The following is a 57671-nucleotide window of genomic DNA, read 5'->3' on the forward strand; positions in this document are numbered from 1 at the left end:
GACCCGGGCGATCTCGGCGCCGAGGGCGCGGAGGCCGTCCGGCTTGTCGTTGAAGCCGGGGACGACGAGCGTCACGACCTCGACCCAGTAGCCGAGGCGCCGGGCCTCGCCGATCGCCGCGAGGACGGGCTCCACGCGGCCGCCGAGGGTCCGGTACTGGTCGGCGCTCCACCCCTTCAGATCGACGCGGAACACGTCCGCGACAGGGCGCATGTACTCGAGCGCCTCGGGCGTCGTGTTGCCGTCCGAGATCAGCGCCGTGACGAGCCCCCTCCGCCGCGCCTCGGTGAAGACCGCGCGCGCCCACTCCGCCGTGATCATCGGCTCGTTGTAGGCGCTCGCGAGCACCTCGCAGCCCGCCTGGACGGCGACCTCGACGAGGTCCGCGGCGCTGATGTCGATCGGCTCACCGTCGCTCCCCGGCTCGCGCAGCGCCTGGGAGACCTTCCAGTTCTGGCAATAAGGACAGCGCAGATCGCACCCGAACATCCCGAACGTGAGCGACAGCGCGCCGGGGCGCACGTGGAAGATCGTATTCGTCTCGACCGAGCGCACGTAATGGCGCGCCACGTACCCGAACGGGACGCGGAGCTCGCCGTCCTGCTCGAAGCGGACCCCGCACGCGCCCGCGCGCCCCGGCGAGAGGACGCAGCGGTGCGCGCACGCGGTGCACCGGAGATACCCCGCCTCCGGCCCTCGCTCGTAGAGCACGCCGGGCGCGGTCCGGCGGGCGAGCTTCGCCGTGAGCGGCTCGCCCGCCCGCACGAGGTCCTCGAGGCGGACGTGCGGCCGGGCGCCCGGCTCCAGCGGATCATCGAGGGGTGCTTGCGGCGCGCTGCCGCCGTTCGTCTCCATGGAAGGCGCCCATCGTCGCATCGGCGCCGCGAAAGACAAGGGCCGGCGCCCGAGCGACGGTGTCAGGCCGGCAGCGCGCCCGCGCCCTCGGCGAGCCCGGCGAGCGCTTCCCGGTCGAGCTCGCGCTCGCCGGCGAAGGCGATGCCCACGACAGCGCGCACGCTGGCCGAGGCGTCGCGCACCGGCAGGGCCACGGCCGCCTGCGCCGCGACCGCCCTGGCCCCCGGGCGGACGTCGCCGGACGTGTCCGTCTGCAGGTTGCATGTCTGGACGGGCTGGCCGCGCTCCCAGGCGAGCCCGGCCATGCCCTTGCCGCGCGGGACGCGGCGCGTGATCTCCTGCACCTTCTCGGGGATGTTCACGGCCGCGGCCAGCGCGAGCGCGTCGCCCTCGACGAGGTGCACGGTGCCGGCGATGCCCCCGTTGTCAGCGACGAAGCTCCGCAGCCACGGCTCCAGCGACTCTCGGCGCGCGCTCATGGGCCCGCACCCTCGATCGGCGCGGCGCGCGCGTCAACCGCGAGGCCCCGGCGGGGCCGTCAGTCGGACTCGCAGATGTAGCGCAGGTGCAGGGAGCAGGGCTCGTCGTTCCAGCCGGGCTCCGGGTAGAACCGGTTGAGCTGGCCGCAGTCCTCGTTGCTGACGTTGTTCGGCTCGCCGGGGTACCAGTTGGTGTACGACACGGCGTCGCCGCTGTCCCAGACGAACGTGCCCTCGGAGGCCCTGTCGTTCATGCCCATCCACCACTTCTGCGTCGAGTAGGCCGAGGCGAAGCCGGTGACCCAGGCCTCCTCCTCCGCGTCGTTGAGCGTGACCAGGCTCATGCCCTGGCTCGCGCAGCTCGCCTTGGCGTCGGTCCACGACTCCTGTCCATCACAGAACAGGTAATTGTGCCCGTTGTGGGTCTGCATGTCGCATGTCGTCGAGCCGCAGACGACGATGGTGTGCGCGCACAGGATCGATTGCACCGTGTCGTTGATCACGATGTCGACATAGAAGTAGATCGTCTGCTCGACGCAGTCGTTGATCGACTGAGGCTGCGCCGTGGGCGCGCGGCTCCCGTGCTCGCGCGCGATCATCCGCTCCACCTCGAGGGCCGCGATGTCGTCCGCGGTGAGCTCGGGGATGTTCGCGGGATCCGCGGTGATCACGAAGCGCCCGTCCGCGGCCTCGAGGGGGCTGTACGGGTGCGAGAACAGGGGCGCCATCACCTCCGCCAGCGGCGCCGTGCCCTCGTCGCCGAAGGCGAGATCGACCCGGCTGAAGTCGAGTCCATCAAAGGCGACGTGCGCCACCACGTCGCGCGCGCGCAGGTCGACCGACAGCCGCTCGCCGGGGGCGAGGCGCGCGACGCCCCGGGCGTCGATCAGCACGTTCGAGGTGTCCGCGTCCTCGATCGCCGCGTCGGCGGGGCCGGCGGTGCTACAGCCCGCGAGGCCGACGGCGGCCAGCGAGGCCGCGGTGAGGGGTAGCGCGAGAAGACGAGAGATCCGAGCGAGCCGTTTGAGCATGTTCCCTCCTGATTTGATGAATCCCGCCGGCGAGCCGCGCTGTCGCGTCGAGGAGCGCCGCGTCACGCGCGCTCGCCGCAGCGCTGGCGTGGGACGCAGCCGATGAGCGCGCCGCGTCACGGGCCGGGGTAGTCGCCTCTCGATCCCGCGAGGCGCGGTGTCCCCCTGGCTCCGGCGCGTCCGCGGCCCATGCGATGAGCGCTGCTGCCGCGATGCCGCCGTGTAGGGCGGAGCACGATCGCCGTGGAGTGAGCGAGTGTGCTGCCACCCTATCAGATGGATCGCGAGTATGCGGATAGCGTGGCTTCACGCCAAGAAGAAAATTGAACTCGCCAACTTTCGAGGAGAAGGTGTCCGGGCGTGTGCGTCCTCACGGGAGCTCTCGCGCACTCACGCCTCCTCCTTCACACGCTTCGGCCAGCGCACGAAGAACGTCGCGCCTGCGCCGGGGTGCGACGTGACCCACACGCTGCCGCCGCGGCTCTGCACGATCTTCTGCACGACGGACAGCCCGATCCCGGTGCCCTCCACCCTGTCGCGCGACTCGAGGGTCTGGAAGAGCCCCCAGATGCGATCGTGGTACTCGGGCGCGATCCCAGGCCCGTTGTCCTTGACGGCGAACTCGTGGAGCTCGCCGGCGTCCGTGCAGGTCACCTCGACGCGCGGGTCGCTGCGGCGCGCGTGCTTCAGGGCGTTGCTGATGAGGTTCTGGAACACCTGCTGGAGCGGGACGCGCTCGGTGACGATCGTGGGCATCCCGGGCGCGATCTCGACCCGGGCCTCGGGGGGCGGCGAGAGCAGCTCGACGACCTCGGCGAGGAGCTGGCCGGTGTCGACGCTGACCAGGTCGCCCCGCAGGCGCCCCGCCCGCGAGTAGTGGAGGATGCCGTCGATGAGCGTCTCGAGGCGGCGCACGCGCCCGCGCAGGAGCTGGAGGTGCTCCTGCGTCTCGTCGTCCATCTTCCCCGTGAGCGACTCCTCGATCCACTCCGACAGGTTCGCGATCCCCCGGAGGGGGGCCTTGAGGTCGTGCGAGGCCACGTAGGCGAACTGGTCGAGCTCCTGGTTCGTCTTCGCGAGCGCCGCGATGAGCTCCTCGCGGTGCTGGCTGAGCTGCTCGATGCGGTGCCGCGCCAGCACCTGCGCGGTGACCTCGAAGGCGATCACCATCACGCCCGTGACGGCCCCGGACGGGTCGCGGATGGGCTGCGCGACGTAGTTGAAGAAGGCGTCGCTCGCGACGCCGCCGCGCTCGATCGGGACGTTCAGCTCGGTCACGTGCAGCGGCAGGCCGCTCTTCAGCGCGCGGTCGAGGGTCGCGATCACCTCGTGCTCGCCGAGCTCCGGGAACGCCTCGCGCACGTCCTTCCCGACGAGCTCCGGCCGGCCGACCATCTCGCAGTACGGCGGGTTCGCGACCTCGTAGCGGTGCTCGGGGCCGGCGAACACAGCGATGGGGACGGGCGCCTGCATGAAGAGGTCGTACAGCTTCTCGCGCTCGCGCTCGGCCGCCGCGCGCAGGCGCGCGATCTGGAGGTGCGTGGCGACCCGGGCGACGAGCTCGCGCGCGGAGAACGGCTTGGCGAGGTAGTCGTCCGCGCCCGCCTCGAGCCCCTCGACGCGCGACTCCTCGCCCGCGCGCGCGGAGAGCATGATGATCGGGACGCCCCTCGTGCGCTCGTCGTCGCGCAGCGCGCGGAGCAGGCCGAAGCCGTCGAGGTTCGGCATCATCACGTCGGTGAGCACGAGATCCGGCGGGCGCGCGCGCGCGGAGTCGAGCGCGGCGGCGCCGTCGGCGACCGCCTCGACCGTCCAACGCTCGCGCAGCACGCGCCCGACGTACTCGCGCATGTCGGCGTTGTCGTCCGCGAGGAGGATGCGCGCCGCGGGGCCGGCCTCGATCGCGGGGTCCGCCGGCGACGTCAGCGCCCGCGCGAGCTGGCCGGCGTCCTCGCCGGGCTCCGCTCCGGGCAGCCAGCGGAGCGCCTCCTGGACATAGGGCGCCGCGCCCGTCGCCATCGACACGAGCGTTCGCCTCGCGTTCACGCGGTCCTGGGGCAGGTGCGCCGTCCCGCGAGGGAGGGAGATCGTGAACGTCGTCCCCTCGGCGACCTTGCTCGCGGCGTGGATGGTCCCGCCGTGGAGGCGGACGAGCTCGTGGACGAGCGCGAGCCCGATGCCGGACCCCTCGTGGGTGCGGGACCGCGCGCCCTGGACGCGGTGGAACCGCCGGAACAGGTGCGAGAGCTCGTGCTCCGGGATGCCCGTCCCGGTGTCCCGCACGGTGAGCTCGACGCGATCGCCGCGCGGGCGGAGCGCGATCGCGATCGTCCCCTCGAACGTGAACTTGAGCGCGTTCGAGAGGAGGTTGAGCACGATCTTCTCCCACATGTCGTGATCGACGTAGATGGGATCGGGCAGCGGCGGGCAATCGACCTCGAACGTGAGCCCGGCGCGCTCCATGGCGGAGCGGAAGGCGCTCGCGAGGTCGGCGGTGAGCGCGGAGAGATCGGTCGGCTCGTAGGACGCCTGGATCCGGCCCGCCTCGATGCGCGAGAAATCGAGCAGGGCATTGACCAGCTTGAGCAGGCGGATCGCGTTGCGGTAGGCGGTGTCGAGATCGGCGCCGTGGAGGCTCCGCTTCGGCGACGCGAGCGCGTCCTCGAGCGGCCCGAGCATCAGCGTGAGCGGCGTGCGGAACTCGTGGCTCACGTTGCTGAAGAAGTTGGTCTTCGCGCGATCGAGCTCGGCGAGCGCCTCCGCGCGCCGCTTCTCCTCCTCGTAGGCCTGCGCGTTGGCGATGCTCGCCGCGATCTGGCCGGCGACGAGGTGGAGGAAGCCGCGGTAGTCGTCGTCGAAGAGGCGTAATGGATTCAGCCCGACGATCAGGACCCCCGCGCGTCCCGTCTCGCCCGTCGCGGCGATCGAGAGCGCAGCGGCCCGCGTCGGTGGCCTCTGCCACGCGCCGGTCGGGAGGTCGCGCAGGTCGGGGGACAGCTCGATCACGCGGCAGGCCTCGTGCCCGCGCGCGACCTCGGCCACCGGCCAGGGAGGCTCGTCCGTGAGCTCCATCGTCTCCGGGGCCGCGGCGTGCCCGCGCGCGATGCCCGTGATCCCGGCGAGCTGCAAGCGCCGCCTGTCCGCGTCGAGGACGTAGAGGAGCGCGAACGGGAGATCCTTCGCGTCGGTCTCGAGCGAGCGCGCGCTGTGGGTGCAGACCTCCTCCCACGTGCGCGCGTTCGCGGTCCGCGCGGCGAGCTCGCGGAGCAGCGCGAGCTGCCGCTCTCCGATGATGCGCCGCGTGTCATCCGTGTTGGCGCAGATGATCCCGCCAGTCCCGCCCTGATCGTTCGGCACGGGGCTGTAGGAGAACGTGTAATACGTCTCCTCCTCGTAGCCGTGCCGCTCCATGATGAGGAGGAGCGCCTCGTCGTAGGTGCCCTCGTCGCGGCGCATCGCCGACGCGGCGCGCGGCCCGACCTGGTCCCATATCTCGCGCCAGACGACGGAGGCGGGCTGTCCGAGCGCCTCGGGGTGCTTGCCGCCGACGATCGATTTGTAGGCGTCGTTGTAGAGGTTGATGAGCGCGTCGCCCCACCAGACGAACATCGGCTGGCGCGAGGTCAGGATGATGCGCACGCACGTCTTGAGGCTCTGCGGCCAGGACGAGACAGGGCCGAGCGGCGTCCCCGACCAGTCGAGCGCGCGCATGCGCTCGCCCATCTCGCCCCCGCCGGCGAGGACGGCTCGAGCGTCCGCGCGGTCCAACGGCGTATCCTCCGACCTGAACGACATGGCTCCTTGTAGCGTGGTGAAGAGGGCCGGAGAAGCGCCCAACGCCGGTGCGCGTCGGGTGAACCGGCGGCCCCGGCGGGGCGAAGAGGGGGTGTGGCGTTATGCCCCGTCGTCGTCCGGGGGCGGGGGGTCCGTCGCGTCGATGATGTCGGTTGCGTCGGTTGCGTCGGTCGCGTCGGTCGCGTCGATCGCGTCGATCGCGTCACCCACCGCGCGCATCGCCCGGCGCACGACGTCGGGCGCGTAGCCCTGCCGCGCGAGGAAGGCATAGAGCTTCTGCCGTCGCTCCATGGGCTCGAGGCGCGCCAGGGAGCGGAGCTTCTTGCGCGCCGCCCGCTCGGCCACGGCGAGCTCGTCAGTGCCCTCGTCGGCCATCACCTGCCGGATCGCCGCGTCGGCCACGTCGCGGGCGACGCCCTTGCGGGCGAGATCCTGCTCGATCCGGCGGCGCGAGCGCGGCCTGCCCACGATGCCGGAGCGCGCCTTCGCCTCGGCGAAGCGCGCGTCGTCGAGGAGCCCGTTCGCGCAGAGCCGCTCGATCACGGTGGTCACGTGCTCGCGGGGCTCACCCTTCTCGATCAGGCGCTTCTCGAGCTCCCGGGCCGATCGCGCCCGGAACGACAGCAGCCGCAGCGCCCGCTCGTACGTCTTCTGCGCGCCCTCGCCAGGTGGCCGGAGCGGCTCCGCCGGGGTCCCCGGGCTGCTCTGTCCGGGCGAGAGGCCCGCGGCGCGCTCCTCGGGGACCGTGGCGAAGGGCACCCCGTCGACCAGGATGACGACGTGGCCGGGCTTGTCGGGCGAGGGGACGATCCCTGTGATGATGGGCATGCGCAGGCCACGATGGCGCGAGCCGCGCGCGCCGCAAGCATCGGGCGGTGGGCGCGAGCGGAAGAGCCCGTCGCCGCTGTCGTGCGCCAGGGCAGGGGAACGGGAGCGGGCGAGAGCGCTGCGCATTCTGGCGCAATGCGGCGCAGGACGGCAAGCGAGCGCCTCGCGGTCGGGGAGCGGTGCCGCGGGCGGCGAGGGCCGCCGGTGGTGCTCGATGGGGTCGTGTCGGCCGGCGCCCGGCCCATGATCTCCACGAGATCAGAGAGGAATCGAGACAGCGAGGCACCTCGCCCTCTCCGGGCGTGGGAGCGGCCGTGGCGCCGGAGCCTGGACTGGCATGCTCGCTGCTCAACCGCGACGCACCGCTCGGAGGGCGATGACGATCATGAGCAGGGAATTGCGTACGCGCATCATGAGGATCCTGGGAGCCAGCATGTTCGCCGGCCTGTCATTGACGGTCGGCTGCCAGGGCGATAGCGGCGGCGGCGCGGCAACAGGCACAGGAGGAGCCGGCGGCGCCGGCGGACAGGGGGGCACCGGCGGCCAGGGGGGCACCGGCGGCCAGGGGGGCACCGGCGGCCAGGGCGGCACCGGCGGCCAGGGCGGCGCCGGCGGTGGCCTCTACGAGAGGCGGTGCTTCTCGCCTGAAGATGCCTGGGAGTACGCCGGTCAGAACCCGGGTAGCGAAGGGGGCGGTGGGACGCTCGGCGTCGGCGGGGAGGACAGGCCCGCCGAGGCCTGCCCGAGCGAGTTCCTGCAGCCGCCGGAGTACTGCATGCATTACGAGAACGGCGTGCTGGAGGACGGTCAGTGTTGCTACGATAACTTCGATACCGGCGTCGGCGGGTGTGGCCGCCCGTTCCTCGTCGGCGGCGCGCCGCGCCTGGCCGGCGTCGAGGCGCGGGCCGACTGGGCGCTCGACGCAGCGGCGGACGAGCCGCTCGCGCTCGATCCCGTGACGCGCGCCGCCCTCGCGGAGGCGTGGCTCGCCGACGCGCGCCTCGAGCACGCGTCGATCGCTTCCTTCGCGCGCTTCGCGCTCGACCTGCTCGCCCTCGGCGCGCCGCCCGGCCTGATCGGCGCCGCGCAGCGCGCCCTCGCCGACGAGCTCCAGCACGCGCGGGACTGCTTCACGCTCGCGAGCCGCTACGCCGGCCGGCCGCTCGGCCCGGGGGCGCTCGCCATGGACGGCGCGCTCGACGCGCCCACGCTCGCCAGCGCCGCGGCCAGCGCGGTGCGCGAGGGCTGCGTGGGTGAGACGCTCGCCGCGCTGCAGGCCGCCGCGCAGCGGGACCGCGCGCGCGACCCCGAGGTCCGCCGCGCCCTCGACCGGATCGCCGCCGACGAGGCCGCCCACGCCGAGCTCGCCTGGGCGTTCGTGCGCTGGGCCATCGCGCGCGGCGGCGAGCCGGTGCGCGCGGCGGTGGCGCGGGCGTTCGACGAGGCGCTCGCCGGGGCGCGCGCCGCGCGCGGCCCCGAGCGCGCCGGGGTCGACGTCGCCTCGTGGCGCGACAACGGCCGCCTCACCGAGGCGGAGCGGGCGCGCTGCCACCTCGACGCCATCCGCGAGGTCATCGGGCCGTGCGCCGAGGCGCTCCTGTCCGCGCCCGCGCCCACGGCGCCGCACCACGCCGCGTCGGGCCTCGGCGCCGCGCTCGTCTAGCCGTCGCGGAGCTCTTCCAGCACCTCGGCGAGGCTCGACGCGACGTCGGCGAGCGCCACGTTCACCCGGTCCGCGTGCGTCCTGAAGCACAGGATGCAGATCCGCAGCAGGAACCGCCCCCCGGCCACCACCCCCGTGAGCAGCACCCGCTGCTTCGCGTTCACCCGCGCGAGGAGGCGTCGATTCAGCGCGTCGAGCGCCGGCCCGTCGTCGACGCCGGGCGGGCGCGCCCTGAACGCGAGGAGCGACAGCTCGGGCTCCGCCGCGACCTCGATATGCGCCATCTGCCGGAGCGCGTCGGCCGCGCCGCGCGCGAGCGTGAGCTTCTCGTCGAGCTCGGCCCGGAAGACGGCGGCCCCGTGCATCTTCAGCGGCAGCCACACCCGCAGCCCGCGCGCGTCGCGCGACAGCTCGGGGCTGATCGCGCAGAAATCCACGAGATCGTCCTCTGCCTGCATCGGCGGCATGTACGACGCGGAGAGCGCGTGCGCGCGCCGCAACGCCTCGCGATCGCGCACCGCGAGGCAGCCCGTCCCGTACGGCAAGAAGAGGCTCTTGTGCGGGTCCAGCGTCACCGAGTCGGCGCGCTCGATCCCCCGCATCGCCGCGCGCCCCCGCTCGGTGAGCGCGAAGAAGCCGCCGTACGCCGCGTCGACGTGCAGCCAGAGGCGCTCGGCCTCGGCGAGGTCGGCGAGGGCGCGCAGATCGTCCACGGCGCCGGTGCTCGTCGTGCCCGCAGAGGCGACGAGCAGGAAGGGCGAGAGGCCGCGCGCCCTGTCGCGCGCCACCGCCTCCGCCGCCGCGTCGGGCCGCATGCGGAAGCGCCCGTCCACCGGGATCGCGCGCACGGCTTCCGGCGGAAAGCCGGCGAGGAGCGCGGCCTTCGTCACCGAGTGGTGCGCTTCCTCCGAGGCGTAGAGCGTCCCCCGCAGGAAGTCCGGCGGGAGGCGATCGCGGCGCGCGGTGATCACCGCGACGAGGTTCGCGAGCGAGCCGCCCGTCGTGAGGATCCCCCCGGAGCCCTCGGGCAGGCCGAGCATGGCGCAGAACCAGGCGATCACGTTGACCTCGATCTGCACGAGCAGCGGGGCGGCCTGGAAGACGCCCACATACCGGTTCACCGCGTCGGCGATCAGATCGGCCACCGCCGCGTGAAAGAGCCCGCCGCCCGGGATATACCCCATGTAACCGGGCGACGCGGTGTTCAGGCTCATCGGGATGACCTTGCCGAAGAGCCTCCGGAGGAGCTTCTCGTAAGGCATACCGCGCTCGGGCAGCGGCTCACGGAGCGAGCGCGCGAGCCGCTTGCCCCCCCGCGTCGCGTGCATCGGCTGCTCCGGCAGGCTCTCGATGTGCCGCACGATGCGGTCCATCGCGAGCTCGACCATCTCGCGCATGACGTCGCCCGGCAGCTCGAGCGGGTGCGGGCTTGACTGCGGGCGTTTCGGGCGGGCCAACGCGCGCCATCCTACGTCATCGCGCGCTCCGGGTCGCGCGGCGTCCGGGCGAGGACGTCGGCGGGCGTGGCGAGACGGCGTGTGCTGCCTGCCCGGCTCAGGGCTCGATGACGAGCGCGCCGAACGCCTCGGGCACGTGGAAGTTCGGTTTCTTCGTCCTCGGTGGGCTCCACGCGAGGTAGTTGCGCGGGGCCTTCCCCTCCATGCGGTACAGGTTCATGGGCAGCCGCTCCTTCGGGGCGAGCGCCTGCACGATGCCCGGCGCCGTGAGCAGCACCTCGATCACGGCCGTGCGCGCCGAGACGCGCCGGCTCGTCGCGATCGTGGCGCCGCTCGACCACGCCGTGTCTTCCTGGCGCGCGCCGCGATCGACAGCGATGTCGAAGAAATGCCCGAAAGGCCCGATCTCCACCTCGAAGTACCGCTCCGGCGAGGCGGGCGCCGGCGTCAGGAAGAGCTCGACGCAGTCCTCCGTATAAAGCCCCTTCCGCTCCGCGCCGACCGGCTTCGATCGATCGGTGTTGAGCCCGGCGCTCGAGAGCTCGAAGAGCGCATAGAGCCCGTCCTTCGACCAGAGGAACCGCGCCCGCGTCAGGATCCCGGTGCTCTTGCCGGCATAATCGGTGTCCCACTGCACGGCCTTCGCGCGGCTCCAGGCCGCGTCGTCGACCTTCCCGTCGATCGCGATCTCCTCGCCCGGCAAGAGCCGCGACGCGCGCGCCTCCGGCTTCGCGGGCGCCGCGCCGGCCCCGGCGTCCTGCTGGCCGGCGGGCGCCTCCGGCGCGGGCGGCGGCGCGGGCTCGGGCCCCTTCGCGGGCTCTCCGGGCGGGGGCGCCTGGCCGGGTGGCTCCCAGTCGAGCCGAAAGGGCGCCATCGCCTTGTAGTGGACCGGCCTCGGGCTCTTCAGCAGGTCTGCGCCGTCTCCCGTGATCGCGGTCGCCTCGAGGTCGAGCCCGAAGCGCTTCGCCGCGGCCTCGATGAGCGGCGATGTCCGGTGGCCGTCGAGCTCGCGCGCGAGCGCTGGGCTGTTCCACACGCCCATGAACTCCGCCACCACGCGGTCGACGCGCACCGGGTTCGTGCCGCCGATCGCCACCATCTCCGCGGTGGGGCGCAGGACCTGGAAGCCGTCTCCGCCCATCCCCGGCGCGCCGTCGCCGAGCACCGCGTCCGGCGTCGAGATCTCGAGCACGTCGACCATGCGCTCGGCGAAGACGCGGAGCGACGAGAGGTACAGCGCGCGGTCCTCCTGCCCGGCCGACTTCGAGTCGAGGTAGGGCTTGAGCTCCCTGTGCATCCGCCACTTCTGCTTGTAGGCGGGCGCGCTGTCCGACAGCATCACCGTCCCCTGCATGCCCTTGATGCCGGCCGAGATGACCGAATACCTGTGCATCTTGATCCGGGGGAGCGACAGGAACAGCCCGCGATCGAGGTGCTCGGCGAGCACCCTGGGCATGAGCAGCGTCGGCACGTGGCTCGCCTGGATTCCGCGGATGGCGAGCGGCTGTCCGGGCCTGTCTCCGGCGACGTCGTAGACCCCGTCGTCGTCCATGGCGACGAGCGCGACGCCCTCCTCCGCGGCCATCGCCTCGTAGCCGGTCCGCTGCGCGAGGTCCTTCCAGAACTTGTGCGAGTGGCCGCACCCCTCGGCGATCGTGATCTTCGTGTGCCCGCGCGCCTTGAGGCATTGCACGACGCCGCGCACGAACTCAGGCTGGGTGATCCGGCCGGTCACGCCGTCGTCGCCCTTGTGCTTCGCCGGGTCCTTCACGCTGTCGAACCCGCAGACGTTCGGCTTGAGGAGCACGGGGGTCGCCGCGGGCCGCCGGGGCACCACCGCCTCGCAGAGGCGCTTGCCGAGCTCCAGGGGGCCCTGGCCGCGCAGCACGGTGACCGGCGAGTCGTCGGCCTTGATGCGCGCGACGTGCCGCTTCCGGAGGGCGGCGCCGTCGATGCTGTCGGACGCGATCACCGAGGGGCCGGCCTCGTACCGCTGCGACGCGCCCGCGACGACGTCGCTCGACGCGCTCGGCAGCGCGGTGGGCACGGCCGGGTGCGCGGAGGCGGCGGCGAACGAGGAGGCGGTCGCCGAGGCCGCGGCGGACGCGGCCGCGGGCGCCGGCGGCGTCGGCGGCGGCGGCGGATCAAGCGGCGGCTGCGGCGCGGCGGTGGCGCTGCCCGCGAGCCCGTCCGGCGGGCGCCGCCGGTCCCCGCAGCCCGCGAGGGCGGCGAGCAGCGCCGGGAGCGCCGCGATCGCGGAGGGGAGACGCCGCGCGGGGCGGCCGTGGCTCGCTCGTGTGCTGTTCATCCTCGCGGAGCACGATGGAGCCAAAAGGCGGTGGGGAGAAGAAGGAAAGGGTCGGCCGGCTGCTTGCCCTTCCATCAGGGCAGTGGTCACGAACGGGGTGCCGGGTACGTCGATCGCCGGAGCCATGGCGAGACCTCAGGGGACGACGACTGCTGGCCTCTGCTCTCCGGGTCGCCGTGCGCCGGCGGCCTTCACGCGGGGGAGCCGAGGCGCGGGGCGCTCGTCGCGCAGCCACGGACCGAGGCCGCGGCGAGGCCCGGGACGAGCGCCTCGATGCGCGCGCGCTGCCGGCTGGTCAGCTCCCCGAGGGCGCGGACGATCGCGAGATCCTTCTGCTTCGCCTCCACGATGACCACCACCTCGCGGCCGCCCGAGGCCTCCTCGACCTCCTCGCAGTAGCGGAGCAGCCCGCGGCCGGTGATGTGCTCGGCGTGCGCCCCGGCCGGCTTGCCCTTCCATTGCTCGCTGTAATGGAGCTCGGGCAGCCGAGCCGCCGGCCAGGAGCGGAGGGCTGCCTCGAGCTCCAGCTCGTACGGCGCGCTCCGCGGGTTCGCCGACCAGTGCAGGTTGTCGAACACGATGGGCACCTCGCCCCCGGTGGCCTCGAGCAGCTCCGGCACCGTCCAGCAGCGCTCGTCGTTCTCCAGCGCGAGCCGATCCCGCGCCGGCGGCGCGAGCCGCGCGATCCCCTCGCGGAGCCGCGAGGCGGTGCTCTCGCGATCGCCGTGAACACCGCCTCCGTGCAGGGTGATCGAGCCCCGCGCGCCGATCAGATCCATCACCCAGCCCTGATCGTTCATGACCGCGAGCGAGTTGTTCAGCACCTCCTCGCGCGGCGAGGAGAGCACAACGAACTGGCTCGGATGATTCGACAGGTGAACATCGCCCCGCTCCGCTGCGCGGCGGACGGATCGCAGGTCCGGCACCAGCATGCGCGCGCCCGGCGCGATATCGAGCAGCGGGAAGAGGTCGCTCGAGATGCGGTGCGCCGTCAGGCCGATGCCGGTCGAGTACACGAGAGATCGCCGGACGTACTCGGCGTTGTACCTGTAGATCGGCGTGAGGTCGACCAGGCCCTTGAGGTAGCGACCGAGCTGGGCGGTCTTCAGCGACGGCTCCGGCATTCCGAGCGACTGACAGACGTGGCCGAGTCGAATCATGTCGACAGGGTGTGTCGTCCTCGACTCCACGGCATCGGGCTCGCAGCAATTTTATTCCATGCTGTCCGCCGACAAGGCCCGCGAGGTGCGCGGGCTCTCCTCTGCCGCGCCGGGGCGCAGGGCGCCCGCGTGGCCGTCGTGCACCACGCCGACGCCGACGACGACGGGACGTCGTCCGCCGCGCTCGTCGGCTTGGCTTTCCGCGCCCTCGGCGGCGAGGCGGCCCCGGAGACGCCCGGGAAGGGGGGGCGGCCCTGTCGCGAGCGCGTGCGCATCCAGGGCGAGGCCGCGCGCGACGCCGTGGCGTGAGCGGCGGGCCGCGCGGGCCGGTGTCGTTCCTGTTGGCTCCGCGGTGCGCGGATCGTCTACGCTCGACAGCCGATCTCCCCTGGAGCGCGCTGCGCCATGCAGCCGCGCCTCGCCCGATTGTCGCTCGGAGCCCGGAGCGCATCGCCGGCCAGCACCTGCAGTCACCCGTCGTCGTCCGCCCCACGGCCCTATATCGAGGTTGACCATGCCCCACCTGCGGTTCTTCTTCTTCCTCGGCTTCGCCTTGCTCGTCGCGGCCTGCTCGAACGATGCCCCCGGATCGACCAGCGGCGGGGCGCCCCAGTGCGGGACAGGCCAGGTCCTGTGCGGCGATGTGTGCGTGGATCTCGCCACCGACGCGGCGCATTGCGGGTCCTGCGACGTCGCCTGCGCCGCGGGGGAGCTCTGCAACGGGGCGGGCGAGTGCGCGGTGGCGTGCACCGCGGGGCGCGTGGCCTGCGACGAGACGTGCGTCGATCCGGACACCGATCGCGATCATTGCGGCGCGACGGGAGATTGCCGCGGCGACAGCGCTGGCGTCGCGTGCTCGGCCGGAGAGATCTGCGACGGTTCCGGCGAGTGCGCGCTGTCGTGCCAGAGCGGGCTTGTCGCGTGCGACGGCACGTGCATCGACCCCGACACCCACCGCGACCATTGCGGCGCGACCGGCGACTGCCGCGGCGACAACGCAGGTGTCGCGTGCCCGGCGGGAGAGATCTGCAACGGGGCGGGGACGTGCGAGCTGTCGTGCCAGAGCGGGCTCGTGGCGTGCGACGGCACGTGCATCGACCCCGACACCGATCGCGACCACTGCGGCGCGACCGACGACTGCCGCGGGGACAGCGCTGGCGTCGCGTGCTCGGCCGGGGAGATCTGCAACGGGGCAGGGGAGTGCGAGCTGTCGTGCCAGAGCGGGCTTGTCGCGTGCGACGGCACGTGCATCGACCCCGACACCGACCGCGACCACTGCGGCGCGACGGACGATTGCCGCGGTGACAGAGCGGGCGTCGCGTGCTCGGCCGGGGAGATCTGCAACGGGGCAGGGGAGTGCGAGCTGTCGTGCCAGAGCGGGCTTGTCGCGTGCGACGGCACGTGCATCGACCCCGACACCGACCGCGACCACTGCGGCGCGACAGGCGATTGTCGCGGGGACAGCGCTGGCGTGGCGTGCCCGGCGGGAGAGATCTGCGATGGCTCCGGGCAGTGCGAGCTGTCGTGCCAGAGCGGGCTTGTCGCGTGCGGCGGCACCTGCATCGATCCCGACACCGACCGGAATCACTGCGGCGCGAGCGGCGACTGCCGCGGCGACAACGCGGGCCTCGCTTGCTCGGCCGGGGAGATCTGCAATGGCTCCGGGCAGTGCGAGCTGTCGTGTCAGAGCGGGCTTGTCGCGTGCGGCGGCACCTGCATCGACCCCGACACCGACCGGGATCACTGCGGCGCGACCGGCGACTGCCGCGGCGACAGCGCGGGCCTCGCGTGCTCGGCCGGGGAGATCTGCAACGGGGCGGGGGCGTGCGAGCCGTCGTGCCAGCGCGGGCTGGTGGCGTGCGACGGCACCTGCATCGACCCCGACACCCACCGCGACCATTGCGGCGCGACCGGCGACTGCCGCGGCGACAACGCAGGTGTCGCGTGCCCGGCGGGAGAGATCTGCAACGGGGCGGGGACGTGCGAGCTGTCGTGCCAGAGCGGGCTCGTGGCGTGCGACGGCACGTGCGTCGACCCCGCCACCGACCGCGATCATTGCGGCGCGACCGGCGATTGCCGCGGCAGCGATGCGGGCGCGGCCTGCGGCGCGGGCGAGATCTGCAGCGAGGGCGCGTGCGAGGCCTCGTGCGCGCTGCCCCTCGTCGCCTGCGGCGGCGCCTGCGTCGACCCCTTCTCCGACGAGACCTACTGCGGCGCGACAGGCGATTGCGCCGGGGCCGGCGCCGGCTCGACCTGCAGCGCGGGCGAGGCGTGCGTGGCCGGCGCCTGCGCGAGCACGGACTCGAGCCTCTCCGGCCTCTCGGTCTCGAGCGGGAGCCTGAGCCCGGACTTCGACCCCGCCGCGGCGCTGTATGTCGTGTCCGTCGAGGATCACATCGCCTCGATCACCGTCACGCCGACAGCGTCGACCCCGGGCGCCGCCATCACGGTCAACGGGACCGCTGTCCCCTCGGGGATCGCCTCGCCGCCGATCACGCTCACCGAGGGCGGCGCCACGGCGATCACCGTCGAGGTCACCGCGCCGAGCGGGGACGCGACGACCTATGGCGTGGTGGTCCTCCGCGGCGGGATCGCCTCCGCGTACCTCAAGGCCTCCAACACGGACGCGGGCGACCAGTTCGGCTACGCGGTCGCGCTCGACGGCGACACGCTCGCCGTGTCCGCGATCGGAGAGGCCAGCGCCGCGACGGGGGTCGATGGAGACCAGGCCGACAACTCGAAGAGCAGCGGCGCCGTGTACGTGTTCGCGCGCGAGGGCGTCGCCTGGGTCCAGCAGGCGTACCTGAAGCCCTCCACCTCGGATCGAAGCGACAACTTCGGCCACAGCCTCGCCCTCTCGGGCGACACCCTGGCGGTCGCCGCGCCGGGGGAGGACAGCAGCGCCGTCGGCGTGAACGGCGATCAGGCGAGCAACACCGCGCCGAACGCCGGCGCTGTCTACGTCTTCACGCGCAGCGGCGCGACATGGTCCCAGCAGGCCTACCTCAAGGCGTCCAACACGGACGCCCAGGACCAGTTCGGCAACGCGGTGACGCTCGACGGCGACACGCTCGTCGTGGGCGCGCCGAGCGAGGACAGCTCCGCCACCGGCGTGAACGGCGCGCAGGCCAACAACACGGCGTCGCAGGCGGGCGCCGCCTACGTGTTCACGCGCTCCGGAACGGCGTGGACCCAGCAGGCGTACCTCAAGGCGTCGAACACCGGCTCGGGCGACCGGTTCGGCGCGAGCGTCGCGCTTTACCGGGACACCCTGGCCGTGGGCGCGACGGGCGAGGCGAGCAGCGCCACGGGCGTGAACGGCGCGCAGGCGAACAACGGCGCTGCCGGGAGCGGCGCCGTCTACGTGTTCACGCGCAGCGGGGCCGCGTGGACCCAGCAGGCGTACCTGAAGGCGTCGAACACCGGCGCGAACGACGTGTTCGGCGCGAGCGTCGCGCTTTACCGGGACACCCTGGCCGTGGGCGCGACGGGCGAGGCGAGCAGCGCCACGGGCGTGAACGGCGCGCAGGACGACGACACGGCGCCCGGGAGCGGCGCCGTGTACGTGTTCGCGCGCGGCGGGGCCGCGTGGACGCAGCAGGCCTACCTCAAGGCGTCGAACGCCGAGACAGGCGACGTGTTCGGGGCATCGGTCTCGATCGACGAGGACTTCCTCGCCGTGGGCGCGTCCGGCGAGGACAGCAGCGCCGCGGGGTGGGGCGGCGTCGAGTCCGACAACGGCGCTCCCGAGAGCGGGGCAGCGTACCTGTTCGAGCGCTCCGGCGGCGCCTGGGCGCAGGCCTCGTACATCAAGGCGGCGAACACGGGCGCGTCGGACGCGTTCGGGGCGCGGCTCGCCCTCTCGGCCACCACGCTCGTCGTCGGCGCGGCCGGAGAGGACAGCAGCGCCACGGGCGTCGACGGCGACGGCGCCAGCGACGCGGCGGCCGGAAGCGGCGCCTGCTACAGCGCCCGCTGGTAGGGCCCGGCGCGCCACGGGAGACGCTCCGGACCCTGGCGCCATCGTCCGCCAGGCCGATGCGAGATTCAGCCGTCGAAGCGGACGCGCGTGCCCGCCGCGGGGCGGAGCACCGGGAGGTAGCGCGGGGCCGGGAATCCGCCCTGGAGCCTTGGGCCCGAGGCAGGGAGCGTCCGCCCGAGCGCGACGAGGAACTGGACGATCTCCATCCAGGCGAGGTGATAGCCGAGGCAGAAGTGCGCGCCGCCGCCGAACTGGGCGATCTCGAGCGGCGAGATCGCCTCCTTGCGGCCGAGCCAGCGCTCGGGGCGGTAGCTGTCCGGATCCGGGTAGCGCTCGGGATCGCGCGACATCAGCATCAGCGGGATCGCCACGAGCGTCCCTCCGGGGACGGTGCGGCCTTCGAGCTCGAAATCGGCGACGGCGCGGCGGGCGTCGCGGGCCACAGGCGGGTGGAGGCGGAGCGCCTCGCGGAACACGGCCTCGGCGAAGGGGAAGCGGCGGAGATCAGCGGGCGAGCGCGGGAGATCCGGCGCGCTCGACGCCTCCTCGCGGAGCGCGCGCCAGGTCGCGGGGCTCTCGGCGAGGTGGGCGACGCACCAGGCCATGGTCGAGGCCGAGGTCTCGTGTCCGGCGAGGAGGAGCAGGCGGAGGTTGCCCACCAGATCCTGCTCCGAGAGCGGCTCGCCGTCCTCGTCGCGGGCCTGGAGCAGCGCGGGAAGGAGGCCCTTCGCCTCGCCTCGGGCGCGCACGTCGGCGAGGATCCGGCGGATGCGCGCGTCGAGCCAGCCGCGGGCGCGGAGGCCGCGGCGTCGCGGCGAGCCCGGCACGTCGAACGGCAGGTCGAGGGCCAGGAGCATCAGATCCTCGTAGTGGTGGCGCCACTCGGGGAGCTCGTCGTCCTCGACGCCCGTGATCTTGAACATCACCTCGAGGGCCAGCTCGCGGGTCTCGCGCAGCAGCAGGACATCGCGCCGGCCGAGCCAGGAGCGGACCCTGCGCTCGACGCTCGCCGCGACGACCGCGCCGACCTCCGCGGCGTCGAGGCCTTTCGGCGAGAAGGGCCCGTTCATCGCGGTGCGGACGTGGCGGTGCGAGGCGCCGTCGTGGGCCATCAGCGTCTGACCGAAGAGGTGGCCGAGCCCGCCCTCCGTCAGATACGAGGAGTCGACGGACCTGCTCTTGAAGAGCGAGAAGGCGTCGTTCGAGGCGTGGACGAGCTGCCAGCCCTCGACGCCCCGGGTCCAGAAGAGCGAGCCGAAGCGGCGCCGGCCCTCACGGAGCAGGCCGAGCTCGTCGATGGCGAGCGCCGGCAGGTGGCCCACGACAGGGAAGCCGCCGGGGAGGATGGGGAATCCATGCCGGGTCTTGACGCGGCGGGCGAAGGGGTTGCGGCCCCGCAGGAGCGGGAGATCGGTGAAGGAGGCCGGGAGGGCGGTGCTCATGGTGGGTGCGATCCCGTCTTGTACCACCGACCCGGCGACCTCTGGCGGGATCTCCGACGCGCGCGCTGGACGAGCGCCGCCTGCGGGGAATGGAGAGGAGACGCTTCCCCGCCGGAGAGGCGCGTCAGGCGCTGGTCAGTTCACGCACTCCCACTGGACCGTGTAGCAGATCAACCGTCCGAGCTCGTCCGTGCCGCACTCCCCGCCGCCGTCGAAGAACCGCTGTCCCGGTCTACCGCAGGAGGTGGCGTCTTCGCAGTAGCCGCACACGTTGCCGCAAGTACCGCCGATGGCCCCGGCGGCCGCGTAGCCGAGCTCCTGGCAGATGAGATCGAGGTGGAAATAGCCTTCGGAGTTGGCCGAGACCCACGCGGTGTCCTTGTCCGCAGCGCACACAACCCAGGGCGAGCCCGTCCCGACATCCTCCCCGGTCTGGCACACCTCGCCGCCGCCGCCGCCGCCGCCTCCGCCGTCACAGTCCTCCTCCAGCGAGACGTGGATCGGGAAGGTGAGCGAGGTGCCGTAGCCCCAGGTGTCGTAGGCGATGACGCCCAGCTCGTAGTTGCCGGCCACCGTCGTGCTGAACGTCGCCGTCGCGCCGCTCGGCGAGAGCGCCGCATACGCCGGCCCGGAGACCTGGTACCAGTAGTAGCTCACCTCGTCCCCGTCCGGATCGCCGGCGCTGACCGTGATGGTCGCCTCCTCGCACGTGGTGATGAACTTGCTCTCCGCGATGTCGAGATCGGTGATCTGCGGCGGAGAGTTGAGCGCCGCGATCACGTCCAGGCCGCCGTTCGGCTCGCCTGTGCAGTGCGAGACAAGCGTCGTCTCGACGGTCGAGCCGCCGAACACCGAGACATAGCCTTCGGCCGTATAGCAATGCGACGAGGGCGCACCGACGTCCGTCTGCGGCGCGGCGCAGACCCAGTAGTCTCCGGGCGGGAGCACGAACAGCGCATCCGCGAACGGATGGTTCTCGCCGCCGGAAGGGACGAGATCCGCCGGCAGCGCCTCCTCTTCCAGGGGCACCGTCGCCTCGGCGACAGCCTCCCCGTAATAACAGCTGTCGTATGCGTTCACGACCTTGATGTTGATCGCGGAGACGTCGTACGTGGGCCCTGGCGTGGAGAGCGCCACGCGGATCCGTCCTACCTCGCCCTCTTCGCCGGACCCGGGCGCAGGCGATCCGTTGCATGCCCCGGCAAGCAGACCAAGAACCAGCGCGCCGCACTTCAGTGCTTTCATTTGTCCTCTTCCTCCCGGCAGGGGGAATGCGCAAACCGTTGATGCGCTCTCGAACCCCTGTAGATGTAGTATGCACTGGTCTCCTGTGATGAGAAACACCTGCGCGGCGATGAGCACGATTCCCACAGCGCTGGGCGAAGGCAGAAGACGCCAGTGTGACGTCGTCCCGGCGAGTGGTCCGGGCTTGACATTCGTGTCGTTTTTCTCGTCGGGTGAAGGGCGCGCGAGGTGCGGAGTGCGCGCCGTGACCGCGCGGGCTCGAGCGAGCTTGCCGTGATCGGCGGCGAGGGAGGGCGGAGAGGAGAGGGCTTCTTCCGGCGGGCCGACCGCGTCAGGCGCCGGTCAGTTCACGCACTCCCACTGGACCGTGTAGCAGATGAAGCGGCCCAGCTCGTCGACGCCGCAGTCCCCGTATCCGTCGAAGATCCGCTGTCCCGGCCTCTCGCAGGAGGTGGTGCCTTCGCAGTAACCGCACACGCTGCCGCAGGTGCCGCCGAACGCCCCGGCGCCCGCATAGCCGAGCTCCTGGCAGATGAGGTCGAGGTGGTAATAGCCCTGGTCGTCGGCCGAGACCCACGCCGAGTCCTCGTCCGCGGCGCACACAACCCAAGCCGAGCCGGTCGCGCCGTCGGTCCCGCTCCGGCACACGTCGCCGCCGCCGCCGCCGCCGCCGCCGCCGCCGCCGCCGCCGCAGTCTTCCTCCAGCGAGACGTGGATCGGGAAGGTGAGCGAGGTGCCGTAGCCCCAGGTGTCGTAGGCGATGACGCCCAGCTCGTAGTTGCCGGCCACGGGCGCGCTGAACGTCGCCGTCGCGCCGGCCGGCGCGAGCGCCCCCCAGGAAGGTCCAGAGATCTGGTACCACTCGTACCAGACGTCGTCGCCATCCGGGTCGCTGGCGCTGACCGTGATGGTCGCCTCCTCGCACGTGGTGATGAACTTGCTCTCCGCGATGTCGAGATCGTCGATCACCGGCGGAGAGTTGAGCGCCGCGATCACGTCCAGACCGCCGTTCGGCTCGCCTGTGCAGTGCGAGACAAGCGTCGTCTCGGTGGTTGATCCGCCGAACACCGAGACCCAGCTCTCAGCCGTATAGCAATGCGACGAGGGCGCACCGGCGTCCGTCTGCGGTGTGGCGCAGACCCAGTAGTCTCCGGGCGGGAGCACGAACAGCGCATCCGCGAACGGGTGGTTTTCGCCGCCGGGCGGAATCAGGTCCGCCGGGAGCGCCTCTTCTTCCAGGGAGACAGTCGCCTCGGCGATGGCTTCCCCGTAGTAGCAGCTATCGTATGCGTTCACGACCTTGATGTTGATCGCGGAGACGTCATACGTGGGACCTGGCGTGGAGAGCGCCACGCGGATCCGTCCTACCTCGCCCTCTGCACCGGACTCGGGCGAAGGCGATCCGTTGCACGCCCCGGCAAGCAGCCCGAGAACCAGCGCGCCGCACTTCAATGCTTTCATTTGTCCTCTTCCTCCCGGCAGGGGGAAATGCGCAAACCGTTGATGCGCGGTCGAACCCCCGCGAACCTGGTCAGTATGCACGGAGGCCACATGGGGCGAACTACCTCCTGGGTGTGAGCACGATTCCCACAGCGCCGGTGGGCCGCGCGAGGAGCCTGGGTGAGCTCTCGCCCGGCGGGGAGGCTCGGGCTTGACATTCCTGTCGTCTTCGGGTGAACGGCCCTCGCCGGAGGTGCGGAGTGCGCGCCGCGCTCGCCGCGCCGCTCCAGACGAGCCTCCTGCGCTCGCCAGGCGCTCGAACGGGCCTGCGGTCAGCCCGCCGCGCCGCTCATCGCGCCTCGGCGGCGCCCGGAACCCGCGAGTCCAGCCCCACGATGCGGTCGAGCAGCGCCCGATCGAGGCTCGCCTCCACCGCGGTGGCGAGCCGGTCGTACTCGTCGTGCCGGCTCGGGATCGCCGGCTCGCCCGCGGGCGCGGCGAGCCCTCGCCTCGCGCGCAGGGCCGCGAGCAGCGCGCGCCGGAGCCCGTCGTTCTCGAAGATCCCGTGGATCATCGTCCCCACCACGGCGCCGTCCGGCGACACCGCCCCGTCGAGCGCCGCCTCGGCCCGGCCGCTCCTCGATTCGATCGCGAACGCCGCGCGCGCGCCGCTCGCCCGCTCGACCTGGCCCATGTGGATCTCGTAGCCGGTCAGCTCTGCTCCCCCCGCGCTCGCCGCGCCCGCCGCCCCCAGGAACGAGTCGCCGGCGATCCGCGCCCGGACCTGCGCTGTCGTCTTGGTCCGCTCGAACCGCGTCCACACGTCGAGCAGCCCGAGCCCCCGCGCCGACGGCTCGGCCGACTCGACGCCTTCCGGATCCTCGATCGCGCCGCCGAGCATCTGGCAGCCGCCGCAGATCCCGAGCGTCCACCCGCCTTGCCGGGCGCGCGCCGCCACCGCCTCGGCGAGGCCGCTCGCGCGCAGCCACGCGAGATCGGCCATCGTGCTCTTCGTCCCGGGGAGCACAACGAGGTCCGCGCCCCCGATCTCGTCCGGCCGCTCGATGAACCGCACCGCCACGCCCCGCTCGTGCTCCAGCGGCTCCACGTCGTCGTAGTTGGATATCCGCGGCAGCCTCACCACCGCGATGTCGAGCTCCCCGGGCCCCGCCGGCCCCCGCCGCCGCCGGTTCTCGAGGGCCACCGAGTCCTCGTCCGCGATCCGGAGCTGCTTCACGTACGGCACCACGCCGAGCACCGGCACGCCCGTCCGCGCCGTCAGCATCTCGAGCCCCGGCTCGAGCAGCTTGATGTCGCCGCGGAACTTGTTGATCACGAACGCTGCCACGCGCGCCCGCTCGTCGGGATCGAGCAGCGCCATCGTCCCGACCAGCGCCGCGAACACCCCGCCGCGGTCGATGTCGCCCGCGAGGAGCACCGGCGCGTCGGCGACGCGCGCGACGTGCATGTTCACGATGTCGCGGTCCTTCAGGTTGATCTCCGCGGGGCTGCCCGCCCCCTCGATCACAACGACGTCGTGCGCCTCGCGGAGCCGACCGAGCGAGCGGGCGATGATGTCCTTGAGCTCGCCGCGGTAGGCGAAGTAGTCGCGCGCGTGGAGGCTCCCCATCGGCTTGCCGAGGACGACGACCTGAGAGCGCGAGTCGCCCTCCGGCTTGAGCAGGATCGGGTTCATGTCGACCGTCGGCGCGACCCGCGCCGCCTCGGCCTGCACCGCCTGCGCCCGGCCGATCTCGCCGCCGTCCGGGGTCGCGAACGAGTTCAGCGCCATGTTCTGCGACTTGAACGGCGCGACCCGGAGGCCCCGCCGCTGGAACATCCGGCAGAGCGCCGTGCAGAGCAGGCTCTTGCCGACCGAGGACGCGGTGCCCTGCACCATCACCGTGAGCGCTGTCATCGAGCGAGGCCTTCTCCAAGCGAACGCGCCGCGAGCGCGGCCGCCGCGAGCGCGGCGAAGAGCAGCGCCGCGAGCACAACGATCCGGCACGCCTCGTCGATGAGCCCCCGCCGGAGCGGCTCGATCGGGTCGCCGAGGCGGTAGTGGCCGCGCTTCTCGAGCTCGACGCGGAGCAGCCCGGCCATCGCCGCCATCGGCCGCCCCGCGTTCGGGCTCTCGGTGCGCCCGCCGTCGCGGAGGAGCACGGCGAGGCCGCGGCGCGCGTCGGCGCCGCGCAGCCACCCGGCGGCGATCAGCAGCAGCGCCGTGAGCCGCGCCGGCACGAAGTTCAGCGCGTCGTCGAGCCGCGCCGACGCCTTGCCGAGGTACTCGTAGCGGCCGTGGTAGCCCACCATCGCGTCGAGGGTGTTCACCGCCCTGTAGAAGAGCGCGCCCGGCAGCCCGAACAGGGCGAAGTAGAACAGCGGCGCGACGAAGCTGTCCGACGCGTTCTCCGCGACCGACTCGATCGAGGCGGCCACGAGCGCGGGCTCGTCGAGCTCCGACGGGTCGCGGCTGCAGAGGCTCCGCAGGGCGCCGCGCGCCGCGGGGACGTCGCCGGCCGCGAGCGCGTCGCGCACGCCGGAGGCCGCGTCGCGGAGCGCGCGCAGCGCGAAGGTCGGCTTCAGAAAGAGTGCTGACAAAGCGAAGCCAACGACCGGGTGCGGGGCGATCAGCGCGGCGAGCCCGGCGCCCAGGGTTGCGAACAGGCAGGGGACGGCGAGGGCCATGAGCGCGCCGAAGAGCAGCTCGGCCACGCGCCCGGACCGCGGCGCGCGGCGCTTCAGCGCCTGGATGGCCGAGCCCATCCACACGACCGGGTGGACGGCGGCCGGCGGCTCGCCGCAGGCGAGGTCGAGCGCGACGGCGGCGAGCAGCGCGGCCGCGGCGGTCATCGCGCGTCCTCGGCGCCGGCGAGCGCGACAGGGCCGGGGCGCAGGCGCAGGACGGCGCCCATCACGGCCACGTAGAGCTCGCTGGCCGACCGGTTCAGCCGCTGGTGCGCGCGTCCGGCGAGGTCGCGGAAGGCCCGGCCGAGCCGGCTCTCGGGCACGACGCCCATGCCCACCTCGTTCGACACGAGGACGACGTGGGGCGTCGCGGACTCCACGGCGGCGGCGAGATCCTCGATGCGCGCCTCGATGCGATCGAGCTCACGGCCCTCGGTCTCGTCGCGGAGCAGCAGGTTCGACAGCCACAGGGTGAGGCAGTCGACGACGACGACGTCGACGCCGCAGAGCGAGGCGATGCGCTCGGGGAGCGCGACAGGCTCCTCGATGGTGGTGAACTCGTCGCCCCGCTCGCGGGCGTGCGCGGCGATGCGCGCCCGCATCTCGTCGTCGAACGGCTCGGCGGTCGCGATGAACGCGCGGCGCGCGCCGAGCGAGCGCCCGAGCGCGAGCGCGAAGGCGCTCTTGCCGGAGCGCACGCCGCCGCCGACGAGGGCGATCCGCCGCGGCGCCGCGCGCTCGCCGCTCATCGCCCGAGCTCCTCCCGGTGCGCGGCGGCGCTCGCCACGAGCCCCTCGGGGACGAGCGGGTTCGAGGCCCAGTGCGCGTGCACGTACGAGGCGAGGACGCGCTGCGCCGAGTACCCCTCGCGCGCGACATGGCCGCCGCGCCGGCGGCGCACCGAGTAGGCGTGCTCGATCGGCAGGGCCGCCTGCGCGGCCTGCGCGGCCGGCGGCTCCGGCGGCGCCGGCGCGGGCTGCGCGGGGCGGAGCTCGGAGTAGCGGAACTGGTGCCCGCGGAAGCGGAGCCCGGCGCCGCCCAGGATCGTGCGCGCCTGCGTCTCGACCTCCACGTAGCCGAGCGCCTGCAGCTTCTCGCACATCACGGCCTCCGCCGGCACGAGCCCGACCATGGGGTGCGCGCGCCCGTCGAGCGTGCGGATCGCCTCGGTCAGGTACATGAGCCCGCCGCACTCGGCGTAGATCGGCCCGCCGCGGCCGGCGAACGCGCGGATCTCCGCGCGCAGCCCGGCGTTCTCGGCCAGCCGCTCCGCGTGCGCCTCGGGGTAGCCGCCGCCGAGGTAGAGCGCGTCGACCTCGGGCAGGCGCGCGTCGCGGAGCGGCGAGAACCGCACGAGCTCGGCGCCCGCGGCCTCGAGGCGGCGCAGGTTGTCCGCGTAGTAGAAGTGGAAGGCCTCGTCGAACGCCACGCCGAGGCGCACGCGGCGCTGCTGCGCCCCGCCGCTCGCCGCGGTCCCGGCGCCGGCCGCTGCCGCGACGGGCGCAGCCTCCGCCGCCGGCGCGGTCGCCTCCGCCGCCTGCGGCAACGCCGGCGCGCTGCGCGCGATCTCGAGCAGCGCGTCGAGCCCGATCCACGCCTCGGCCTGCGCGCCCCAGTGGTCGAAGCGCTCCTCCGGGAGTGCTGCCTCGTCGGCCGTGCGCAGGCCGAGGTGGCGCTCCGGGAAGCTCTGCGCCTCGTCCCGCGGCAGCCCGCCGATCACCGGCGTCGACCGGTTCGCCTGCGCCTGCGCCTGGCGGAGGATGTCGAGGTGCCCCCGGCTGCCGACCTGGTTGCACACCACGGCGGCCACGCGCACCCCCGGATCGAAGCCCGCGAACCCCTGCACCAGCGCCGCGACGCTGCGGGCCATCCCGGACGCGTCGACGACGAGCGCGACAGGCGCCTCGAGCCACTTCGCGATCTCGGCCGTCGAGCCCTCTTCTCCGGTGGGGCTCGCGCCGTCGAACAGCCCCATCACCCCCTCGATCAGCGCCACGTCGGCGCCCGCTGCCTCCGCCGCGAACGTCGACAGGACCGCGTCCCGGCCCATCATCCAGCCGTCGAGGTTGTGCGACGTCCGGGCGACGGCGCGCGCGTGGTACGTCGGATCCAGGTAGTCGGGGCCGCACTTGAACAGCGCGACCCGCAGCCCGCGGGCGCGGAGCGCGCGCGCGATCGCCACCGTGGTGGTCGTCTTCCCGACGCCGCTCGCCGTGCCGGCGACGACGAGCCGGGGGATGGCCAGGCTCATCAGAAATCGACCCCGATCTGCGCCTTCGCGCCCTGCTCGAACGGGTGCTTCACCGACTTCATCTCCGTCACCAGATCGGCGAGCGCGACGAGCGCGTCCGGGGCGTTCCTGCCGGTGATCACCACATGAACGTGCGCGGGCCTCCCGCGCAGCGCCTCGAGGAGCTCTTCCTCCGCGACGAAGCCGTAATTCAGCGCATACGTGATCTCGTCGAGCACCACGATGTCCTGCTCGCCGCTCCCGATGAGCGCCGCGGCCTCCTGGAAGGCAGCGCGCGCCGCCGCCTTGTCGCGCGAGAGGTCGTCGCTCTCCCAGGTGAAGCCGCGCCCCATCACGAGGAAGGTCAGGCCGGGGAGCGTCTCGGCGAACAGGCGCTCTCCCGTCTTCCACTTCCCCTTGATGAACTGCACGACGGCGACGCGCATGCCCCGGCCGAGCGCCCGGAACACCATCCCGAGCGCGGCGGTCGTCTTGCCCTTGCCGTGGCCCGTATAGACGATGACGAGCCCTCGTCGACCTGCCGTTGCCTCGGCGCTCACGAGCCCTCCTCCGCCGGGCGCGGATCGCGGGGCTTCTTCTCGGCCTTGCGGAACCGGTGGCTGAACTCCGGATCATAGAGCCGCGAGTCGGCGAAATCCGTGGACGTGAGCACCCGGCCGACGAGGATCATCGACTGGCTCTTGATCCCCTCGGCCCGCACCTTCTCCCGGATGTCGGCGAGCGTGCCAGTCACGATCTTCTGATCGGGGCAGCTCGCCTTGTGCACCACCGCGACCGGGCAATCGGCGCCGTAGGCCGGGATGAGCGCCGCTGTCACGTCCTTGAGCAGGGTGATGCTCAGGAACAGGCAGAGCGTCGCCTGGTGGCGCGCGAGCTCCTCGAGCCGCTCGGCCGGCGGCACCGGCGTGCGCCCCTCGGCGCGCGTCAGGATCACGGTCTGCGACAGCTCGGGCAGCGTGAGCTCGCGCCCGAGCGCCGCCGCCGCCGCGGTGAACGACGAGACGCCGGGGATGATCTCGTAGGGGATCCCGAGCGCCTCCAGCCGGCGCATCTGCTCGGCGGTCGACCCGAAAAGCACCGGATCGCCCGTGTGCACGCGCGCCACGTCGTGCCCCGCCTCCCTGGCCTCGACGAAGACCTCCACGATCTGATCGAGCGTCATGCCGGAGGAGTCGATGACCCGGGCGTCCGGCCGCGCGGAGGCCACGATCTCCCGCGGGACGAGGGAGCCCGTGTACATGACGACGGGGCAGCGTGCGACGAGCTCGGCGCCGCGGACCGTGATGAGCCCGGGGTCGCCCGGGCCCGCGCCGATGATGTAGACGCGCATGGGGTTTTCTCCTCGTTTCGTGCGCCGGCGATCCCGCCGGGGACGGCGGGCGCGCGAAGCTAGAGCGATCGCGAGGCGAACGCCAGGGTGCATCGTGGCGCCGTCACGAGCGCCGGCGCTGCCCGTCTCTCCGGCAGGCGCGGCGCCCCTGTTGCGCGCGGAGGCCCCGCTGTAGCGGCGGCGTCGCGCTCGCGCGCGGCGCCGCCAGCCGTCTCACACGAGCTCGCCTTGGTCGAGGGGGACGCTCGTCAGCCGGGGTACCACGTCACCCGCGGATCATCGGGGGCGCGCACGTGGTCGAAGGCGGCGTCCGCGAGTCGCGTCAGGTTGTACTGAGGCCGCCAGCCGAGCAGAAACCTGGCCTTCGTGTTGTCCAGCCATGTCGAGCGGTAGGGCGTCTTCACCTTCACGCTCGGCAGGCCGCGGGTAGCTTCCAGGTAAGACGCCAGCTCGCCGTAGTCCACCGGCTCATCCATGCAGATGTTGAAGGTCTGCTGGCGGGCCTTCTCATGGCCGATCGCCATGAGGATCGCGGCGACGAGATCCTCCACATGCACGAAGTTACGCTTCACCGGCTTGCCGTCAGGGTCGAGCATCACAGGGACGGCGCCCGAGCGAACGTGACCCTCCGCCGCCTCGGCGCCGACCAGATCGCGCCACCTCGGCCCGCCGAACACGTCGTCACCGAACGATAGCTGGGCCTTGAAGTCGTCCTTCTCCATGATCCACGGCGCACGCAGGCAGCATCCGTTCAGATCATACTGGACGTAGTACTGCTCGAGCATGACCTCCTCGAGCACCTTGGACAGCGCATAGCAGCCCGGGTAGGCGCTGTGCTTCTGCGCCTCCGTGACGGGGACGGGGTGAGGATAGAAGAAGTGGCCCACGCCGGCGTCGCCCCCGATGAGGATGAACTGCTCGAACGCAGGGCTGACGCGGCAGGCCTCGAGCAGCCAGAACATGCCTTTGACGGCCACGTCCATGATGCTCTCGGGCGTCTCTTTGCTCGTCGCGAGGTGCAGCACGTGGCTCACGCCCTCCACCGCCTCGCGGGCCACGGCGCTGTGCTCGATCGACCCGCGCACCACCTCCAGGCGCGCCGTCGGCGCCAGCAACCGGTTGTGGCACAGCGCGCGAACCTTCCATCCCTCGAACCTGGGGTCCGACAGGAACCTGCGGATGAAGGCCTGGCCGACCTTCCCCGCCGCCCCGGTGACCAGGACTCGCTTCGTCTCACTCATCTTGTCGCCCTCGCTCGCCGTCTCGTTCTGTTCGTCAGCCGGAGTCCCGCCTCCGCGCCGGCTACGTCAGGTCGGTGAGCGGCCCGGTGACGTAGTGCAGGCCGCGGATTGTGAACGGTCACATTTTCTGTGTCAACCCGATCGACGGGCCTGCCTCTACCTCCCCCTCGGGCAGATCGAGGGCGGCCCGTCGACCGCGCAAATTGTCGGTGCAGCGTCGATTTCCAGGGGTATCGGATCGCATGGCCCGAGTCGCCGCGCAGGAGAGGCGGTATCTCGGCGCCGGCCGCCTCCAGCGTCGAGATGGTAGTTGACACAGAAAATGTGAACGTTCACAGTGGACTTGGGTGGGCGTCCTTGTGCTTCCCCCCGGGTGGGTCGTCATGCGCACCGAGACCTCCGTCGCCCGGAGCGATCTCGGCGTCGATTCCGTTGGTTCGGTCGTCACGGATGCGGGGTTGCGGCGCCGCCGCGGAGGCGCAGCGCGGTGAGCGCGCGCCGCTGGCGTGCAGGAGAGCACGGGAACGGAGGAGAAGTTCCATGCGGATTGCGAGTTTTCTCGAACGGCGAGATCAGTGCAGCAGTTCTGGACGAGCGACACGGACCTGGGTCAGGCGATGCCAGGCGAGCACCGCCCTGGCGTTGCTGCTCACACTCGGCTGCTCGGGGACGCAGCCTCCTCCCGTCGCAGAGCCCTCGACGCCCGCCGCCGCGCCGGCGACGACCCCGAGCGTGCCGCCGCCCGTCCCGGAAGCGGCCCCCGCGCCAGCGAAGCCGCCCGCCATCACCAGGGCTCGTCACGGCGAGATTGCGTCTCAACCTGTGGATATTTACACGCTCACGAACGCGAACGGCCTCGTGCTCAAGGTGATGACGTACGGCGCGATCATCACCGAGCTGCACGTGCCCGACAGGACCGGGAAGCTCGCCGACGTCGTCGTCGGCTTCGAGGACCTGGACGGCTATCTCACCGGCAACCAGTTCTTCGGCGCGACGGTCGGCCGCGTCGCCAACCGCATCCGCAACGCGAAGTTCAAGCTCGAGGGCAAGGAGTACACCCTGGCCTCGAACGACAAGCCGCACCACCTGCACGGCGGCGTCAAGGGCTGGGACAAGGTGGTGTGGAGCGCCTCCACCGCCGAGACCCCTGACGGTCCGAGCATCCTCCTCACGTACGTGTCGAAGGACGGAGAAGAGGGGTATCCCGGCACCGTGTCCGCGAAGACCGTCTATACGCTCACGAACCGGAACGAGCTCCGCGTCGAGATGGAGGCGGTCACGGACAGGACGACGCTCGTCAGCATGGCGCACCACTCGTACTGGAACCTCGGCGGGCACGGCTCCGGCACGATCCTCGATCACGAGCTCACGCTCCACGCGGACAGCTACACGCCCGGTGATCCGGGCGTCCCGACCGGCGCCGTGAAGCCCGTCAAAGGTACGCCGTTCGACTTCACGACGCCCAAGCCCATCGGCAGGGACATGAAGGCCGCCGGCGGGAACCCCGTCGGGTACGATCACAGCCTCATCGTCAACGGAGACCCGGCCGCCCTGCGGCCGGTGGCGCGCCTGAAAGATCCGAAGTCCGGCCGCGTGATGACGCTGGAGGGGGATCAGCCCGGTGTGCAGTTCTACACAGGAAATTTCATGGACGGCTCGAAGCAGGGCAAGGGCGCCACGTACGTGCAGCACGCGGCGCTCTGCCTGGAGACCCAGAAGTTCCCGAACGCGATCAACGTGCCGGCCTGGCGAGAGCAGCCGATCCTCAAGCCGGGACAGGTCTACAAACACACAATGATTCACCGCTTCACGGCGGAGTGAGGGAGGCGGCCATGCTCTGCTTCGGTGTCACCGGTACGGGCGGGGTCGCGCGTGACGTCACGCGCGCGCTCCAGGGCAGCCAGCGTTGTCGGGTCGTGGACGCCGCGCAGGGCGTCGACGCGGTCAAGAGTCAATCAGCAAGGAGACGTGCCGTGGAAGAGACGAAGTCCTGGGGCAAGGGTTGGGCGGTCGCGGCGATTTTCCTGTCGTCGCTTGTCGCGCTCACGGGGTGCGACAAGAAGAGCGAGGGGACGGGCGCCGCGCCCGCCCCGGGGGCCGACGCGAAGCCGAAGATCGTGAAGCTCGCCTTCGTCACCAACAACGCGAGCGAGTTCTGGAAGATCGCTCAGGCGGGCGTCCGGAAATACGAGCAAGAGAGCAAGGTCCAGGTCGACGTGAAGATGCCGCCCAACGGCACCACGGAGGAGCAGAACCAGATCCTCGAGAACCTCTCGAGCCAGGGCTACGACGCCATCGCCGTGAGCGCGATCGCGCCGGGCGATCAGGTCCCGGTGCTCAACAAGACGGCCGAGAAGAGCAAGCTCATCACGTTCGACTCGGACGCGCCGAAGTCGAACCGACTGCTCTACATCGGCACCAACAACTACGAGGCCGGCAAGGCGCTCGGCGGCCACATCGTCAAGCTCCTCCCGAGCGGCGGCAAGATGGCCGTGTTCGTCGGCATGCTGTCCGCGGACAACGCGAAGCAGCGCCTCCAGGGCATCGAGGACGCGATCGCCGGCAAGAACATCGAGATCGTCGACAAGCGCGAGGACAACACGGACCGCGCGAAGGCGCGCTCCAACGTGGAGGACATCATCAACGCGCACCCGGACCTGAAGCTCGTCGCGGGCCTGTGGTCCTACAACGGTCCGGCCATCGCGGCGGCCATCGAGGCGCTCGGGAAGAAGGGCAAGGTCCTCGCGGCCGTGTTCGACGAGGAAGAGGGGACGCTCACCGCCATCGAGAACGGCACGATCTCGGCCACGGTCGTCCAGAAGCCGTTTCAGTTCGGCTACCTGTCGAGCAAGTGGGCGCACGAGCTCGCGACGAAGCCCGACGCGGCGATGGCGCAGATCCCGGCGAGCAAGGGCATCGACACAGGCATCGACGTGATCGAGAAGGCCAACGTGGCCGAGTTCAAGCAGAAGCTCGCCGAGATGAAGAAGTGAACGTGACTGCGTCTCTGCCGAGTCTGCTCGCGATGAGCGCGATCAACAAGCGGTTTCCCGGCGTGGTCGCGCTGCAGGGCGTGTCTCTCTCGCTGGGGCCGGGAGAGGTGCTCGCCCTGATGGGCGAGAACGGCGCCGGCAAGAGCACGCTGATGAAGATCCTCGGGGGCGCCCAGCAGCCCGACGAGGGCGAGATCCGGATCGACGGGAAGAGGGTCACGCTCGAGAGCGTGCGCGCGGCCAAGCGCCTCGGCATCGCGCTCATCCACCAGGAGTTGATGCTGGCGCCGAACCTGGACATCGCGGCCAACATCTTCCTCGGTAACGAGGGCGGCGGGACAGGAGCGCTCCTCCGCCCGCTGCCGAAGGGCGACCTGTACGCCCGCGCCAAGGAGCTGCTTCAGCGCGTCGGCTTGACGCTCCCGCCCTCGACCCCGGTGTCCTCCCTGACCGCCGGGCAGATGCAGATGGTCGAGATCGCCAAGGCGCTCTCCCTCGACGCGCGCATCCTCATCATGGACGAGCCGACCTCCTCGCTCACGAGCGGCGAGTCGGAGCACCTCTTCCAGATCATCCACAAGCTCCGGTCGGACGGCATCGGCATCGTCTACATCTCGCACCGGATGGAGGAGGTCATGGCGCTGGCGGACCGGGTGACTGTCCTGCGGGACGGCCGCTACGTCGGGGACCTCACGCGCGCGGAGGCGACCCACGAGAAGATCGTGTCCATGATGGTGGGCCGCGAGCTGAGCGCGCACTACTTCCCGGAGAGAGGGCCGCGGAGGTCGGCCGAGCCTGTGCTGGTCGTCGAGGGCCTCGTCGTGCCCGGCGCGCCCGCGCCGATCTCGTTCTCCGCCGAGCGCGGGGAGATCCTCGGCTTCGCCGGCCTCGTCGGCGCGGGCCGCACGGAGCTCATGCAGACGATCTTCGGGGTCACGCCTGCGCTCGGCGGACGCATGACGCTCGAGGGCAAGGCGTTTGCTCCGCGACGACCCAGGGACGCCATCGACAGCGGCGTCTACCTGGCGCCCGAGGATCGCAAGCGGCACGGCCTCGTGCTGCCGCTCAGCGTCGCGGAGAACACCTCCCTTCCCGACATCGGCAACTACAACCGCTGGGGTTTCCTCGACAGGAAGAGGGAGCGCCGCGTCGCCGAAGCGGAGGTGAAGCGCTTGCGGACGAAGACGCCTGGCGTTCTCCAGCGCGTCGTGAACCTCTCCGGCGGAAACCAGCAGAAGGTGGTGCTCGGAAAGTGGCTGGCCATGAGCCCGCGCGTGCTCATCGTCGACGAGCCGACGCGCGGGATCGACGTCGGCGCCAAGGCCGAGATCTACCGCCACATGGCCGCCCTGGCGGAGGAAGGCATCACGATCTTGATGGTCAGCTCGGACATGGGAGAGATCATCGGAATGAGCGATCGCGTCGTCGTCATGCACGAGCGGCGAATCAAGGGGGTACTGCCGCGGGAGCGGCTCAGCCAGGAGCGGATCGCCACGTTGATGACGGGCCGCGCCGACGAGGAGGCTCTGTCATGAGGCGCGAGCTTGGCATGACCATCGCGCTCTTCGTGATGTGTCTGGGTCTCTACCTCTCGAACCCTGATTTCCTCGGGCAGTCGAACTCGATCAACACCCTGCGGCAGATCTCGATGCTCGGGATCTTCTCGATCGGCATCGGCTTCGTCATCATCACCGGCGGCATCGATCTGTCGATCGGGTCCGTGATCGGCCTGACGGGCGTCCTGATCGCGAAGCTCTCGTCGAGCCAGGCCGGCGGCCTTGGTTACTCGCTGTGGATCGGCATTCCGGCGGCGCTCGGCGTGGCGCTCTTGATCGGCCTCGGCCAGGGGCTCTTGATCACGCGGCTCAAGCTGCAGCCGTTCATCGTCACGCTCGGCGGCATGCTGTTCTTGCGCGGGGTCTCGCAGACCATCGCCGAGGGCGGCACCCTGAGCCTCGGGGGCTCGCCGCTGCTCCGCCTCGCCAACGGCGGGCTGCTCGACGTCGGCGGCGACGCGCTCGTCCCGTATCCGTTCCTGATCTTCCTCGCCGTGATCGGCCTCTCGACCTACGCGCTGCACTTCACTGTGTTCGGGCGTTACGTCTATGCGATCGGCGGCAATCGCGACGCAGCGGAGTACTCCGGCATCAGCGTGAAGCGGGTGGAGACGTCCACCTACGTGATCTCGGCGGGCCTCGGCGGCGTGGCGGGCGTCTGTTACGCGTCGTACATCGGGCAGATGTCGCAACAGGTCGGCATCGCGTACGAGATGTACGCGATCGCCGCGGCCGTGCTCGGCGGCTGCTCGCTTCGCGGCGGTGAGGGCACGGTGCTCGGCGTCATCATCGGCGCCGCGGTGATGCGCGTCATCGACAACGGCATCAACATGTTCCAGCTGCCGTACGAGGACGCCGACAGCATACGACGCATCTGGCGCCTGGACCCGAACTGGACGTTCATCATCATCGGCGCCGTGATCCTCGTCGCCGTCATCCTCGACCAGATCGTGCACATGGTGCAGGAAAAACGGCGCACCCGGCGCGCCTCCGCGGGAGCCGCCGAGTCGGCGCCGAGCCTCCAGGCGGCCGCGGCCTTCAGCGCGGCGGAGTCGCCTGTCGCGCGGGCGCCCGATCGCGAGAACGTCTGAGCTCTCCGGTTCGTACGTCGTCGCCGTTGCGAGAACCCAGAAACAAGCCGGCGCCCAGGCATAGAACTCGGCCGCCGCTCGCGCGTCAGGACTTCGGACCCGTGGCGGCTCCCGTGATCCCTCGGGCAGGACGCAGGCGCTGCCACGCCGCTTCCGGGTCGAGAGGGGGCTCGCGTCCCGCCCGGACGCGCTGCGTCCGCGGGAGACGCCAGCCTGCTCGTTCCACCTGGACCCGCCATCGTTCTCCTGCTTACCTGCTCCGTACCGTGACCGTATCCCGTGACGAGATCTTCATCTCGCTCGTCCCCTGCCTCGTGTCGGCCACGTACTTCGACGAAGCTGCCACAGCGGTCCTCCAAGCCATGTTCGCCTGCGTCGAGGAGGCGCTCGCCGACAGCCCGCTCGCCGGCCGGGCTCGGATCCTGCGCGGCGTCGTCCACCTCCGCCCCGAGGGCAGCTACCAGCGCCTCTTCGGCATCGACCGCTCGAGCGGCGCGCGCATCGAGGGCACCGGCTATCTCACCTCCGGCAGCGTCTGGAGCTGGATCGAGAATCACCGCTGTTCGGTCTCGATCGACGTGCAGCGCGCCTCGCTCCGCTCCTGGATGCCAGACGGGGCGATCGAGCTCCGTGACCCGTCGGACGCGGCCGGTATGCCCGGCGACGCGACGCGCAAGCGCATGCTCGATCGCGATGCGACCCACGTCCATGTCGTCCCGCTGCGCGCGCCCGGCGGCTGCGTCGACGGCATGATCACCCTCGAGGCGAGCTCCAGGGGGGCCGTCGGACGGGAGCTCCCCTGGGCGGAGTGCTACGAGGGGCTGGAGATCCTCGCCAGCATCGCCGGGGCGTTCATCGCCGCCCGCGCGCTGCCGCTTCGCGCGGACGAGCCGGCGAGCCCGGACGAGTTCCTGCCGGTCGTCGGTCAGAGCACAGCGCACCTTGTCGAGCTGCTCCGCGCGTTCGCCCCGAGGGACGACACCATTCTGATCACCGGCCCGACCGGCGCTGGAAAATCCAGGCTCGCGCGGTGGTGCCACGAGCACTCGCAGCGCCGGGGCCAGCCCTTCGAGTCGCTGGACCTCCTCGGCGTGCCCGAGGACCTGCAGATGGCCGAGCTGTTCGGCTGGAAGCGGGGCGCCTTCACCGGCGCGATCAAGGACAACCCGGGCGCGGTCGCCCGCGCCGCGAAGGGCACGCTCTTCCTCGACGAGATCGACAAGCTCTCGCTCAAGGCCCAGGCGGGCCTCCTGCGCTTCATCGAGGAGCGCGCCTACCGGATGCTGGGCGACGACGGGGCGGGGGAGCGCCGCGCCGACGCGCGCCTCCTCGTCGGCACCAACGCCGATCTGCGCGCCGCCGTGCGCGCCGGCCGCTTCCGCGAGGACCTGTACTACCGCATCAACGTCCTGCCGGTGCGGCTGCTCCCGCTCGCCGAGCGGCTCGACGAGCTCCCGCGCTGGGCCGATTACATGTTGAACCGGCGCCACCAGGAGGCCGACGGCAAGGGCACGGCGCGCTTCGAGCCCGAGGCCATGAAGCTCCTCGTGTCCGCGCCCTGGCCGGGCAACCTGCGGCAGCTCGACAACATCGTCCGGCGCGCTTACGCGCTCCAGCTCGCGGGGCAGAGCGGCCTCGGGGGCGATCTCGTGATGCAGCGGCGCCACGTCGAGCGCGCGCTCACCTTCGACGCCGACGCCGAGCCGAGCGCGCTGGTCAAGCTGCTCTGGCGCGCGGCGCTCGGCTTCGTGAACGAGGCCGAGCGACGCCGGGGCGGCGGCGCCCCGCTCTCGCTCGATCTGACCGACGCCTTCCGGGGCATGGTCCTGGGCGCGGCGGTGCAGCGGGCGGGCAACCGGGACGACGGCTTCACGCTGCTCGGCCAGGAGCCGCTGCTCAAGAACCGCAACCACCATCGGACGCTGCGCCGCGAGCTCTCGCGGCTGCGCGAGGTCCTGGACGTGCTTGGGGGTGAGGTCGACCCGGATCTCCAGGCGGTGCTCGACGCCGACAGGGATCCCTGACGGAGCGAGGTGCCGGCGCGCTCCGAGCGCCTCCGGCGACAATGAGATCGAGCATGCAGCGCTACGTTGCAACCGGTGCAGCACCCGTCCCAGGCACCACCTTCGCGGGGCAGTACGAGATCCTGGCCAAGCTCGGCGAGGGCGGCTTCGGCGTGGTGTACAAGGCCCGCCAGCTCACCACCGGGCAGCCGATCGCCTTGAAGATCCTGCGCCTCGCCGAGCAGGGAGGCGTCGCGCAGGCCGACAGGCGGGTCACGCGCTTCCTGCGCGAGACGCGGCTCTGCGCCCAGCTTCACCATCCCAACATCGTCCAGCTCGTCGATTCGGCGCAGATCGAGGGTGGGACGCTCTACACAGCGTTCTCGTTCGCGCCCGGCGACAACCTCGCCGCGCTGCTCGAGAGAGAGGGCGCGCTCGCGCCGTCCGAGGCGCGGCACCTGATGCTCCAGGTGCTCGACGCCCTCGCCTGCGCCCACGCGGCGGGCGTCGTCCACCGCGACCTCAAGCCCAGCAACATCATGGTGATCCCCACGGGCGCCCGCCGCAACGCGCTGGTGCTCGACTTCGGGATCGGCGCCGCGCTCGACGACGATCGCTCCGCGCGCCTGACCGGCAGCCACGACGCGCTGGGCACGCCGGGCTACGGCGCGCCGGAGCAGTGGCGCGGCGCCGAGCCTTCACCGCGCGCGGATCTGTTCTCGTGGGGCCTCGTGTTCCTCGAGTGCCTGACGGGCAAGCCGGTGTACGGCGGCACGGAGGCCGAGATCTTCTATCGGCTGCTCGGCCCCGACGCCGTCCCGATCCCCGCCGCGCTCGAGCGCCACCCCCTCGGCGACCTGCTCGCCCGCGCTCTCCGCAAGGACGAAGGCGCGCGCGATGTCGACGCCCGTGGGCTGTTCGAGGCGCTCGAGGCCTGCAGCCTGCGCGGCGTGTCGCGCGAGGCGATGCTCGGCGCCGGCGGCTCCCCGTCCGGCGGGGACACGCGGTCGCTCTCCTCGATCGCGACGGTCGCCACGTCGCCCGATCGGCGGAGGGCGCCCGCGCTCGACGGCGAGCGCCGGCAGCTGACGGCGCTCTGCTGTCGCGTGAGCGCGCGCGCCGCCGCCGCGCAGGCTCTCGACGTCGAGGCGCTGGACGATCCCCTGCGCTCGGCGCTCGCGCTCTGCGCAGGCGTCGGGCGCCGCCACGGGGGGCACGTGGCCGCGGCGCTCGGCGCCGATCTGCTGATCTACTTCGGCTACCCCAGCGCGGCGGAGGACGACGCCAAGCGCGCCGCCCGCGCGGCGCTGGCGATGGCCGGCGCCGTCCAGGCCGAGGACGAGCGGATCGCCGCGCAGGGCGTCCGGATCGAGGTGAGCGTCGGCCTCCACACCGGTCCTGTCGTCGACGGGAACCTGGGGGATCTCGAGGGCGCGTGCCTCGTCGTCGGCAGCACGCCGCGGATCGCCGCGCAGCTCGCCTCGCTGGCGCCGCCGGGCTCCGTGACGGTCGGCGCCGCGTCGCATGCGTTGCTGCGGGTCTCCTTCGACCTCGAGAGCGAAGGGGCCCGATCCATCGAGGGGATCGCGGCGCCGGTGGAGACCTTCCGCCTCCGGCAGGAACACGGCGACGCGGCGGGGTGGCCGACCCCCGACGGCTCGAGGGCGCCGCTGTACGGCCGAGCTCAAGAGCTCGGGCTCCTCGTGGAGCGGTGGCGCCGCGCGTGCGAGGGGGTGGGCCACGCGAGCCTCATCATGGGCGAGGCCGGCATCGGCAAGAGCTGCCTGGCGCGCGCGCTGCGCCGCCGGCTGGCGCACGAGCCCCACACGTTCCTCGAAGCGCGGTGCTCGCCCGACACGCGAAATAGCCCCCTCCGTCCGGTTGTCGATCTCATCGAGCGCGCCTTCGGGCTCGATCAGGAGCTCGACGAGGGCCGCAAGATCGCGCGGCTCGCCGGGGAGCTCGCCGGCCACGGCTTCACGCCGGCCGAGGCCATGCCGCTCTTCCTGCCGCTGTTCTCTCTGCCCATCGGCGCGCCGTACGCATCGCTCGACGCCTCGGCGCAGCGGCAGAAGGAGCTGACGCTCCAGGCCATCGCGTCGCTGCTCCTCGCCATGGCGGACGCGCGGCCGGTCCTCCTGCTGGTCGAAGATTTGCATTGGGCCGACCCCACCACGATGGAGTTCCTCGGCCAGCTCGTCCGCGAGGCGATCACGGTCCCCCTGTGCGTCATCATGACGGCGCGCCCGGCGTTCTCGCCGTCGTTCTCGACGGCCGATGTGCTGTTGCTCCCGCTGAGCCGCCTGGAGCGCTCGCCGATGGAGGAGATGCTCGCCGGGCTCCTGGGCCACAAGGCGCTGCCCCCCGCCGTGATCGAGCAGGTGGCGGACCGCGCCGACGGGGTGCCGCTCTTCGCGGAGGAGCTGCTCCGGATGATGGTCGACTCGGGGCTCCTCGTGGAGCGGGAGGATCGCTACGAGCTCACCGGGCCGCTCTCGGGCGCGGCGATCCCGGGGACGCTGCGGGCGCTGCTCACGGCGCGCCTGGATCGGCTCGCGCGCGCCAAGGAGACGGCTCAGCTCGCGGCGGCGCTGGGGCGGGAGTTCAGCGTCGAGGAGCTCTCGGCCGCGAGCTCGCTCGGCCCGGCGGCGGTGGCGGAAGATCTGGAGCGCCTGACGCGGGCTGGGCTCGTGCTGCGCAGGCGGCGGGGCAAGGAGGCGGTGGGGATGTTCAAGCACGCGCTGGTGCGGGATGCGGCGTACGAGTCGCTGTCCACCGGCGCGCGGTGGAGGGTCCACGCGCGCATCGCTGCGACGCTGGAGGAGCGGTTTCCGGAGGTGGTCCGGACGCGGCCGGATCTGCTCGCCCACCATCACGCGGCGGCGGAGCAGAAGCGCGAGGCCGTGGGCTACGCGCAGAAGGCGGCGCAGGCGGCGCTGGCTCGGTCGGCGTACGTGGAGGCGATCACCGGGGCCAAGCAGGCCATCGAGTGGCTGCCGGCCATAGCGCAGGAGCACGAGCGAGCCGGGATGGAGCTCGGGCTGAACTGTATCATCATGCCGGCGCTGATCACGACCAAGGGCTGGTCGGCGCCAGATGTAAAGAGCATTTACGAAAGGGCCATCGAGCTCGCCACGCAGACCGGCGAGCAGGAGGGGGGGAGCCAGGCGCTGCACGGCATGGCCATGTTCACCCTGTTCCGCGGCGATCTCACGGCAGCCCGGGACATCGCGAGCCAGTGCGCGAGGCTGGCGGAGGACATGAATGACGTCGTCGCCCTCGCGCAGGCGTCGCTCATCCTGGCGAACGTGACCACGTGGCTGGGGGACCACGACGCGGGCGAGCCTCACCACCGGCGTGTCATCGAGCTCTACCGGCCGGCGCAGCTGCCCGTCTACATGGCGCGTTATGGCTGGAACCCGAGCATCGTCGTGCGCGTGACCCACGCCATGAGCGCGTGCATTTGCGGCGAGCCGGATCGCGCGGTGCGGATCTACGAGGACGCGATCGCGGCGGCGGAAGCGACAGAGCACCCCTTCACCATCGCCATCGCCTATCAGATCGGCGCGTGGATCCACCACCTGAGGCGCGAGGTGGCCGACACGCAGAGGTACGCCGACGCGCTGGGGAAGGTCGCCGCAGAGCATGGATTCCCCGCGTTCATCGTGCTCGCCGACGCGCTGGGGGGCTGGGCCATGGTCCATACGGGGCAGGCGGAGCAGGGGCTCCAGCGCGTCCGAGCCGCCATCGCGCGCTGGCGGCGAATGGGCTCGGGGATGGTCACCACCTTCTACGCCACGCACCTCGCCGACGCCTGTCTGGCCGCCGGCGACGTCGAGGGCGCCCGCGAGGCGCTCGACGAGGCGCTCGGCGAGGCGTTCACGACACAGGAGCGCTGCTACCATCCCGAGCTCTACCGGCTGCTCGGCGAGGTGTGGCGGGCCAGGGGAGACGCAGGGCAGGCGGAGGCCGCGCTCGCGCGCGCGAGGGACATGGCCGAGGCGCAGGGCGCCCGGCTCTTCGCGCTGCGCGCGCAGGCGGGCCTCGTGCGCCTGCGCAGGGCTGAAGGGCGCGTGGAGCTCGACGACATCGAGCGGCTCCGCCGGCTCCTGTCGGGCATCACCGGCATCCCGGACGCCCGCGAGGCCGACGCGCTGCTGTCGTGGGGCGCCGGCCCACCGAGCACGGGCGAGGGCTCCGGGGCATCGACGACAGGGCAGCAACCGACGTGACAAAGGAGGATACGATGAAGGATGAGAGCGCAACCAGCGGTGCAGAGGAGAACACGAAGGTCGATCGAGATGCGCCGGACGACCAGTGTTGGGGCTTCAACATGGTCGTCGCCGTGCCGAACAAAGCGGGCACCGAGACCCTGTATTACGAGGTGTCATCGGACGTGCTGACGAAGCGGCGCAACCGCAGGCCCGAAGATTCGGTGCAATCGTGGTGCAAGGAGCTGGTCGATATGGGCGCGCAGATAGGACACGTGGCGGACGTCGATCCTCTGGTCGATGCGGACGCGCAGACGGGGCAAAAGAAGGTACCGGTGTCCACGGACTTCTGCGGCACCTACCTGGTCAACCTGACCAGCTTCAGGCGCCGGTAGCCGTGGGCGCCTGAGCGCGCGCCGCTCGCCGCGAGATCCCGACGACATGACCCGGCCCTCCACGCAGAAGACGTTTCTCCGGGGCACGCACCGCCTTGTCAGCCCCGCGGAGACCGTCGAGCGGGTGCTCCCGATGACGCGCGCCATGGGGATCACCCGGGTCGCCGACGTCACCGGGCTGGACGTCGTCGGGATCCCGGTGGTGATGGTGTGCCGGCCCAACGCCCGATCCGTGTCGGTCTCGCAGGGAAAAGGGCTCGCCATCGACGCGGCGCGCGCGTCCGGGCTGATGGAAGCCATCGAGCAGTGGCACGCCGAGCACATCCTGCAGCCGCTGCTCTTCTGCACCGCCGCGGAGCTCTCGGCGCGGCGCCGCCTCGTCGACATCGCCGGGCTGCCGCGGCTCTCGATCGGCTCCTTCCACCCCCATCACAAGATGCTCTGGATCGAGGGCGAAGACATCATGAGCGGCGGCCCGCTGTGGGTGCCGCTCGAGGTGGTCCACGCCGACTACACAGTGCCGCTCCCGCCCGGCAGCGGGTGCTTCTTGACCACGTCGACGGGGCTCGCCTCGGGCAACCACCGGCTCGAGGCCGTGCTCCACGGGCTCTACGAGGTTATCGAGCGCGACGCTGTGGCGCTGTGGCGCGCGGCCGGGCCGGCGCGCCGCGCGCGGACGCGCCTGGATCTCGGCACCGTGGACGATCCGATCTGCCGCGATGTGCTGGCCCGCTTCGCTCGCGCCGACATCGCTGTGGGCGTGTGGGACGCGAGCAGCGATATAGGGCTGCCTGTCTTCGTGGCGGAGATCGTCGACCGCGTGCCTCACCCGGGCCGCGTCCTTTACGTGAGCGGCGGTCAGGGGTGCCACCGCTCCCGCGCCGTCGCCCTGGCGCGCGCCCTGACCGAGGCCGCCCAGAGCCGCCTGACCGCCATCGCGGGGGCGCGCGACGACGTCGACCGGACCTCGTATGAGCTGTTCCGGTCGCCGCCTCACATCGCCGCGGCGCGCGCGGAGATAGAGCAATTCGAGGGGCCGTGGCGCTCGTTCGGCGCCGCGAGCGACGGGTTCAGCGAGCGCTTCGACGAGGATCTCGCCGCGGTGCTCGCGGCGCTGCGCGGCGCCGGGCTCGGCCAGGCAGCGGTCGTGGATCTCACGCGGCCCGAGCTCGGGCTGCCCGTCGTCCGCGTCGTCGTGCCCGGGCTGGAGAGCATGTGGGACGCCCCCGGGTACACGCCTGGACAGCGCGCGCAGGCGGTGTCGTCGTGATCGTCCTGTTCACCGGGCCCAGCCTGCCGCCCGCCGAGGTGCCCGCGCTCCCGGAGCTGCGGGTCTTGCCGCCCGTCGCCCAGGGAGACGTCTACCGGGCCGCGCGCGAGCGGCCGTGGGGGATTGGCATCGTGGACGGCTTCTTCGAGCGCGTCCCGGCGGTCTGGCACAAGGAGATCCTCTGGGCGATGTCCCAGGGCGTCCATGTGTTCGGGGCCTCGAGCATGGGCGCGCTCCGGGCCGCCGAGCTGGCCGACTTCGGCATGGTCGGCGTGGGCCGGATCTTCGAGCAATTTCGTTCGGGCGCGCTCGACGCCGACGATGAGGTAGCGCTCGCGCACGCCTCCGCCGAGGAGGGCTATCGGCGCACGTCGGAGGCCCTCGTCAACATCCGCGCGACGCTCGCCGCCGCCGTCGAGGCGAAGATCTGCGATCCGGCGCTCGCCGAGCGGCTCGTCACCATCGCCAGGGCCCTTTTCTACCCCGATCGCACCTGGCCAGCGGTGCTCCAGGCGGCCCGGGCCGCGCAGGAGGCCCCGCACGCGCTCGACGCGCTGAAGCGGTGGCTCCCCGCCGGGCGCGTGGACCAGAAGCGCCTCGACGCGCTCGCCCTGCTCGAGGCCATGCAGGCCGCCCGCGCCCGGCATCGAGGACCGCTGGAGCCCGGCTTCGTCTTCCAGCGTACCGACGTCTGGGAGCGGGCCGTCGAGCGCATGCGTGCGACCCGGCTCGACCTCGACCCCGGCGCGGACTTCGACGCGCTGCTCGACGAGCTGCGCTTGCTCGGGGACGAGCCGCTCTACACCCTCGCGGTCCAGGGCGCCCTGCTGCGCGGCCTCGCCGAGGAGGCGGCGGAGCGCAACGGGGTGAAGATCGGCCCTGCACACCTCGAACGCACGGCCATGGAGTTCCGGCGCGAGCGAGGGCTGTACACCGGGCCCTCGACCCGCGCGTGGCTCGGCGAGCAGGGGCTCGACGCCAGGTCCTTCGCCGACATGATGGCGCGAGAAGCGAAGCGCCGCTGGACGGCCGCCGTGTGCGAGCCGGAGGTCCGCCGTCACCTCGTCGACCAGCTGCGCGCCATGGGCTGCTACGGGCGTCTCGCGAAGCAGGCTCGCGCCAAGCAGGCCATGATGGAGCGTGAGGGGCTCGACGCCCTGGACCTCGCGGGCAGCGGCGTGGACGACGCGGACGCGTTGTGGCGGTGGTATTTCACCGAGCGGCTCGGCAAGCCGGTCCCGGAGGATCTGGAGACCTACGCCGCGCGCCTCGGCTTTGCGGGCGCAGGAGCGCTGCTCCGAGCGGTGCTGATCGAGCGCTGGTGCATGAAGCCCCAGCCTTGACGGATGGGCGCCGGGCCGGCCGATCAGGGTGGGGTTGATCTGCCCACTTACCCCGCCGGCTCCGGGGCCGGCCGCGCGTGTCTCTCGAAGAAGCGTCGTGTCTCCAGGTGACGCAGCCCGGTCGTCGCCGGCTGCCGAGAGACCCCTGTCCGCGTGCGCGCCGCGCCGATCGCCATGTTGACGGCTCGCGGGAGGCGGTTCGAGCGCCTGGCATGCGCGCTGCAAGTCGCAGGCGCAGGGGATCGAGGTGACCCGGCTCTAGAGACATTTCGAGGCACCGCCGGCGAGGGACGCGACGTTTGCGTTCCTCACCGTGGAGAAGGCCGACTTCCCGTGTCCCCGCTCTGCCGCGTGATGGGGTCGTACGAACGTAGGCTCGACGCGGCATCCTTCTTACAAGACAGGTTGGGCGCGAGGGGCAAACCCGCCCTTCGCGCCATGACGGGCGGCGCCCGGTCGAGGCCGAAAGGGCTTCGTCCCAAGGTCGCCGCTCAGGCGGCAACTCTCACCAACGAGCAGGAGCGAATCATGAGCAAAAGCAAGCAAGTTCTCACGGTTGAGCCGAGTGACGTCGTGATCAATTTCACGTACTCGCTCGGCCAAACCAACCTCGGCGTGAACAATGTGAACACCGTAAATGTCTCGGTGACCAACAAGACCAAATACGCGCTGCAAAACGTTACCCTGAAACAGGAGGACATTATCGTTTCGTGGTCGGAGAGCAAGGACCATGTCCCGGTGACGTCTAGCTTTGCGATAGTGATCCCGGGAGGTGCGATGGTCTTTTCGACAGTGTCCGCTTCCACGACGTCTCCAACGCAGGGCTTCTTTGTGACGCCCTCGCAGCAGGCCCTCAACTATATCTCGGGCACAATCACGTTTTCCATCAACAGCGAAGATATCACTTACGACGTGGTGGCCGACACAGGCGGTTCGAACACGTCGCAGGCCTGGACCGTCACCACGCGGAGCTAGCGCGAGTTCGGTCTTGTCCTAGGGATTGAGGCGCATTGTGGGAGCGCGCCCGGCGTTGGCCGCTCGCGAGCTCCGCCGGCGTGCGCCAGGAGCCGAGCTCAGAGGCAGCGCAGCACGTTGTCGCGCACGAGCTGCCAGATCGGCTCCGGGATGTCCCCGAGCCACCGCGCGTCCCGCTCGACCGGCGCCTCGGCGTCGTCGAGCGGGTCGTCGGGGCTGTAGACGAGCCGCCAGAGCCGCTCGCTCACCGAGCCGTTCCTGTCGATCACGAAGCGCTGGACGAGCTTCTTCGCGAGCTCCTCGCCCTCGACGTCGAGCAGCAGCGCCGGCGCCGCCACCGTGACCTCGCGCAGCGGCTTGAGCCGGAGATACGCCCCCTTCACGAGCTCGACCTCGTCCGGCGGCTCGAACCCCGCCTCCCGGAAGTCGACAGGGGCCTTTGTGTTGCCGACGAGGTAATACTCTCCCTGGGTCTCGGCGAGGATCGCGCCGCCCAGCCTCCCTACGCGTGCCATCTAGACCTCCTCCGCGGTGACGCTCTCGTCCGAGAGCACGAGCGTGCGCCCCGGCGTCTGGCCCGGGAGCGCCTCCCCATCCCATGTGTACTTGTTTGTATATCCGCGCGGGGTGACCATGTATCCCTCGAACATGAAGGTGTTGGTCGAGCCGACGAGCACCGTGGTCAGCATCCCGATCTCGTAGTCGAGGAAGTGGTCGACGTCGGTGAGCACGGCGCTCTCCAGCTTGCGGTAAGCGCTCTTCACCAGCGCGACAGGCGTCGTGCCCGCCCGGTGCTGGCGGATGATCTCCTGGGCCCGCACGATCTGGCGCGTGCGCCGCCCGCTCGCCGGATTGTAAAGGCCGATGACGAAGTCGGCCGCGGCGGCGGCCTCGAGCCGCCGCTCGATGACCGGCCACGGCGTCAGGAGGTCGGACAGGGAGATGGCGCAGAAGTCGTGGCCGAGCGGCGCGCCGACGAGCGACGCGCACGCGTTGAGCGCGGTCATGCCGGGCACGATGCGCAGCTCCGGCGACTCGCCCCGCTTCCAGCCGATCTCCTCCAGCACCTGGAAGACGAGCCCGGCCATGCCGTACACGCCCGCGTCGCCCGACGAGATGATCGCGACCCGCCCGCCGTCCCGCGCCCGCTCCACAGCGGCGCGCGCCCGGCCGATCTCCTCGGTCATGCCGGTCTTGATGATCTCCTTGCCCTCGATGAGGTGCTTCACCAGCCGGATGTACGTCGTGTACCCCACGATGAGATCCGACGCGGCGATCGCCTCCAGGGCGGCGCGGGACGCGTGCGCCTCGGCGCCGGGGCCGATCCCGACGATCGACAGGACTCCTTTGTCACCCATGACTCTCCTCGATGGTGCGCTTCGCGAACGGGACGCGCGCCACGGCGAGCGTCATGGACCGCCCCACGCCCTCCTCCGTGTACGCCCGCTTCGGCATGAGCAGCTTCTTGGCCCCCGCCGCGCGCAGGGCGGCCGGCTCGGCGACGCCCCGGGCGCCCACGTGCTTCTTCACGGTCTCGGACGGGTTCTCGATCCCCTCGGTCGCGTCGAGCTCCTCGGGCGTGAACGTCACGAGCGGCCACCCCCGCCGCGCCGACAGCGCGAGCAGCGCCTCCTCGTCGGCCTTCTTGTCGATCGTCGCCAGCGCCTTCACGCATGCCGCCGAGAGCCCGTGCTCCGCGAGCAGCCTGTCGACCCCGCGCTCGACCATGTCGAGCGGCGCGCCGCGGTCGCAGCCGACGCCGAGGACGAGGCTCTTCGGCCGGTAGACGACGGCGCGCTCGACGATCGCCGGGTGCGAGCGGGCGAGGTCGCGGTCGCTCGCGACGAGGAGGATCTCCCACGCTTCCGGGTCCACGCCGTCGAGCGACGTCGCGTAGCGCACGCCGGGCGGGAGCGGCTTGTCCTCGGGCCAGAACGACGGCTCGCCCGTCTCCTGGACGAAGAGCACGGGCGCGGCGTTCACGACGGCGGCGCAGCCGCGGGTCACGTTGCGGTCCGGGTCGTCGAGCGTCCAGCCGAGCTCCCGGCCGAGGATGTCGACAGTCAGCGTCCCGAGCGCGTCGGACGCCGTTGTCACCACCGGCAGCGCGCCGAGCAGCGAGGCCACCTTCTCGGTGAACGCGTTGCCCCGCCCCACATGCCCGGAGAGCACGCAGATCGAGAACCGCGCCGTGTCGTCGACGCAAACGACCGCCGGATCGACCTTCTTGTTCTTCAAGAGCGGCGCGATCATCCGCACCACGGCGCCGACGCTGATCACGAAGACGTGGCAGTCGTAGGCGGTGAACGCCTCGTTGAGCAGCGGCCCCATCGGCAGCGGGAGCGGCTTCGCGCCCTCCGGCGCCCCGTCGAAGAGCTTCTGCGACACGTAGAGATCCGCGCCCGGGAGCCCCTCGGCGAGCTTCCGCGCGATGGCGATCCCGTGGCGGGTGATCGCGTAGAGGGCGTACGGCTTCCGCGCGGCGATCATGACATCTCCGGTTCATTAACAGCCCTGTCGAAGCTGCCCGGCAGCGAGGCCTCGGCCTCCCCGACGAGCAGCCCGCTGCGCTCCCCGCGCGTGACAACCACCATGGCGAAGCAGTCGCCCCGCTCGTCCTGCGCGGCGCGGAGGTCCCGGACGATCCGCTGCTCGGGCATCGTCGCCTTGGACACGAACACGGCCCGATCGAGCAGGCCTGCCCGCGTGAGCGCCTCGGTCACCTTCGGCATCTCCGGGCCGATCTTCATCAGGACCACTGTGTCGAAGCGCTTGAGCACGTCGGTCAGGTCGTCGACGCCGTACGTGGCGGGGAGGATGGCGATCCGCTCCTGCCCGTCGGCGAGCGACAGCCCGCTCACGGCCGGGACCGCTGTGACCGAGGTGACGCCGGGGACGACCTCGACCTCGAGCCCGGGGAGGCGGCGGAGCGCCTCGCGGCGGACATAGACGAACGTGCTGAAGAGCGACGGATCGCCCTCGGTGGCGAAGGCGACGGAGAGGCCGCGCGAGAGCCGCTCGACGATCTTGTCGACGGCCGCCTCGACGTAGGGCCGGACGCGATCCGGGTCCTTGCTCATGGGGAAGGTGAGGAGCAGCCGCTCCTGGTCCTGCCGCTTGCCGACGACCGGCGAGAGGATCCGGTAGGCCATCGAGGCGCCGAAATCCGAGCTGCGGGGGAGCGCGAGCACGTCCGCGCCCTCGAGCACGCGCACGGCCCGCAGCGTGAGCAGGTCCGGCGCGCCCGGGCCGACGCCCACGCCGTGGAGCTTGCCGAGGCCGCTCATGAAGCCTCCGGGGGGGACGGCGCCGCGCCGGGCGCCGCTTCCTGCGCCTTCGCCGGCTTCGTCGCGGCGAAGATGTGGATCGGGTTCAGCGCCTCGTAGCGCATGTAGCGCGCGAGCGGGACGCCGCGCGAGACCGAGAGCAGGGTGATCTCGGGGTCGAGCCCCCGCGCCCGGAGCGCGCGGTACGTCTCGGCCACGTTCTCCATCGTGATCGCGTTGACCACGAGCCGGCCGCCGGGCCGCAGCCGATCGAGCGCCGCCGTGATGATCTCCTCCATGCTCCCCTTGCTCCCGCCGACGAACACCGCGTCCGGGTCCTCGAGCGCGCCGAGCGCCTCGGGCGCGCGGCCCGCGACGACGCGCACGTTGTCGACCCCGTGCGCGCGGACGTTGTCCCTGCAGATCTCCACGCCCTCCGGGTCGACCTCGATCGCGTAGACGCGCCCGAGGGGGCAGAGCATCGCCGCCTCGATCGAGACCGACCCCGAGCCGGCGCCGACGTCCCAGACCACCGCGTCGGGGCGGATCGCCATCGACGCGATCGAGAGCATGCGCACCTCGCGCTTCGTGATCAGGCCGTTCTTCGGCATGCGCTTGGCGAAGGCGTCCTCGTGCAGGTAGGGGACGGCCGGAGCGGGCCGCCACGCCGGGTCGCTGCGCAGGAGCAGGAGCACGTTGAGCGGCCCGATGTCCTCGCACGACGCGAGCGCGGCGAGCTCGAACGCGCGCACGCGCTCGCCCGCGCCCGCGAGGCTCTCGCAGACCCACGCCTTCCAGCCGGCGTCGCCGTGCTCGAGGAGCCGCGCCGCGAGGCGGGCCGGGGAGCTCTCGCCGTCGGTCAGCACAGCGACCTTCGAGAGCCGGCGCAGGCGCGTCGCGAACCCCTCGGGCGAGCGCCCGTGGACCGACACGAACGCCGCGTCGTCCCAGGCGATGCCCGTGCGCGCGAACGCCCACTGGACCGAGCTCAGGCTCGGGATGATCTCGACGTGCTCGCCGCCGAGCTTCCGGACGACGAGCGCGCCGATCCCGAAGAACAGCGGGTCGCCCGAGGCGAGGATGCACACGTTCTGCTCGGCCGACAGGCTCTCCACGCGGTCGAGCACGGCGGAGAGCCCGCCCTTGAGGGCGATCTTCTCGCCGCGGAACTGCGGGAAGAACTCGAGGTGCCGCTCGCCCCCCACGAGCACCTCGGCCCGCGCGACAGCGGACGCGGCGCGGCTCGACAGGCTGGCGCACCCGTCGTCGCCGATGCCGACGACGGTCACGGCGCGGCGCGCGCTCATCGCGACACCTGGGCCGGCTCCGGGGCGACGGTCGCCTGCGCCGATTCCGCCGAGAGGAGCAGCAGCGCGTGGACGATGGCGACGGCGATCGGGCTCCCCCCCTTGCGCCCGCGCGCCACGATGGACGGGAGCCCGGACTCGATCAGCGCCTCCTTCGACTCCGCCGCCGACACGAACCCGACAGGCACGCCGATCACGAGCGCCGGCCGCGCGCCCTCCTCGCGGGCGAGGCGCACGACCTCGAGCAGCGCCGTCGGCGCGTTGCCGATCGCCACGACCGCCCCGTCGAGCAGCCCGAGCCGGTGCGCCTTGCGCATCGACTCGATCGCGCGGGTCGAGCCGGCCGCCGACGCGGCCTGGATGACGTCGTCGTCCGAGATGAAGCAGTGGATCTTGCAGCCGTAGGAGGCGAGCCGCTGCTCGTTCAGGCCGACGCCGATCATCTTCACGTCGACGAGCACCGGCGCGCCGCCCTTGAGCGCCGCGATGCCCCGCGCGATCGCCTCGGGGTGGAGCCGCATGAGCGACGAGAACTCGAAGTCCGCCGTCGCGTGGATCACGCGGCGGACGACCTGCCACTCCGCGTCCGGGAACCCGTGGTCGCCGACCTCCTCGTCGATGATCGCGAAGCTCCTGTCCTCGATGCGCCGGCCGAGCGCGGTCATCTGCCGCATGTCGTTCGCCGCGCGCGCGTCTGCACCGGTCATCGCACCGCTCATGGCTCCTCCGCTCTGTCTTCACCGGCGCCGCCGGCCGGGTACCGGCCGAGCAGCGCCCCGTTGAAATCGACGAGGCACGCGTGCACCTCGAGGGCGCCGCCCGCGTGCCGCGACGTGTGCTCGACGACGCGCCGGCAGATCCCGCCGGGCACGCCGGTGAGCCCCTCGCGCTGGCACAGCTCGAGCACGTGGCGCGCGGTGTTCGCCTGCCGGATCTCCGCCGCGATCTCGGGCCGCGCGCCGAGCTCCTCGGCGATCTGCGCGAGCAGCTCCATGCTCACCTCCGAGCCGGCCGCGTGCGTCATCATCTTGCCGTCGGCCATCTTCGAGAGCTTGCCGATCATGCCGACGATGATCGCGCGGGCGATCCGCCGCCGCGCGGCGTGGCGCACCCCGGTGCCGATGAAGTCGCCCACCTGGATGAACGACTCCTCCGGCAGCTCCGGGTAGAGCTTCATCGCGTACGCCTCGGACTTGCCGCCGGTGGTCAGCGCCAGCGTCGCGATGCCGCGCTCGGCCGCGACGTCGATCGCCTGCACCACGCTCGCGCGGAAGGCGGCGGTCGAGTACGGCTTCACGATCCCGCTCGTCCCGAGGATCGAGATCCCGCCGATCAGCCCGAGGCGCGCGTTGATTGTCTGCTTCGCCATCTCCTCGCCCTGGGGGACGCTGATCGTGACCGTGGCCCCGGCGAAGCCCGAGCCCTCGAGCTCCTCGAGGACCATCTCGGTGATGTTCCGGCGCGGCACGGGGTTCACGGCGGGCGCGCCGACCGCCAGCCCGAGCCCCGGCTTGGTGACGACGGCAACCCCGTCGCCGCCGCGGATCTCGACGCCCGGCTCGCGGCGGAGCTCGACCTCGGCGACGAGCTCGGCGCCGTGGGTGCAGTCCGGGTCGTCGCCGGCGTCCTTGATGACGCTGCACGTCGCGCGCGGCCCGTCGCGGTCGCAGCGCTTCAGCGGGAAGGTCACCCGCTGCCCGTTCGGCAGCGTCGTCTCGATGGCGTCGACCGCCGCGCCGCGCGCGAGCACGCGCGCCGCCGCCTTGGCCGCGGCGGCCGCGCACGCGCCCGTCGTGAACCCCTCGCGCTGCCCTTTCGGGTCCCTCGGCCGGAGCTCTGCCATCCAGGATCCTGAACGATTACAACGACTTCTTCAGCGGGTTGTTGAAGAAGCTCTCCAGGAGCACGCTGCCCTCCGGCGCGCCGAGCGAGGCGAGCCGGTCGCGGATCGGGTAGATGACGGCGCCGTCGCCCGCGCAGAGCACGGCGTCGCGGGGCCCGTCGGCGACGTGATCGCCGACGAGCGCGCACGCGCGCGCCGGCCGCTCGGGGTGACCGACAGGGAGGAAGCCGCCGGCGACAGTCAGGCGGGCGGCGGCGGGGAGGCGCTCGCGGACGAACGCCTCGGGGACGAAATAGTCGCCTTCCTCGACGAGCCAGAGCAGGTCGAGCTGCGCGGCGCCGGCGGCGGCCGCGCTCCGCGCGATCCCGAGGGCCGCGGTGATCCCGGTGTCGGTGGCGATCACGAGCGCGCGGCCGGAGAAGCCGGGCGGGAGCCGCAGCTTGCCCCAGGGGCCGCTCCACTCGAGCTCCGCGCCCACGGCGATGTCGTTGAGCACGTTCGACGCCGGCCCGGCGCCGATGCGCTTGACCGCGATCTCGACGGCGCGCTGCTCGGCGTCGCTCGAGAGCATCGAGTAGGCGCGCTTCGCGAGCTTGCCGCCGGGCAGGGTGACCCCGCTGTTGATGATCACGTACTGCCCGCCGGCGAAGCCGAGCTCCGCGCCGTCGACGCGCTCGACGCGCAGCAGCCGGGCGCCCTGCCCGATCGGCTCCGCGTGGGCGATCCTGATCTTCGCGCTGCCCTGGGCCATGGGTCCACTCCGTCTCCTCGGCTCACTCGGCCGGCGCTGATTCCTCGGATTGCTCTGCCGGGTAGATCTCGTGAACGAAGTCGTGCATCTCCTCGAGCTCCCTGTAGAGCCGGCCGAGCCCGTCGACCTGGGCGCGGAGGTCGAGCTCGACCTGCTTCGTGAGGATGAGCAGCGAGCGCAGGTAAGGCAGCTTCGCGTCCCCCGCAGGGGTCTTCGCGACCTTCTCCTGGAGCTCGGCGAGCGACCCCTCGAACAGGCGCGAGAGGCTCCTGAGATCTCCGGCGCGCAGCATCGCCGAGACAGGACCCGGCTCGGCCGCCGCGGGGCCGAGCTCGGCGAGCTCGTGCGCGCGCTCGCCGGGGTCGTCGATGCCCAGGATGTTCATGAGCCCAAGGCGGAGCGCGGCGATCTCGTGACAGGCCATGTCGGTTCTCCTGTGCGGCCTCCTACCAGCTAGGGAGGAGCGCGGGAAGGAGCAGGACGGGAGAAGAGAAGCGAGCGCCGCAGTGTGCGCGAGCCGTAGCGCGGTCCGGTGTCGCCTCGTCGGGCGGGGCGGCCGCGCCGCTCCGATCGGGGGTGCCGGGATCAGAGCGCGTCGGTGCGCTCGAGGAGCACGCCCGCGGCGGCGACGGCGATCGCGGCGAGCGGGGCGGCGATCGCCAGCGCGGCCGGGCCGAGCCAGGCCGAGGTGGCGTCGCTCCAGAGCAGCGACGCGAGCACGCTCGCTTCCCTGAGCCCCTCGTGCGCCTCGAACGCGTCGGGCCGGTAGATGAACGCCGCCGTGGGCATCAGCGGCGCGATCCATGCGCCCGACGCGACCAGGAGCGCGTGGAAGCCGTCTCGCATCCGCGCCAGGAGCGGCAGGAGCGCCGAGAGCAGCGCGATCGCGAGCGCGACGAGGAAGAGGCCGCCGCCGAGCGCGCCGGCCACGCTGATCATGTCGCGCGCCGCGATGTACGGCGCGACGGCGACCGCTGTACAGGCCGCGACCACAACGCCCGCCCCGGCCCCGGCGAGCAGCGAGGGCGCCGCGCGCGCGGCGAGGAGGACGCGGGGGCGGATCGGCTTGGCGAGCAGGAGCTCGAGCCGGTGCTCCTCTCGCGCCGTGACCGTCGCGTCGACGAGGCCCGCCAGGGCGACGAAGTACGCGACGAAATAGGTGGCGAGGAGATCGTTGATGAGGAGCACGGCGGCCATCCCCTCGATGTCGAAGGCCTGCTCGAGGAAGCGGATGACCTGCGCCGGCAGGCGCACGATGAGCGCGTGGCTGCCGAGCACCACGAGCACGCCGGCGATCGCCGCGACGAGCGAGGCGCGGAGCGGGGCGCGGCGCGCTTCGAGCGCGAAGTAGCCGCGGAGCGAGCCCGCGGCGGGGGCGGCCGCCCGGGTCATGCTTCCATCCTCCGGACGCCCGCGGCGCCCACCGCGATGGTGAGGGCGGTGAGGGCGGTGAGCGCGAGCATGGGGGGGCCGAGCACGGCGGGGCCGAGGTGGTCGAGGCTCCCGAGGCCGAGCGCGCCGAGGGTGATCGGGTTCGCGAGGGTGAGGCTCCGCCAGGCGGGCTGGTAGAAGCCGATGAGCGAGAGGCCCACGAGGCCCCCCAGCGTGGCGAACCCGATCAGCGCCGAGGCGCCGCGGTGCCTCACCCACGCGGCGATCGCGGCGCAGAGCGCTGTCGCGAAGAGCGCCGCGAAGGCGTGGAGCGACATCGCGCCGAGGAAGGGGCCGGGGCGGAAGCCGGGGACGCGCGCCGTGAAGTAGGCGGCGCCGGCGAGCTGGGTCGCGACGTGCAGGGTCACCATCACCGCGCACGCGCTCAGCGCGCGGAGCACGAAGTAGCGAGGGATCGAGAGCGGCTTGCTGGCGAGGAGCGGCAGCACGCCGGTGTCGCGCTCGCGGAGCACGACGCCGCTGGCGAGCACCACGGGGAGGAACGCGATCACCTTGTTCATCGTCAGGTCGATCCACACGTACATGAAGACCTGGAACGGCGTGGCGTCGCCGAACCAGGCAGAGATCGCGGCGCGCACGTGATCGGGCGGCCGCGCGAGCACGACGGGGATCGCGACGAGGGCGTAGGCGAGCATCGCGACGCAGAGCCACGTCTTCCGCTCGCGGAGCGTCGTGAGGTAGTCGAGCCAGAGGAGGCGGATCACGCGGCCTCCCTGCGCACGAGCGCGAGGTAGAGATCGTCCATGGTGCGCGCGCCGTGCGCGTCCTTGAGGCGCTCGACCTCGTCGCAGGCGACGAGGCGCGCGCGGTGCATGACCGCGACGCGCCGGCAGAGGGCCTCGACGTCGGAGAGGATGTGCGACGAGAACACGATGGTGACGCCGCGCTCGCGCGCGAGCGCGCGGAGCACCTCGAGGAGCTCGTGGCGGCCGAGGGGATCGAGGCCCGAGGTCGGCTCGTCGAGCAGGAGCACCGCGGGCTCGTTGATCAGCGCCTGGGCGATGCCGACCTTCTGGGCCATGCCGGTGGAGAAGCCGCGCAGCGGGCGGTCGGCCTCGCGCTCGATCCCGAAGCGGCGCAGGAGGGCGTCGGCGCGCGCGGCCGCGACGTCGCGGGGCAGCGCGAACATCGCAGCGATGTAGTGGAGGAAGCCGCGCGCCGTCATGTCGGGGGGCAGCGAGTACGACGCGGGCAGGTAACCCGCGTTCCGTCGGACCTCGAGCGTCTCGTGGACGACGTCGCGCCCGAGCACGCGCGCGGTGCCCGCGGTGGGCCGGGTCAGGCCGAGGAGCATGCGCAAGGTCGTTGTCTTGCCGGCGCCGTTGTGCCCCATGAAGCCGAAGATCTCGCCGGCCGCCACGGTGAAGCTCACGCCGTCGACGGCCGTGACCTTCCCGAAGCGCTTGCCGAGCGCGTTCACCTCGATCGCCTGGTTCATCGCTTGCTCCTCGCGCGCGACGCTGTCGCGCGCTGCTTCGTGGGGATCGTGTTCGTGGAGGTCGTCTCCGTGGACGTCGCCGCGGGGCGCGCGGCCAGGCCGGCGCGGAAGATGTCGGCGATCGCGTCGAGCGTGCGCTCGCCGGCGAAGGCGCTGAACGACGTGACCAGCCCGAGGTGCTGGGGCGCGAAGCGCAGCACGCCGAGGACGAAGGGGATCGCGTCGCGATCGACGTCGGGCCGGATCTCGCCGCGCGCGATGCCCTCGTCGACCCAGCCGTTGATCTGGGCGAGCTGCGCCTTCGCGGCGGCGGCGCTCGCGGCGTCGTCGAGCAGGCGGAGCGCGCGGAGGTCGGGGTCCTCGCGGAGGAGCTTGCCGAAGAGCGGCTCGGCCGCCTGCTGGCGGTAGGCGAAGCGGAGGGTCGCGACGAGGCGATCGAGCGGGGACTCCAGGCCGAGCACCTCGGCGGCGAAGCGCGCGCGGATCGCGGCGAACGATCGCTCGACCACCTCGCGCAGGAGCGACTCCTTGTCGGCGAACTCGAGGTAGAGGGCGCCCTTCGCGCAGCCGGCCTCGGCGGCGACGGCGTCGAGGTTGGTGCCCTTGAACCCGCGCTCGATGAAGTGGCGCCTGGCGGCTTCGAGGATCCTGGCGCGCCGCGCAGGGTCGCGGGGCTTGTCGGGGCGGCGAGCTGGCAAGATACTTATATGACTGATCCGGACATCTGAGTCAAATTTGGTGGCGACCCGCGGCGGGACGGGGTGAGCGGAGCACGGGTCACGCGAGGAGGCGCGCCGGCCTGGCGCCGCGCCTCACTGCATGATGTCGTCGACGAGCCGCGCCACGAGCCGGTCGCCGAGCAGGTGCTCTTCCACGAGGTCCTTCGCGTCCTCCTCGCGGACGCCGCGGTACCAGACCCCGTCCGGGTAGACGGCCACCGTCGGCCCCTCGCCGCAGCGCCCCATGCACGACGTCCTCGTCACGCGGATCTGCTGCTGCTGGCCCGCCTGCTTCAGGCGCCGGCGCAGCGCCTCGAGCAGCGCCAGGCTGCCGCGGTCCACGCAGTCGGCGTTGCCGCAGACGAGCACGTGCTTGCGCAGCGAGCGGTGCGCGTGCGGGTGGTTCGACGCCTGCGTGTGCGTCAGCGTGTGGCGGACGCTGTAGAGCATCGCCTTCAGCCCGCCGACCTCGCGCGCGAGGCCCGGCAGGGCCGTGCGGTACATGCATGTGTCGCAGGGGAGGGGCGCCTCGCCGGCGAGCGCCTGGCGCGCGCGCTCGTCGATGAGCCCGGACAGCGCGCTCGACCGGCCGAGGTGCGGCGCGAGCGACGCGCGGATCCACGGGTACGTCGCCGAGAAGCGGTCGACCTGCTCGGCGAGCCTGGTCATGAGCCGCCCGGCGAAGAGGAAGTAGGGGACGACAACGACGCGCTCGGGCCGCTGGCGCGCGACGCGCTCGAGCGTCTCCTCGACCGAGGGCCGGGTGATGCCGATGAAGGTCGGCTCGACGAGCTGGAGCCCCCGGCCCTCGCCGATGAGCCGCGCCATCTTGCAGAAATCGCCGTTCGCGTCCGGGTCGCTGGCCCCGCGCCCCACCACGACGAGCGCCGTCCGGGCGCGCGCCGCCGGCTCCTCCGGCAGCACGGACGCCGCCCGCTCGAAGGCGATCTCCGCGAGCGCCGGGTGCACGCCGAGGGGCCGCGCCGCGGAGAAGCGCACGCCCGGGAAGGCGGCCCGCGCCTGCTCGAGCGCGAGCGGGATGTCGTTCTTCACGTGCCCCGCCGCGAACAGGAAGAGCGGCACGACGGCCACCCGGGACACCTGCGCCGCGAGCGCCGCGAGCGCGTCGGCGAGGTGCGGCGTCGCGAGCTCGATGTAGCCGTGCTGCACGACGAGCCCGGGCCGCGCCGCGCGGTGCTCGGCCACGAGCGCCTCGAACTCGGCGTTCGACGCGGCGTCGCGGCTGCCGTGGCCGATCAGCAGGAGCCCTTCGTCATGCATGCGAGCGCCTCCTCCAGGGTGAGCGGAAGTCCTGCGCGGCCGCGCGGCTCGGCCGGGGTCATCCGGGTCCAGAGCTCCGCGACCCACGGCCGCCGCAGGCGCGCCCGCGCGAGCAGCTCCCCCCGCGCGAACACCTCCCGCGGCGGCCCGTCCGCGAGGACCTGCCCGTCGCCGAGCAGGACCGCGCGCGTGGCGAAGAGCGGCACGAGATCGACAGCGTGCGTCGCGGTGACGAGCGTGGTCCCCTGCTGCTCCGAGAGCGCGCGCAGCGTCCGGCACAGGGCGAGCTCGCCCTCGGGGTCGAGCCCCGCGGTCGGCTCGTCGAGCAGCAGCACGCGCGGCTGCATCGCGAGCATCCCGGCGATGCACGCGCGCTTGCGCTCGCCGAAGCTCAGCGCCTCGATCGCGCGATCGGCGAGGTGCGCGATCTGCACGGCGGAGAGCGCCGCCTCCGCGCGGCGCCGCGCCTCGGGCGCCGGCAGGCCGAGGTTGCGCGGGCCGAACAGGACGTCGTCGAGGAGGGTCGCGCCGAGGAGCTGGTCGTCCGGGTCCTGGAGCACGAGCGCGGCGCCCGCGGCGACG

46 protein-coding genes and 1 pseudogene (2 of these 47 cut by a window edge) are annotated in these 57671 nt (G+C 72.1%); 13 read left to right on the top strand and 34 right to left on the bottom strand.

Features of this window, described 5'->3' with window-relative positions; all coding sequences use genetic code 11:
• From WMF42_RS01320 to WMF42_RS01340, 5 genes are all read right to left on the bottom strand, one after another.
• Nucleotides 1-855 carry the 5' portion of a radical SAM protein gene (locus tag WMF42_RS01320; RefSeq protein ID WP_061611211.1) on the bottom strand. It extends 306 nt beyond the left edge of the window, so only the first 855 of its 1161 coding nucleotides appear in the window; its start codon is at nt 853-855; the stop codon falls past the left edge of the window.
• A gap of 62 nt (nt 856-917) precedes the next feature.
• Nucleotides 918-1334 (bottom strand): GAF domain-containing protein, encoded by a 417-nt coding sequence (locus WMF42_RS01325; RefSeq protein WP_061611210.1) that lies wholly within the window; start codon nt 1332-1334, stop codon nt 918-920.
• A gap of 59 nt (nt 1335-1393) precedes the next feature.
• Complete coding sequence (locus WMF42_RS01330; protein WP_437689847.1) at nt 1394-2365, bottom strand: lectin-like protein; 972 nt, start codon at nt 2363-2365, stop codon at nt 1394-1396.
• A gap of 390 nt (nt 2366-2755) precedes the next feature.
• Nucleotides 2756-6160 carry an ATP-binding protein gene (locus WMF42_RS01335; protein WP_437689848.1) on the bottom strand — a complete coding sequence of 1135 codons (3405 nt, stop codon included), beginning with the start codon at nt 6158-6160 and terminating at the stop codon, nt 2756-2758.
• Between the two features lie 99 nt (nt 6161-6259).
• Entirely contained in the window at nt 6260-6988 is a 729-nt protein-coding gene (locus tag WMF42_RS01340) for a regulatory protein RecX (protein WP_437689849.1), read from the bottom strand.
• Between the two features lie 412 nt (nt 6989-7400).
• On the opposite strand from WMF42_RS01340, the gene WMF42_RS01345 reads away from it, so the two are divergent.
• Entirely contained in the window at nt 7401-8651 is a 1251-nt protein-coding gene (locus WMF42_RS01345; protein WP_437689850.1) for a ferritin-like domain-containing protein, read from the top strand.
• Here the strand turns inward: WMF42_RS01345 and WMF42_RS01350 are convergent.
• The 3 genes from WMF42_RS01350 to WMF42_RS01360 form a co-directional block, all read right to left on the bottom strand.
• Nucleotides 8648-10108: a pyridoxal phosphate-dependent decarboxylase family protein gene (locus tag WMF42_RS01350; protein ID WP_437689851.1), complete on the bottom strand. Its 1461-nt coding sequence runs from the start codon at nt 10106-10108 to the stop codon at nt 8648-8650. The two genes, WMF42_RS01345 and WMF42_RS01350, sit on opposite strands and share 4 nt — an antisense overlap.
• A gap of 97 nt (nt 10109-10205) precedes the next feature.
• A complete protein-coding gene (locus WMF42_RS01355; RefSeq protein ID WP_437689852.1) occupies nt 10206-12416 on the bottom strand; it encodes a DUF362 domain-containing protein in 2211 nt (736 codons plus the stop codon).
• A gap of 191 nt (nt 12417-12607) precedes the next feature.
• Nucleotides 12608-13576 carry a hypothetical protein gene (locus WMF42_RS01360; RefSeq protein ID WP_437689853.1) on the bottom strand — a complete coding sequence of 323 codons (969 nt, stop codon included), beginning with the start codon at nt 13574-13576 and terminating at the stop codon, nt 12608-12610.
• A gap of 129 nt (nt 13577-13705) precedes the next feature.
• On the opposite strand from WMF42_RS01360, the gene WMF42_RS01365 reads away from it, so the two are divergent.
• On the top strand, nt 13706-13885 hold the full coding sequence (locus WMF42_RS01365; RefSeq protein ID WP_437689854.1) for a hypothetical protein: 180 nt from the start codon (nt 13706-13708) through the stop codon (nt 13883-13885).
• A gap of 205 nt (nt 13886-14090) precedes the next feature.
• Nucleotides 14091-17558, top strand: coding sequence for a cadherin-like beta sandwich domain-containing protein (locus tag WMF42_RS01370; protein WP_437689855.1), 3468 nt, complete (start codon nt 14091-14093; stop codon nt 17556-17558).
• Between the two features lie 65 nt (nt 17559-17623).
• Here WMF42_RS01370 and WMF42_RS01375 read toward each other — a convergent pair whose 3' ends face one another.
• From WMF42_RS01375 to WMF42_RS01425, 11 genes are all read right to left on the bottom strand, one after another.
• Nucleotides 17624-19000, bottom strand: coding sequence for a cytochrome P450 (locus tag WMF42_RS01375; RefSeq protein ID WP_061606550.1), 1377 nt, complete (start codon nt 18998-19000; stop codon nt 17624-17626).
• 135 nt (nt 19001-19135) lie between these two features.
• Nucleotides 19136-20245 carry a hypothetical protein gene (locus tag WMF42_RS01380; RefSeq protein ID WP_437689856.1) on the bottom strand — a complete coding sequence of 370 codons (1110 nt, stop codon included), beginning with the start codon at nt 20243-20245 and terminating at the stop codon, nt 19136-19138.
• A gap of 342 nt (nt 20246-20587) precedes the next feature.
• On the bottom strand, nt 20588-21706 hold the full coding sequence (locus WMF42_RS01385) for a hypothetical protein (protein ID WP_437689857.1): 1119 nt from the start codon (nt 21704-21706) through the stop codon (nt 20588-20590).
• Between the two features lie 328 nt (nt 21707-22034).
• Nucleotides 22035-23603 carry a cobyric acid synthase gene (locus WMF42_RS01390; protein ID WP_061606553.1) on the bottom strand — a complete coding sequence of 523 codons (1569 nt, stop codon included), beginning with the start codon at nt 23601-23603 and terminating at the stop codon, nt 22035-22037.
• Entirely contained in the window at nt 23600-24538 is a 939-nt protein-coding gene (locus WMF42_RS01395; RefSeq protein ID WP_437689858.1) for a cobalamin biosynthesis protein, read from the bottom strand. Before WMF42_RS01395 ends, WMF42_RS01390 begins: the two co-directional genes overlap by 4 nt.
• Entirely contained in the window at nt 24535-25122 is a 588-nt protein-coding gene (cobU, locus tag WMF42_RS01400; protein ID WP_437689859.1) for a bifunctional adenosylcobinamide kinase/adenosylcobinamide-phosphate guanylyltransferase, read from the bottom strand. The genes WMF42_RS01395 and cobU overlap by 4 nt, the downstream gene beginning before the upstream one ends.
• Nucleotides 25119-26624 (bottom strand): cobyrinate a,c-diamide synthase, encoded by a 1506-nt coding sequence (locus tag WMF42_RS01405; RefSeq protein WP_437689860.1) that lies wholly within the window; start codon nt 26622-26624, stop codon nt 25119-25121. Before WMF42_RS01405 ends, cobU begins: the two co-directional genes overlap by 4 nt.
• On the bottom strand, nt 26624-27163 hold the full coding sequence (gene cobO / locus WMF42_RS01410; protein ID WP_061606557.1) for a cob(I)yrinic acid a,c-diamide adenosyltransferase: 540 nt from the start codon (nt 27161-27163) through the stop codon (nt 26624-26626). The genes WMF42_RS01405 and cobO overlap by 1 nt, the downstream gene beginning before the upstream one ends.
• Nucleotides 27160-27954, bottom strand: coding sequence for a precorrin-4 C(11)-methyltransferase (gene cobM / locus WMF42_RS01415; RefSeq protein WP_061606558.1), 795 nt, complete (start codon nt 27952-27954; stop codon nt 27160-27162). The genes cobO and cobM overlap by 4 nt, the downstream gene beginning before the upstream one ends.
• A 248-nt stretch (nt 27955-28202) precedes the next feature.
• The gene (locus WMF42_RS01420) at nt 28203-29195 is read right to left on the bottom strand and encodes an NAD-dependent epimerase/dehydratase family protein (RefSeq protein WP_437689861.1); all 993 of its coding nucleotides are present in this window, start codon (nt 29193-29195) and stop codon (nt 28203-28205) included.
• Nucleotides 29196-29767: 572 nt separating this feature from the next.
• On the bottom strand, nt 29768-29980 hold the full coding sequence (locus tag WMF42_RS01425) for a hypothetical protein (protein ID WP_233561189.1): 213 nt from the start codon (nt 29978-29980) through the stop codon (nt 29768-29770).
• A 37-nt stretch (nt 29981-30017) separates the two neighbouring features.
• Here WMF42_RS01425 and WMF42_RS01430 point away from each other — a divergent pair, with 37 nt between their 5' ends.
• From WMF42_RS01430 to WMF42_RS01475, 10 genes are all read left to right on the top strand, one after another.
• Nucleotides 30018-31016, top strand: a complete 999-nt coding sequence (locus WMF42_RS01430; protein WP_233561190.1) for an aldose epimerase family protein — start codon at nt 30018-30020, stop codon at nt 31014-31016.
• A 152-nt stretch (nt 31017-31168) separates the two neighbouring features.
• A complete protein-coding gene (locus tag WMF42_RS01435; RefSeq protein ID WP_437689862.1) occupies nt 31169-32188 on the top strand; it encodes a sugar-binding protein in 1020 nt (339 codons plus the stop codon).
• 32 nt (nt 32189-32220) lie between these two features.
• Nucleotides 32221-33723 (top strand): sugar ABC transporter ATP-binding protein, encoded by a 1503-nt coding sequence (locus WMF42_RS01440; protein ID WP_437694458.1) that lies wholly within the window; start codon nt 32221-32223, stop codon nt 33721-33723.
• On the top strand, nt 33720-34835 hold the full coding sequence (locus WMF42_RS01445) for an ABC transporter permease (protein WP_061606561.1): 1116 nt from the start codon (nt 33720-33722) through the stop codon (nt 34833-34835). Before WMF42_RS01440 ends, WMF42_RS01445 begins: the two co-directional genes overlap by 4 nt.
• A 266-nt stretch (nt 34836-35101) precedes the next feature.
• Nucleotides 35102-36859, top strand: coding sequence for a sigma-54-dependent transcriptional regulator (locus WMF42_RS01450; protein WP_437689863.1), 1758 nt, complete (start codon nt 35102-35104; stop codon nt 36857-36859).
• A 53-nt stretch (nt 36860-36912) separates the two neighbouring features.
• On the top strand, nt 36913-41070 hold the full coding sequence (locus WMF42_RS01455) for a TOMM system kinase/cyclase fusion protein (RefSeq protein ID WP_437689864.1): 4158 nt from the start codon (nt 36913-36915) through the stop codon (nt 41068-41070).
• A gap of 14 nt (nt 41071-41084) precedes the next feature.
• Nucleotides 41085-41444 carry a hypothetical protein gene (locus WMF42_RS01460; RefSeq protein WP_437689865.1) on the top strand — a complete coding sequence of 120 codons (360 nt, stop codon included), beginning with the start codon at nt 41085-41087 and terminating at the stop codon, nt 41442-41444.
• A 46-nt stretch (nt 41445-41490) separates the two neighbouring features.
• Nucleotides 41491-42714, top strand: coding sequence for a YcaO-like family protein (locus tag WMF42_RS01465; RefSeq protein ID WP_437689866.1), 1224 nt, complete (start codon nt 41491-41493; stop codon nt 42712-42714).
• The gene (locus WMF42_RS01470; RefSeq protein ID WP_437689867.1) at nt 42711-44057 is read left to right on the top strand and encodes a TfuA-like protein; all 1347 of its coding nucleotides are present in this window, start codon (nt 42711-42713) and stop codon (nt 44055-44057) included. Before WMF42_RS01465 ends, WMF42_RS01470 begins: the two co-directional genes overlap by 4 nt.
• A 333-nt stretch (nt 44058-44390) precedes the next feature.
• Entirely contained in the window at nt 44391-45032 is a 642-nt protein-coding gene (locus tag WMF42_RS01475) for a hypothetical protein (protein WP_437689868.1), read from the top strand.
• 98 nt (nt 45033-45130) lie between these two features.
• Here WMF42_RS01475 and WMF42_RS01480 read toward each other — a convergent pair whose 3' ends face one another.
• From WMF42_RS01480 to WMF42_RS01550, 15 genes and pseudogenes are all read right to left on the bottom strand, one after another.
• A complete protein-coding gene (locus tag WMF42_RS01480; protein ID WP_061606565.1) occupies nt 45131-45547 on the bottom strand; it encodes a hypothetical protein in 417 nt (138 codons plus the stop codon).
• Nucleotides 45548-45586: 39 nt separating this feature from the next.
• Nucleotides 45587-46390, bottom strand: a pseudogene (gene cobJ, locus WMF42_RS01485) (precorrin-3B C(17)-methyltransferase); the annotation flags it as partial.
• A complete protein-coding gene (locus WMF42_RS01490) occupies nt 46383-47522 on the bottom strand; it encodes a cobalt-precorrin 5A hydrolase (protein ID WP_061606567.1) in 1140 nt (379 codons plus the stop codon). The gene WMF42_RS01490 and the pseudogene cobJ, both read right to left, overlap by 8 nt.
• Nucleotides 47519-48319, bottom strand: a complete 801-nt coding sequence (gene cobI, locus WMF42_RS01495; protein ID WP_437689869.1) for a precorrin-2 C(20)-methyltransferase — start codon at nt 48317-48319, stop codon at nt 47519-47521. The genes WMF42_RS01490 and cobI overlap by 4 nt, the downstream gene beginning before the upstream one ends.
• Nucleotides 48316-49605 carry a precorrin-6y C5,15-methyltransferase (decarboxylating) subunit CbiE gene (gene cbiE, locus WMF42_RS01500; RefSeq protein ID WP_437689870.1) on the bottom strand — a complete coding sequence of 430 codons (1290 nt, stop codon included), beginning with the start codon at nt 49603-49605 and terminating at the stop codon, nt 48316-48318. The genes cobI and cbiE overlap by 4 nt, the downstream gene beginning before the upstream one ends.
• On the bottom strand, nt 49602-50324 hold the full coding sequence (locus tag WMF42_RS01505) for a precorrin-8X methylmutase (protein ID WP_437689871.1): 723 nt from the start codon (nt 50322-50324) through the stop codon (nt 49602-49604). The genes cbiE and WMF42_RS01505 overlap by 4 nt, the downstream gene beginning before the upstream one ends.
• On the bottom strand, nt 50321-51448 hold the full coding sequence (locus WMF42_RS01510) for a cobalt-precorrin-5B (C(1))-methyltransferase (protein WP_061606571.1): 1128 nt from the start codon (nt 51446-51448) through the stop codon (nt 50321-50323). Before WMF42_RS01510 ends, WMF42_RS01505 begins: the two co-directional genes overlap by 4 nt.
• Before the next feature lie 16 nt (nt 51449-51464).
• Entirely contained in the window at nt 51465-52199 is a 735-nt protein-coding gene (locus tag WMF42_RS01515) for an FAD-dependent oxidoreductase (protein ID WP_061606572.1), read from the bottom strand.
• Between the two features lie 22 nt (nt 52200-52221).
• Nucleotides 52222-52623 carry a DUF3209 family protein gene (locus WMF42_RS01520; RefSeq protein ID WP_434045126.1) on the bottom strand — a complete coding sequence of 134 codons (402 nt, stop codon included), beginning with the start codon at nt 52621-52623 and terminating at the stop codon, nt 52222-52224.
• 161 nt (nt 52624-52784) lie between these two features.
• The gene (locus WMF42_RS01525; protein WP_061606574.1) at nt 52785-53591 is read right to left on the bottom strand and encodes a hypothetical protein; all 807 of its coding nucleotides are present in this window, start codon (nt 53589-53591) and stop codon (nt 52785-52787) included.
• A complete protein-coding gene (locus WMF42_RS01530) occupies nt 53588-54355 on the bottom strand; it encodes a hypothetical protein (RefSeq protein WP_061606575.1) in 768 nt (255 codons plus the stop codon). The genes WMF42_RS01525 and WMF42_RS01530 overlap by 4 nt, the downstream gene beginning before the upstream one ends.
• Nucleotides 54352-55089 (bottom strand): ABC transporter ATP-binding protein, encoded by a 738-nt coding sequence (locus tag WMF42_RS01535; protein ID WP_061606576.1) that lies wholly within the window; start codon nt 55087-55089, stop codon nt 54352-54354. Before WMF42_RS01535 ends, WMF42_RS01530 begins: the two co-directional genes overlap by 4 nt.
• A complete protein-coding gene (locus tag WMF42_RS01540) occupies nt 55086-55787 on the bottom strand; it encodes a TetR/AcrR family transcriptional regulator (protein WP_437689872.1) in 702 nt (233 codons plus the stop codon). Before WMF42_RS01540 ends, WMF42_RS01535 begins: the two co-directional genes overlap by 4 nt.
• Nucleotides 55788-55901: 114 nt before the next feature.
• A complete protein-coding gene (locus WMF42_RS01545) occupies nt 55902-57089 on the bottom strand; it encodes a CbiX/SirB N-terminal domain-containing protein (RefSeq protein WP_061606578.1) in 1188 nt (395 codons plus the stop codon).
• Nucleotides 57065-57671 carry the 3' portion of an energy-coupling factor ABC transporter ATP-binding protein gene (locus WMF42_RS01550; RefSeq protein WP_437689873.1) on the bottom strand. The gene runs 242 nt beyond the window's last position, so only the last 607 of its 849 coding nucleotides appear in the window; its start codon lies off the right edge, out of view; it ends in the stop codon at nt 57065-57067. Before WMF42_RS01550 ends, WMF42_RS01545 begins: the two co-directional genes overlap by 25 nt.

Source organism: Sorangium sp. So ce176, from assembly GCF_051519835.1.
Classification (GTDB): Bacteria; Myxococcota_A; Polyangia; order Polyangiales; family Polyangiaceae; genus Sorangium; species Sorangium cellulosum_G.

Coding starts and splice junctions, on each gene's coding strand:
- WMF42_RS01480 (WP_061606565.1), bottom strand. CDS start 45,547: ATGGCACGCGTAGGGAGGCTGGGCGGCGCGATCCTCGCCGAGACCCAG.
- WMF42_RS01360 (WP_437689853.1), bottom strand. CDS start 13,576: ATGATTCGACTCGGCCACGTCTGTCAGTCGCTCGGAATGCCGGAGCCG.
- WMF42_RS01330 (WP_437689847.1), bottom strand. CDS start 2,365: ATGCTCAAACGGCTCGCTCGGATCTCTCGTCTTCTCGCGCTACCCCTC.
- WMF42_RS01515 (WP_061606572.1), bottom strand. CDS start 52,199: ATGGCCCAGGGCAGCGCGAAGATCAGGATCGCCCACGCGGAGCCGATC.
- WMF42_RS01545 (WP_061606578.1), bottom strand. CDS start 57,089: ATGCATGACGAAGGGCTCCTGCTGATCGGCCACGGCAGCCGCGACGCC.
- WMF42_RS01390 (WP_061606553.1), bottom strand. CDS start 23,603: ATGACAGCGCTCACGGTGATGGTGCAGGGCACCGCGTCCTCGGTCGGC.
- WMF42_RS01335 (WP_437689848.1), bottom strand. CDS start 6,160: ATGTCGTTCAGGTCGGAGGATACGCCGTTGGACCGCGCGGACGCTCGA.
- WMF42_RS01445 (WP_061606561.1), top strand. CDS start 33,720: ATGAGGCGCGAGCTTGGCATGACCATCGCGCTCTTCGTGATGTGTCTG.
- WMF42_RS01455 (WP_437689864.1), top strand. CDS start 36,913: ATGCAGCGCTACGTTGCAACCGGTGCAGCACCCGTCCCAGGCACCACC.
- WMF42_RS01345 (WP_437689850.1), top strand. CDS start 7,401: ATGAGGATCCTGGGAGCCAGCATGTTCGCCGGCCTGTCATTGACGGTC.
- WMF42_RS01385 (WP_437689857.1), bottom strand. CDS start 21,706: ATGAAAGCATTGAAGTGCGGCGCGCTGGTTCTCGGGCTGCTTGCCGGG.
- WMF42_RS01405 (WP_437689860.1), bottom strand. CDS start 26,624: ATGAGCCTGGCCATCCCCCGGCTCGTCGTCGCCGGCACGGCGAGCGGC.
- cobI (WP_437689869.1), bottom strand. CDS start 48,319: ATGAGCGGCCTCGGCAAGCTCCACGGCGTGGGCGTCGGCCCGGGCGCG.
- WMF42_RS01340 (WP_437689849.1), bottom strand. CDS start 6,988: ATGCCCATCATCACAGGGATCGTCCCCTCGCCCGACAAGCCCGGCCAC.
- WMF42_RS01525 (WP_061606574.1), bottom strand. CDS start 53,591: ATGACCCGGGCGGCCGCCCCCGCCGCGGGCTCGCTCCGCGGCTACTTC.
- WMF42_RS01465 (WP_437689866.1), top strand. CDS start 41,491: ATGACCCGGCCCTCCACGCAGAAGACGTTTCTCCGGGGCACGCACCGC.
- WMF42_RS01510 (WP_061606571.1), bottom strand. CDS start 51,448: ATGGCAGAGCTCCGGCCGAGGGACCCGAAAGGGCAGCGCGAGGGGTTC.
- cbiE (WP_437689870.1), bottom strand. CDS start 49,605: ATGAGCGCGCGCCGCGCCGTGACCGTCGTCGGCATCGGCGACGACGGG.
- WMF42_RS01355 (WP_437689852.1), bottom strand. CDS start 12,416: ATGAACAGCACACGAGCGAGCCACGGCCGCCCCGCGCGGCGTCTCCCC.
- WMF42_RS01535 (WP_061606576.1), bottom strand. CDS start 55,089: ATGAACCAGGCGATCGAGGTGAACGCGCTCGGCAAGCGCTTCGGGAAG.
- cobU (WP_437689859.1), bottom strand. CDS start 25,122: ATGAGCGGCGAGCGCGCGGCGCCGCGGCGGATCGCCCTCGTCGGCGGC.
- WMF42_RS01380 (WP_437689856.1), bottom strand. CDS start 20,245: ATGAAAGCACTGAAGTGCGGCGCGCTGGTTCTTGGTCTGCTTGCCGGG.
- WMF42_RS01520 (WP_434045126.1), bottom strand. CDS start 52,623: ATGGCCTGTCACGAGATCGCCGCGCTCCGCCTTGGGCTCATGAACATC.
- WMF42_RS01505 (WP_437689871.1), bottom strand. CDS start 50,324: ATGAGCGGTGCGATGACCGGTGCAGACGCGCGCGCGGCGAACGACATG.
- WMF42_RS01460 (WP_437689865.1), top strand. CDS start 41,085: ATGAAGGATGAGAGCGCAACCAGCGGTGCAGAGGAGAACACGAAGGTC.
- WMF42_RS01370 (WP_437689855.1), top strand. CDS start 14,091: ATGCCCCACCTGCGGTTCTTCTTCTTCCTCGGCTTCGCCTTGCTCGTC.
- WMF42_RS01395 (WP_437689858.1), bottom strand. CDS start 24,538: ATGACCGCCGCGGCCGCGCTGCTCGCCGCCGTCGCGCTCGACCTCGCC.
- WMF42_RS01420 (WP_437689861.1), bottom strand. CDS start 29,195: ATGAGTGAGACGAAGCGAGTCCTGGTCACCGGGGCGGCGGGGAAGGTC.
- WMF42_RS01490 (WP_061606567.1), bottom strand. CDS start 47,522: ATGATCGCCGCGCGGAAGCCGTACGCCCTCTACGCGATCACCCGCCAC.
- WMF42_RS01375 (WP_061606550.1), bottom strand. CDS start 19,000: ATGAGCACCGCCCTCCCGGCCTCCTTCACCGATCTCCCGCTCCTGCGG.
- WMF42_RS01440 (WP_437694458.1), top strand. CDS start 32,221: ATGAGCGCGATCAACAAGCGGTTTCCCGGCGTGGTCGCGCTGCAGGGC.
- WMF42_RS01325 (WP_061611210.1), bottom strand. CDS start 1,334: ATGAGCGCGCGCCGAGAGTCGCTGGAGCCGTGGCTGCGGAGCTTCGTC.
- cobM (WP_061606558.1), bottom strand. CDS start 27,954: ATGCGCGTCTACATCATCGGCGCGGGCCCGGGCGACCCCGGGCTCATC.
- WMF42_RS01425 (WP_233561189.1), bottom strand. CDS start 29,980: ATGGCGGGCGGCTTCGCTGGCGCGGGGGCCGCTTCCGGGACGGGCGGC.